The organism is Gordonia terrae, from assembly GCF_051789125.1.
In the GTDB taxonomy this organism is placed as follows: domain Bacteria; phylum Actinomycetota; class Actinomycetes; order Mycobacteriales; family Mycobacteriaceae; genus Gordonia; species Gordonia terrae_A.
On the sequence record NZ_CP196526.1, the window covers coordinates 170,234 to 227,727 of the forward strand.

Consider the following 57,494-nt stretch of genomic DNA (forward strand, 5'->3'; position numbering starts at 1 on the left):
CGATGGTCCTCGCCGAAGAGGCTGCCGGGCATGCGATCTGGTCGGGTATCACCGACGGTTACACACCCTCGGCCGACGAGGTGGGTCCCGAGCTCGCCGGCACCTTCCGGGAGTTGCCCGACATCAACATCGTGCGCCACGGCGGCCGGCTGATGGCGATGGCCGAATCCGATCAGCCCTACCTCCTCGATGCGGCGACGCTCGCGACACTGGCGAAGACCGACTGCGACGGGGCGATGCGAGTGGGCAGTACCGCCCACCCGAAGATCGACCCGGCGACGGGCGAGATGGTGCTGTTCAACTACAGCCTCGAAGCGCCGTACCTCACCTGGTCGACAGTCGCGGCCGACGGACACACCGTGTCCGGGCCGACGCCGGTCGACGGCCTCGACGAATCGGTGATGATCCACGACATGGCACTGACGAGCCGGTACGTCGTACTCTTCGTGTGCCCGTTGATCTTCGATCTCCAGGCCGTGATGACCGGGGGATCACTGTTGTCGTGGCGTCCCGAGACCGGCACCCGCATCGCACTGATCCCGCGCGACGGTGGGCCCGTGCGCTGGGTGCAGACCGACCCGTTCTGGGTGTGGCACTTCGCCAACGCCTTCGACGGGAACAACCCCGAGGACGGCGTCATCGTCGACTACGTCGAGTGGAGTTACCCCGGTGGTTTCGCGGACGAACCGCGCCGGGCCACTTCGGCCCTCACCCGCGCGCTCATCCGCCCCGACGGCAAGATCTCTCGGCAGACGCTGAGCGACAACGTATTCAACATGGAGTTCCCCCGCGTCGACGACCGTCTACTCACCCGGGACCATCGTCGCGTCGCCACGGTCGCCAAGGGGCCGCGCGACACCGCCGACGCCGACAGTCTGTGGTTCCACGATCTCGACGCCGGGACGGAGACGTTCTGGAGTCCGGGCACGGCCATCGGTGAACCCATCTACATCCCGGGAGCCGACCGCGACCACTGGGGCGCCATCGGCACCGACCCCGCCGACATGCGTTCGTACTTCTACCTTCTCGCCGCCGACGATCCGTCCGCGGGTCCGGTCGCCACCGTGGATCTACCCATCCGGGTGCCCGCAGGACTGCACGGCGCGTGGCTGGCGGACCCGGCCTGACGCAGACACCGTCGGCGCAACCCTCATCCACCAGGTGCGAGCGGAGCGATCCACGGAGGGCATCGGGAGGTGACGCGGTGGCCCTTCGTGGATCGTCGCCGGCGCTCCTCGCACCTCAGTGAGCAGGGGCCTGCCTGGAGCGAGTGGGTGCCGGCGCGGTGACGGTGATGAACCGGGCGGCCGTCGCGACCGCCTGACGCGCTTCCGACGACAGGCGCGGCATCAGCTGGAAGACGTGCCCCTGATCGGGCCACGCCTGGATCACCGACACCCCTCCGGCACCGATGATCTCGTCGTGTGTCGCGCGGGCGTCTGCCCCCATGACCTCCAGGGCGCCGTACTGGATGAGCGTCTTGGGCAACGTCATGTCCGGCGTCAGGCGGATGCGCATTCGCGGATGGTCGGGATCGGCGTCGCGTGTGTAGAGCCGCAGGATCTTCCGCGCCGACACCGCGTTGATGATCGGGTCGCGCACCCCGCTGCGCTGATTTCGAACAGCGAGATCGAAAGTCGGGTCGAAGAGCGGGGAGAACAGCACCATCGACGCCGGTTGCGGCGTCCCCGTCGCATGGTTGTCGGCGATCAGGTCGAGGGCCAGGTGGCCGCCCGCGGAGTCGCCGGCCACGATGATGTCCTCGGCGCGGTAGCCCTGCGAGAGCAGCCACCGGTAACCGCGGATCGTGTCGTCGCCCGCGCAGGGCCAGGCGTGTTCGGGTCCGAGACGGTAGTCGAGGGTGAATGCGGGCAGTCCGGTCTGGTTGCCGAGGCGACCCACGAGCCCCCGATGGGTTCCCGGTGAGCACACGACATATCCGCTGCCGTGCAGGTAGTAGATGACGGGCGACCCCGGACGCGGTGGATGCGCCCGCCGGCCGGTCACCCACTCGCCCCGGACCTGATGCCCCTCGAACCGCTGTCGGACGACCGTGACCACGGTGTTCGCCGGTGCCGGGCTGAGCCGTTCGATGGTCTGGTTCAGTCGCGGGCGGGTTCGTCGGATCATCTGGGCGGTCACCCTGGGGTGGCTGACACCGGCCGCGGCCATCATCGGCCAGGTGACACGCGCCAGGTAGGCGTTCACCGCGCGAGATCGCCGCGAGCCGTGCGGATCGACACCGAGCCGGCCGAACGGCTGATCCTCGGCCGGCTGCCGCCCGGCTGGGGCGGGAACCGGCTCTCCGGCGGGAACGGTGACGCTCATCACTCGACGGTAGAGCACCCGGGGTGATCGGCGCGGGTGATCGGCCTCCTGATCGTCCGAGCCTTCTGGGGCCCATGCCGCCTTCGCCTCGCGCATTCGCAGACGGGTCGTGTCTCACACCGTTTTCCGCGCCGTGTGAGGGGCGCCGAATCGCCTGGATCCCGCTCTGACGTGCACCGGCGGTGTCATTGTGGTAGCCGGATTTCGATAGTGGGCCCTCCGCGTGGAAAAATGTCTCACAATGCTCATACGGCCGCTCGCGGGCGGCCTGGCGTGCTGCGCGTTTCAGCTGCGATGAGCAGGGTGGTTCGGGTCCCGATGATGCGACCCGAAGGGACCGTCAGCAACGGCGCTGACCGGGACACACCGCCGCCTGTGATCGTCGGCTCTGCCCAGGTCAGCCCCGATGGGGGTGGATGACGACGACACCGTGGACATCGAGGTCCGCGGTCCGACACGGCCGGGTGTGGCCCCAGACATTGACGACGGGTAGTGCGTGCACCCCGCGCGCGCAAAGTGAGGCGAACTATGAAGCAGGCTCCGGGACCGGTGGGTCTCTACGACCCACGCAACGAGCACGATTCCTGTGGCGTGGCATTTGTCGTGGACATGCACGGCCGACGCAGTCGCGACATCGTCGACAAGGCGATCATGGCGCTGGTCAACCTCGAACACCGCGGCGCCGCGGGCGCCGAGCCCAACACCGGTGACGGCGCGGGGATCATGATCCAGGTCCCCGACCGCTTCCTGCGTGAGGCCGTGGACTTCGAGCTGCCCGCCGAGGGCAGCTATGCCACCGGCATCGCGTTCCTGCCCCAGGGCGCCGAGGATGCGCGCCTGGCCTGCGAGGGTGTCGAGAAGATCGTCGAGGCCGAGGGCCTGACCCTGCTGGGCTGGCGCGAGGTGCCCACCAACGAGAACTCGCTCGGCGCACTCGCCCGCGACGCGATGCCGACCTTCCGTCAGGTGTTCGTCGGCGGAGCCGAGGACATGGAGCTCGAGCGCCGGGCTTACGTCGTCCGCAAGCGCGTCCAGAACGAGCTCGGCAACAAGGGCGCCGGCGCCGACGGCCCGGGCCGCGAGACGGTGTACTTCCCGAGCCTCTCCGGACGCACCTTCGTCTACAAGGGCATGCTCACCACCCCGCAGCTGCGGGAGTTCTACGTCGACCTGCAGGACCCGCGTGTCGAGAGCTCGCTCGGTCTCGTGCACTCGCGCTTCTCGACCAACACCTTCCCGTCGTGGCCGCTGGCGCACCCCTTCCGGCGCGTCGCCCACAACGGTGAGATCAACACCGTCACCGGCAACGAGAACTGGATGCGGGCCCGTGAGGCGCTCATCGACACCGAGGTCTTCGGAGCCGAAGCGGAGTCGAAGATCTTCCCGATCTGCACCCCGGGCGCCTCGGACACCGCGCGGTTCGACGAGGTGCTCGAACTGCTGCACCTCGGCGGGCGCACCCTGCCGCACGCGGTCCTGATGATGATCCCCGAGGCGTGGGAACGCCACGAGTCGATGAAGCCCGAGCACCGGGCGTTCTACCGCTACCACTCGGCCCTGATGGAGCCCTGGGACGGACCGGCGTCGGTCTGCTTCACCGACGGCACCGTCGTGGGAGCCGTTCTCGACCGGAACGGTCTGCGCCCGAGCCGCATCTGGGTGACCAAGGACGGCCTCGTCGTGATGGCCTCCGAGGTCGGCGTGCTCGACATCGACCATTCCGACGTCGTCCAGAAGATGCGCCTGCAGCCGGGTCGCATGTTCCTCGTGGACACGGCCGCCGGTCGCATCGTCGACGACGAGGAGATCAAGGACGAGCTGGCCGCCGAGCACCCGTACGCGGAGTGGCTCGAGCAGGGCCTGGTCGCCGTCGAGGACATCGAGGCACCGCCGCACCAGCACATGGCCCATGATCGGGTCGCGTTGCGCCAGCAGGTGTTCGGTTACACCAACGAGGAGCTCAACCTCCTCGTCGCGCCGATGGCGAAGACGGGCGCGGAGGCACTCGGGTCGATGGGCACCGACACGCCCATCGCCGTGCTGTCCCAGCGTCCGCGCATGCTGTTCGACTACTTCCAGCAGATGTTCGCGCAGGTCACCAACCCGCCGCTGGATGCGATCCGCGAGGAGATCGTCACCAGCGTCGGCGGCACCATCGGCACCGAGGCCGACCTGTTGAACCCGGGTCCCGAGTCGTGCCGTCAGATCGAGCTGTCGTCGCCGGTCCTCGACAACGACACGCTCGCGAAGCTGGTCGAGATCAACGACAACGACGCCATGCCGGGCTTCCGGAGTGTCCACGTCCACGGGTTGTACCCGGTGGCCGAGGGCGGTGCGGGCCTGCGCAAGGCGCTCGACGAGGTGCGGGCCAAGGTCAGCGCGGCGATCGACGACGGCGTCAACCTGGTCGTGCTGAGCGACCGCGAGTCCGACGAGACCTACGCACCCATCCCGTCGTTGCTGCTCACCGCTGCCGTCCACCACCACCTGGTGCGCGAGCGCAAGCGCACCCAGGCCGGTCTGATCGTCGAGTCCGGTGACTGCCGCGAGGTCCACCACGTGGCCGCTCTCGTCGGTTTCGGTGCGGCAGCGGTCAATCCGTACATGGCCTTCGAGTCGATCGAGGACATGATCGAACGCGGTGTGCTCGGCGACGTCGACTTCGCCACCGCGCAGAAGAACTACATCAAGGCCGCCAGCAAGGGTGTGCTCAAGGTGATGAGCAAGATGGGCATCTCGACCCTCGCCTCGTACACCGGTGCACAGCTCTTCCAGGTGATCGGCCTCTCGCAGGAGACCGTCGACGAGTTCTTCACCGGCCTCAACAGCCAGCTCGACGGCATCGGCCTCGACGAGATCGCCGCCGATGTCGCCGTGCGGCACGCCATGGCGTTCTCCGAGCGTCCGTCCGAGCGCGCCCACCGCGAACTCGAGGTCGGCGGCGAATACCAGTGGCGTCGTGAGGGCGAGTACCACCTGTTCAACCCGGACACCGTCTTCAAGCTGCAGCACTCCACCCGCACCGGGCAGTACAAGGTGTTCAAGGAGTACACGAAGCTGGTCGACGATCAGGCCACCCAGATGGCTTCGCTGCGTGGACTCTTCGACTTCAACTTCGGCGATCGCGACCCGATCCCGATCGAGAAGGTCGAGCCGGCCAGCGAGATCGTGAAGCGGTTCTCCACCGGCGCGATGAGCTTCGGCTCCATCTCCGCGGAGGCCCACGAGACCCTCGCCGTCGCCATGAACCGCCTCGGCGGTCGTTCCAACTCCGGTGAGGGCGGCGAGGATCCGCGCCGGTTCACCCACGACGAGAACGGCGACTGGCGACGCAGCGCGATCAAGCAGGTCGCGTCCGGCCGGTTCGGTGTGACCTCGCACTACCTCAGCAACTGCACCGACATCCAGATCAAGATGGCGCAGGGCGCCAAGCCCGGCGAGGGCGGTCAGCTGCCTCCGCACAAGGTGTACCCGTGGGTCGCGGAGGTTCGTGGTTCGACGCCGGGCGTGGGACTCATCTCGCCTCCGCCGCACCACGACATCTACTCGATCGAGGATCTGGCACAGCTGATCCACGACCTGAAGAACGCCAACCCGCAGGCCCGCATCCACGTGAAGCTGGTCTCCGAGGTCGGCGTCGGCACGGTCGCGGCGGGTGTGTCCAAGGCCCACGCAGACGTGGTGCTCATCTCCGGTCACGACGGTGGCACCGGTGCCACCCCGCTGACGTCGATGAAGCACGCCGGTGCGCCCTGGGAGATCGGTCTGGCCGAGACCCAGCAGACGTTGCTGCTCAACGGGCTGCGTGACCGGATCGTCGTGCAGGTCGACGGCCAGCTCAAGACCGGTCGGGACGTCGTCGTCGCCGCACTGCTCGGCGGCGAGGAGTTCGGCTTCGCGACTGCGCCGCTGGTGGTCTCGGGCTGCATCATGATGCGCGTGTGCCACCTCGACACCTGCCCCGTGGGTGTGGCCACCCAGAACCCGCTGCTGCGTGAGCGTTTCGCGGGCAAGCCCGAGTTCGTCGAGAACTTCTTCATGTTCATCGCCGAAGAGGTCCGGGAACTGTTGGCACGCCTCGGTTTCCGCACGCTGCAGGAAGCGGTCGGTCATGTCGAGGCGCTCGACACGACCAAGGCGCTGGCGCACTGGAAGTCGTCGAAGGCGGGCAAGCTCGACCTGTCGGCGATCCTGACCCAGCCGGAATCGCCGTTCATGAATCAGGATCTGTACTGCTCCGGCGTGCAGGACCACGCGTTGGAGAAGGCGCTCGATCAGCAGCTCATCGCGCAGAGCCGTGAGGCGATCGATCACGGCACCCGCGTGTCGTTCAGCTCCAGGATCGCCAACGTGAACCGCACCGTCGGCACGATGCTGGGCCATGAGGTCACCAAGGCCTATGGAGCCCAGGGTCTTCCGGATGGGACGATCATCATCGACTTCACCGGTTCGGCCGGTAACAGCTTCGGTGCCTTCGTCCCCAAGGGCATCACGCTGCGCCTCGAGGGTGACGCCAACGACTTCGTCGGCAAGGGTCTCTCCGGTGGTCGACTCGTGGTCCGTCCGGCGCGTAACGCTCCCGAGGACTTCGTCGCCGAGCAGAACATCATCGCCGGCAATGTCATCGGGTTCGGTGCCACGGCCGGGAAGATCTTCCTGCGCGGCATCGTGGGCGAGCGCTTCTGCGTGCGCAACTCGGGTGTCACCGCCGTCGTCGAGGGTGTGGGCGACCACGGTTGCGAGTACATGACGGGTGGGCGGGTCGTCGTCCTCGGTGAGACCGGCCGCAACTTCGCGGCGGGTATGTCCGGCGGAATGGCGTTCGTGTACGACCCGGAAGGCAAGCTGCCCGACAACCTCAACACCGAGCTCGTCGACCTCGAGCCGCTTGAAGACGAGGACATCGAGTTCCTGGCGTCGGTCATCGAGGAGCATCGGGCCGAGACCGAATCCCCCGTCGCCGCAGCGATGCTCGACGACTGGGACAACGCCCAGACCAAGTTCGCCAAGGTCATGCCGCGCGACTACAAGCGCGTGCTGCTGGCCATCTCCACCGCGGAGAAGACCGGGCGAGACGTGAACGAAGCGATCATGGAGGCCGCACGTGGCTGATCCCAGAGGATTTCTCAAGCACCCCGAACGGGAGCTGCCCGACCGCCGGCCGGTCGATCTGCGGCTGCTGGACTGGAAAGAGGTCTACACCGACTTCGACAAGGGGCACCTCAAGACCCAGGCCAGCCGGTGCATGGACTGCGGTATCCCGTTCTGCCACAACGGTTGCCCGCTGGGGAACCTGATCCCTGAGTGGAACGACCTGGTCTACAAGGACCAGTGGCGTGACGGTATCGAGCGTCTTCATGCGACCAACAACTTCCCCGAGTTCACCGGTCGCCTGTGCCCGGCGCCCTGCGAGGCCTCGTGCGTGCTGGGCATCAATCAGCCGCCGGTCACCATCAAGCAGGTCGAGGTCGAGATCATCGACAACGCCTTCGACAATGGCTGGGTGACCCCGGTGATGCCGTCGGAGAAGACGGGCAAGTCGGTCGCCGTCGTCGGCTCCGGACCGGCGGGACTGGCTGCGGCGCAGCAGCTCACGCGTGCCGGGCACGACGTGACGCTGTTCGAGCGGGCCGATCGCATCGGTGGCCTCCTCCGCTACGGGATCCCCGAGTTCAAGATGGAGAAGCGCCACATCGATCGCCGTCTGGCGCAGATGGAGGCCGAGGGCACCGTCTTCCGCACCGGCGTCAACGTCGGCGTCGACATCACCGTCGAGCAGCTCCGCGCCGACTTCGACGCGGTCGTCCTCGCCAACGGTTCGACCATCGGTCGCGACCTGCCGATCCCCGGGCGCGAGCTCGACGGCATCCACCAGGCGATGGAGTTCCTGCCGCAGGCCAATCGGGTTCAGCTCGGCGACACCGTCGAGGGGCAGATCTCGGCCAAGGGCAAGAAGGTCATCATCATCGGCGGTGGCGACACGGGTGCGGACTGCCTCGGCACGTCGCTGCGTCAGGGTGCCGAGATCGTCCACCAGTTCGAGATCATGCCGAAGCCGCCGATCGAGCGCGCCGAGTCGACCCCGTGGCCGACGTACCCGCTCATGTACCGCGTCTCCTCGGCTCACGAAGAGGGCGGCGAGCGCGTCTTCTCGGTCAACACCGAGCAGTTCATGGGTGAGGACGGCAAGGTCACCGGCCTTCGCGCACATGAGGTCGTCATGCGCGACGGACGTTTCGAGAAGGTCGAGGGCTCGGACTTCGAGCTCGAGGCCGATCTGGTCCTGCTCGCCATGGGCTTCGTCGGACCCGAACGCGAGGATCTGCTCGACAAGATGGGCGTCGACTACGATGCCCGCGGCAACGTGAAGCGCGACAACAACTTCGCCGCCGTCGGCCAGCCGGGTGTGTTCGTCGCCGGTGACGCCGGACGTGGACAGTCGCTGATCGTGTGGGCGATCGCCGAGGGCCGTTCGGCCGCCGCGGCCGCCGACAAGTTCCTCGTCGGGGAGTCCGACCTGCCGGCGCCGATCGTGCCGACGCAGGTCGCTCAGCGCTGAGCCGACTAGCATCGTCGGGAACTCCCGCTCATCCGCACAGGGTGAGCGGGAGTTTCTCGTCTCGACGGTGGCGATGAGTTTCGGCTGCCCGCCGCGTCTGTACCGATGGATGAACCCATCCGCACGGAGTATCGATGGCCGACGGGCATCGACGGAGAGAACGGCAGGCCGACATGACCGAGGCACCCGGAGCGCGACTCACCCATACATTCGGCGCCGCTCCAGAGCGGGTGTTCGACGCCTGGACGACACCGACCCGGTTCGCGACCTGGTGGGGTGGCAGCGCGATAGAGGTGCCGATCGACTCGGTCGCCCTGGACGTCCGTCCCGGCGGCACCTGGACGGCGACGATGATCCTCGGCGAGAACATGCCCGAGTTCCACTGGCGCGGGGAGTACGTGGAGGTCGAGCGTCCGAGCAGGCTCGTCTTGACCATGACCGACGAGCCGGGTCCGGAGCGCGAACTGCTCAGCGCGGAGTTCGTCGCTGTCGGGGGAGGCACCGAACTCCGATTCAGCCAGACCGGCGGCAACATCTCGGCCGAGGATTATGTGTACGCCGCCGACGGGTGGCGTCGGGCATTCGAGGCGCTGGAGGCCCTGCTCGACGGGTAGGCGTCGCCGCGGTGTCGCCCCGCCCGTCGTCGGCGAGGAGCAGTGGCATCATCGGCACATGGCTGATCGGCAGCGACTGCCCGCCGGCGTTCGCGCGGTGGTGTTCGACGTCGGCGAGACGCTGGTCGACGAGTCCCGCATGTGGAGCGTCGTGGCGCGCGCAGCCGGGGTAACGCCGTTCGCGCTGATGGGCGTCATCGGCACATTGATCGAACGTGGCGAATCCCATCACAACGCATGGGGGATCCTCGGAGTCGATCGTCCGACCGTGCCCGTGGCGGTCACGGCCGACGACCTGTACCCGGATGCGCTCGGCTGCCTGGCGTCAGCGAGGGCAGCCGGTCTGCGGGTGGGAATCGCGGGTAATCAACCGGAATCGGTGGTCGACCAGCTGCAGGCTCTGGGCTGCGACGTGGACTCACTGGTGTCCTCGGCGGAGTGGGGCGTCGCCAAACCCTCACCCGAGTTCTTCGATCGGCTGGTGGACGCCACCGGCGTGACCGCGAGCGAGGTCCTCTATGTGGGGGATCGGCTCGACAACGACATCCTGCCCGCCGCTCAGTGCGGTCTGCGCACCGCGTTGCTGCGGCGCGGACCGTGGGGGCACAACCACGCCGATCGACCTCGAGCCGCGGACGCCGACCTCCACCTCGTATCGCTGAGCCAGTTGGCGGCGATCATCGAGGAGTCGGCGAGCACCCGAGACCGACCGGACTCCGCGGCAAGATGACTCCAAGTCACGGGTAAGTCGTGCCGCGCACAGTGGTTGCAGCAGTTCAGCAACCACGAATGCAGGAGATTCCCATGGCAGACCGTTCATCAACACGCACGACCACAACGCCCGTGCCGGACCTCACCGGCATGAAGATCGCGCACCGCGGAATGCTCGACGACACCCGTCGGTTCGCGGAGATCGTGTCACGCATCGCCGTCGGTGAACCGTGCGACCGCCGACGGCGTGAGGCGATCGTCGACTACCTGACGCAGCTGAATGTGTCGATCCACCATCACCACACCATCGAGGACGAGGTCGTCTGGCCCATTCTGGTCGCGTCGGCGGGGGCGGCGATCGACGTGCACGATCTGGAGGACGACCATACCCAGCTCGACGCATTGCTCGGCACGCTCGGTGCCCGTACGGCGGCATTCGCGCGTGCCGAGGCGGCCGACGCCGGTGCGGCGACGGACCTGGCCACAACCCTCGACCAGGTACATCAGTTGCTGAGCGAACACATCGCCGACGAGGAGAAGGTGGTGTTCCCGATCGTCGATCGCTACGTCAGCGTCGCGGACTGGGATCGCGTGGAGAAGGCCGCTCGCAAAGGGGCGAGCATGAGGTTCGAGGCGCCCAGGGTGCTCAGGCATGCCGACGAACGCGAACTCGCGAAGATGAAACAAGAAGCGGGGCCGGTCGTCCGCGCACTGCTCTCCCTGCTCGCGCGGAGCTTCGACAAGCGGGAGGCGGTCATCGCCGGCGTAGGTGGGTGAGTCCGGCTCGTACCGCGGCCTGCACCTGTTCCGCGGTCCGGCGATGCTCGGCCGCCGCGGCCGTGTCGTCGAGAAGGTCGGCGAGTTCGGCGAGCACCACGTCCATCGGTCCGAAGGCCACTGACCCCGAGTTCAGGCCGGCGATCGTGCCCGACCAGCCGCGCAATTCGTCGTACAGCTCGGCGGCCGCCTCGGTCATCTCGAGACGGACAAGGGCCCGCGCATGGAACACCGACATCGCCGTCCAGTAGAAGTCACGACTGATCGGCGGCGCGGTCGACGCGACACGTCGTGCCGTCTCGTGTTCGCCTGCGTCGAGCAACGCGATCACGTAGACCCACGAGATCATCTGCGGCGCGATCTCGTTGACCACCGAGAGAGGTTCGACGAGATGTGCGAGCGAGCCCCGGAACCACCCGACGACCATGTCGCCGACCAACCCGATCTCGGCTGAGTTGACCGCCCCCGCGGTGCGCAGGCGTTCGGTCAGAGCGCGGTACTCGCTCTCGGCCCGGTCGATGTCACCCCCGAGGACCTCCAGCACTGCGGAGAAGGCCGACAACACCACGACGAGCTCGCCGGCCCGGCCGCTCGACGCCGACCGCAGGCCCTGTTGCACCTCTGCGACGGCTCCCGGCAGGTCCGTCTCGGCGGCCCGCGCCAGGAATGAGAAGAAGTGTGCCGCGGCCTGATAGGCCAGTATCCCGGAGTCGCTCGCGGCTCGCGCGAACTGTTCGGTGTACTGCGGCAGTGCCCGGCTGAGGTCGGGCCCCAGGGCGGTGTACACGCGCGCGTTCCACGCCGCACACAGTGCTGCGTGATCGCCGCACCGGGTGGCGGCCACCACGGCCTGCTCGGCCAGCTCGATGGCCCGCCGGTCGTCGATGCCTTCGAGCTCGAAGACCGCCGACACCAGCAAGTGCACTCGGTCCTCACCTGAGGCGCGGGCGAGGGCACCCGTCATCGCCGCGATCAATTCCGTATCGGCGACGCGCTGGCGGCGGGTGGTCCAGATGACCGGTGCACGCCACGACGTCAGCGCGGCCATGATCAGGTCGTCGTCGCCCAGGTCCTGTGCGAGTGCGAGGGCCTGGCGGCGGCGCGACCGGGCCTCGTCGGTGTCGTCGCCGCGGAACGCCAGGGCTGTCACCAGGTGGGTCAGCGCCACGACCAACGCCGACCGTGCGTTCACGCCGGCGTCCGGGCGTGCGTGACCGGCCATCTCGTGCAGGTGCACGGCGCAGCGCCACAAGTCCGCCGAGTCTGCCTTGAAGTCGGTGCGGAACCTCGCGAGGGCCGCAACGGTCACCAGCCCGATCGCATGATCCGCGGTGTCGGAGCTGGCGCCGAGTGCGGCGTGGTGGGCGAGTTCGTCGGGATCGACCCCATCGGTCTGCTCGAGATAACGCACGATCTGCCAGTGCGATCGGCGCTTACGCAGGGCAGGAACGCTGTCGTAGACGGCATCTCGGACCAGAACGTGGATGAAGCGGATCCGTTCGGCGTCGGCCGTGAGCAGGCCGGCGGCCGCGGCCGTGTCGATGGCGTCGAGGACGGTGTCCTCGGCGCCGACCGGCTCGGCGGACCTGCTCCAGAGAGCAAGGACACCGTCGATCGGTGCGGTGCGTCCGAAGAGGGAGGCCAGCCGCAGTACCGTGGCGACCTCGGCCGGGAGTCGCGAGATACGCTGCAGAAGAACATTTTTCACGCCACTGGGCACCGTCTCGACAGCCTGTGACGGCCCACGGGACGCGACGAGCTTGGCCAGTTCTCGGACGAACAGGGGGTTGCCGTCGGTCCTGGAACGCAACAGATCGAGCAGGGAGGAATCTCCGGCGTCGAGCCCGACCGACGCGGCCAGTTCGCGAATACCGCTGTCGGAGAGACCCTTCAGTTCCATGTGGTCGACCGTCACGGCGGCCAGTGACGCGGTGGTCGCCAGCAGGTCCACGCCGGATTCCGATGCCCGGTGGGTGACCATCAGCAACACGGGCGAGCCGACCATCCAGGTGGCCAGCTGGCGCAATACCTGCAGGGTGGCGCCATCGGCTCGGTGCGCGTCGTCGAGTACGAGGACGATCCCCGCCGAGTCGGGGTGTGCCCCGCACGCCTGCACCACCCGTCGGGCGATGTCGAAGGTGCTGTCCAGCCCGGTATCGGCTGTCCGCTCGTCGGTCTCGAGTTGCTGCAACATCTCTCGCCACGCCCAGGCGGTGGGGGCGCCGTCGACCTCGGGACAGTGGCCGATCGCCGTGGTCCACCCGCTGGAGCGCAGACGGCCGACGAACGACTGCGCGAGGGTGCTCTTGCCGCCACCTGCCTCCGCGCTCACCCATACGACGCGGAGGCCGGCCGCGATCACGCCCTCGGCGTGCCCGAGAAGTGACGCCAGCTCCTCCTCGCGTCCGGCGGGCTCACGGTGATCAGACGGTGGGCCCTCGGTGAGCGTCGACCTCCGTGGTGTCGGGGCCTGGGGTGTCGGGGTCTGGGGTGTCGGGGCCTGGGGTGTCGGAGTCGGGGGCGCGATCGCGGCCTCGAGTGCAGGCGACTGCTGAAGGATGTCGCGTTCGAGCTGCTGTATCGCCGGCGCGGGATCCACGCCGAGTTCGTCGGCGAGGTACGACCGCAACCGGCGCAGAGTGGACAGGGCGTCCGCTTGCCGGCCGAGCCGGTACTGCGCCAGTGCCAGCAGCCGGAAGAACTCTTCCCGGGTCGGTTGGTCGTCGCACTCCGCGGCGAGCACCTGCACCGCCTGCGCTGCGCGGCCATGGTCGACCGCCAGCGACGCCCACTGCTCGATCGCCGACCGTCGGAGGTCGGAGAGCCGGGCGACTTCCGGCTGCGCCCAGGTCTCCGCCGAATGGGCACCGTAGGGTTCGCCGCGCCACAGACCCAGCGCGGCGTCGAGTCTTTCGAGTCGGGCCGCGGTCTCACCGTCGGTGTCACCCTCGGTGACGACGGCCTCGAACTCCCACACGTCCACACTGTCGACCGGTAGGTGCAGGGCGTAGCCGGGTTGCTCACTCACGAGGATCGTCGCCGGCGCGCGAGGCGGACGGGACGGTTCGATGACGCGTCGCAGGTTGGACACCTGAACCTGGAGGCCCGCCAAGGCCTTGGGCGGGGGTTCCCCGTTCCAGAGGTCGTCGATGAGCCGGTCGGTCGAGACCACCCGGCCGCGCCCCGCCACCAGTCGTGCCAGGACGGCCCGTTGCCGACGCGGGCCCAGGTCGACCGGCTCGGCACCCAGCGAGCAGGTGACGGGGCCCAACACCGAGATCCGCAGCGCTGGACGGACATCGTCGCTCGGACGCGCCTCCCGAGCCGCCATGTGTCATCCGTCCTTTCGCCGACACCGTCAGACTAACGGCGTCTCGTCGTTGCCGCGGCCTGCATCACGGGGAGGCGGTCATCGGTGTCGCTGGGGTGTTGTGAGTCCCGCAACGCGTCCTGCGCACGCCCGTCCTACACTCGCCGTATCGCTTCCGGCTCCTTCGGGCGAGCGGGTGAGGATGAAGGGAACGGGGATCATGCGTCGGATCGTCGCAATCACGTGTGCGGTGCTGTGTGCGGTGCTGAGCGGAGTCGGTGTCACGGCTCCCCGGGCGGATGCCGCCCCGCGCGGGTGTCCCGAGATCTACGTTCTCGCGGTTCCGGGGACATGGGCCAACGGCGTCAGTCCGGGTCTGCTCCGAGACGTCACCTCGGGCCTCGGGCCCGAGACGCGCGTGCAGTTCGTCGGATACGACGCGACCGCGTTTCCCTGGGAGAAGGCGATCTACGGCAAATCCAAGGCGCAGGCCGTCGCGAACACCACCGGTCTCGCCCTGCAGATGTTGCGCCGATGCCCGGGCACCCGCATCGCGCTGGTCGGTTACAGCCAGGGCGCGGACGCCGCCGGTGACCTCGCCAGCGAGATCGGCACCGGCCGCGCGGCAATCCGACCCGGTCAGGTGGCCGGGGTCGTGCTGATCTCCGACCCGCGACGGTCGAGGGAGGACAACCTGGTGGGACCGTCGCTACGCGGCGAGGGCAGCGGCGGGCCGCGTCTCGACGGGATGGGCTGGGTGCTGCCGCGGGCCTTCACGATCTGCGAGCCCACCGACGTGTACTGCAACGTGCCGCGCGACTACTACCTGACGCGCATCGTCGGCTACCTCGCCGAGACCAGCGACCCCACCCCCAGTCAGATCACGCAGTACCAGGCCGAGGCCGGTGCGATCCTGACCGAACTGCTGACCCTCGGTGGTCCCGGCGAGATCGTGCAGGAACTCGGCGACGACCGTGCCCGCGACCAGATCACATCGTTCAACCGATTCCTGCAGTCGGGATCGCACGGCTCCTACGGCGACTTCGAGGTGAAGCCGGGTGTCACCGCGGTGACGTGGGCCAACCGTTTCCTCGCCGGCCTGGCCTGACGACCCCTCTCGCAGGGTTCGGGACTGCAACGCTCTGACCTGCGGCGCGGGTGCTGGATTCGGACATCCGGCTAAAGTGGCGTCGACGTGGTCGCCGTCCGGCGGTGACCTGACCGCCCCCGGACAGACGGACGCCATCCTTGCCAACGCATCCCGCCATACTCGCCGCGACCGACCCAGCCCAAGGCCACGGCGGGTTCATCGGCTGGATCCTCGACCTGATGGACACGCTGGGCGAGGTCGGTGTCGGCGTGGCGATTCTGCTGGAAACCTTCCTCCCGCCCATCCCGTCGGAAGCCGTGCTGCCCGGCGCCGGCTTCCTCGCTTACGAGGGCCGGATGAACGTCTGGCTCGCATGGATCGCAGCGACCGTGGGATCGGTGGTCGGCGCCTGGATCTGGTACGCGATCGGTGCGGCGCTCGGCCGCGATCGCACGCGACGTCTGGTCGGTCGCCTGCCGCTTCTCGACTTCGACGACTTCGACAAGGCCGAGGCCTACTTCGTCAAATGGGGCGGGGCGGCGGTCCTGCTCGGCCGGTGCGTTCCCCTGGTGCGCTCGTTCGTCTCCATTCCCGCCGGCATCGAGAAGATGCCGTTCTGGCGATTCACCGCCTATACGACGCTGGGATCGGGCGTGTGGAACGGACTGTGGGTCGGACTCGGTTTCGGGTTCGGTCCCGCGATCGCACCGGTACTGGACCGGTGGAGCGGGCTTCTCTCCAACGTCGTGCTCGTACTCCTGGCGCTCATGGTGGCGTGGTTCGTCGTGAAGCGGATCCGGCGCCGGCGCACGCGCGCCTCGCACGTCGCCGACTGACCCCGCCGGCGCCCGCGGTCGTTCACGCAAACGAATCGCAGCCATCGATGCTGGTAGAGGCCGCGTCGCTCCCACGACGGTAACGATCACCGTGTCATCATCGATCTAGCCGACGTATGCGGCACTCGCCACCTCCGACCATCGGAGCGCGGTGTTCAGGCATGTCGGCCTCGCCGGGGGACGTGGCGAAAGCCACTCGAAAGTGCGGCGACACGGCCCGAATCCGCCGCTACAGTAGAACAAAGTTCAAGTCCGTTGTAACGAATATGAAGCACCAGGAAGTGATTGGTCATGAAGTTGGCTGACACAATTCACTCGCCCCGACGGGGCTCACTGTTGAACTCGCTCACCGGTGGACGACTCGGGGGCCGTCGCGAAGACACGACGATGTTCCCTGCCGAGGCCGAACGTCTGATCACCCCCGCCGAACTCAGGCGGTTCGGCGTTCGTTCGTAGCGTGCCGTCGCGGCTCGTCGACCTCGACGGGCTCCACGCACCTCAGGAATCAGACGGTCCGGCGTCCTCGGACGCCACGCGCACGCTCATTCCACCGACCGCCACCACGTCGCCGACCGTCAGTTGACGGCCGCGGCGGGTCTCCACCTCGTCGTTGACCGTGACCAACCCGTCGGCGATCACCTCTTTGGCCTCCGCGCCCGACTCGATGAGGTTGGCCAGCTTGAGGAACTGGCCGAGGCGGATGGAGTCGTCCCTGATCGTCACGTCGTACACCGCCCCGATCATGCCCGCACGCCGACCGACGGGCCACCTCGACGCCGCGTGACCTCCGGTCGCCACCCCGCCTTCTGACACAGATCTGTGCCGGACGGGGCCAATCCGCGTGGAGTGCCGGGACTCGCCGCGGTGGCCGTCTACCGTTTACGCATGGCCACCGACACCCCCCTCGCGCCGGTCGACCCCAGCGCTCGCGACGGACACCACGACGTCCCGCCGCGGACACCCACCGCAGCCGATCGGCGGTCGCTCGCGCTGCTGGACAAGATCAGACGCCCCACCGGGTTCGGGAGCAACGCGCCTCATGTCGCCGGCACGGTCGTGGGGGTGCTGGCCGCAATCGCCTTGGTCTCCAGCCTCTTTCCCGCACTCCGCCACCTGATCCACGACCCGCGGCGCTACGTCGACGATTACATCATCACCCTGCCGGACACCAGCTTCGCCTGGGCGTTCGTCCTCGCACTCATCGCCGTCGCGTTGTCGGCGCGCAAGCGGATCGCCTGGTGGATCAGCGTCGCCTACCTCGTGCTGTTCATGGTGGGCAACGTGCTCTACCTGGTGCCCTCGCTCGAGGACGACCTCGGCGTCACGTCGTGGGACCGCGCCAACATCTACATCGGCCTCGTCATCGACGCGATCGCGCTGATGTTCCTGCTGGCGACCTACCGCCAGTTCTACACACGCGTCCGAAAGGGTGCGATCCCGGCCGCGTTCGCCACCCTCGTCGCCGGCCTGGCCGTCGCCACGCTTCTGGGCTGGGCGCTCGTGTGGGCGTTCCCGCACACCCTGACCCGCGGCGACCGCTTGCCGTATGCGTTCAACCGGGTCGTGGCCTTCGGGGCGATCGATCAGGATGCCTCTTTCGACGGCAGGCACACCCACGTTCTGGTCAACGGCCTGCTGGGGTTGTTCGGAGCGCTCGCGCTGATCGCCGCGGCGTTCGTGCTGTTCCGCTCGCAGCGGCTGCGGTGGCTGATCACTGCCGAGGACGAAGCCCTCATCCGGGCACTGATCACCCGCTTCAACGACGACGATTCGCTGGCCTACTTCTCGACGCGCCGCGACAAGGCCGTGGTGTTCTCACCGGACGGCCGGGCGGCCATCACCTATCGGGTGGAGGTCGGCGTCGGCCTGGCGGGCGGCGACCCGATCGGCGACCCGGAGTCGTGGCCCGACGCCATCGCCGAATTCCTCACCCTCTGCGAGAAATACGGGTGGCACCCGGCCTCCATGGGTTCGAGTCCGCGCGGTGCGGCAGCATACGACGCAGCCGGCTTCGTCTCGCTCAACATCGGTGACGAGGCCATCCTGCACACTCGCGAGTTCAGTCTCAGCGGACCGATGATGAAAGCGGTCCGGCAGGCGGTCACCCGCACCCGCCGAGCCGGGGTCGGCGTCCGCATCCGGCGCCATTCCAAGATCTCGACAAGCTCGATCGACGGAAAACCGTCGGAGATGGCGCAGATCGTCGCGCGCGCCGATGACTGGCGCGACACCGACGAGGAACGCGGCTTCGCGATGGCGCTCTCACGTATCGGCGATCCCGCGGACGGCGACTGCCTGCTGGTGGAGGCGGTGATCGACGAGGGCACCGCTGCCGAAAAGGTCGTGGGCATGCTGTCGTTCGTGCCATGGGGACGTCGAGGGGTCTCGCTGGACCTCATGCGACGCGACCGACACGGACCCAATGGTGTCGTCGAGACGATGGTCGCCGAATTGTGCCGCGATTCCGAGCGACTCGGCATCACCGAGGTGTCCCTGAACTTCGCCGCGTTCCGCGCGTTCTTCGAGCAGGGGCCGCAGATCGGCGCCGGACCGGTGATGCGCATGGGGTACTCGGTCCTGATGTTCGGTTCGCGCTTCTTCCAGATGGAGTCGCTCTACAAGTCCAACGCGAAGTACATGCCGGACTGGCAGTCGCGGTATCTGTGCTTCGAGGACAGTCGCATCCTGCCGCGGGTCGGACTCGCCGCGATCGTCACCGAGGGCTTCATCACGCTGCCCCGTTTCGGTCGTGCCAAGCACTACACCCAAGGGCCGCCCTCGATTCCGCCCGGCGTCGACGCTCCTGCCCTGATCGCCCAACTCGAGACCGAGGCCTCCACTCCCGAGGGTGCCGTCATCCACCGTCCGGAACAGGTGCGGGTCCGGCTGGACAAGATGGACCGGCTCGTCGAGCGCGGATTCGACCCTTACCCACCGGCTGATCAGCCCACCCACACGATCGCGCAGGCGAAAGCCGAACCCGAGGGAACCGTGGTCACGGTGGCCGGGCGCGTCACCCGTCTCCGCGACTTCGGCAAGGTGGTGTTCGCCGACGTGCACGACTGGTCGGGAGAGGTGCAGCTCCTCGTCGAGGACTCCCGCGTCATCCCCGGGACCCCGGACTTCGGCACCGATGTCGATCTCGGCGACCTCGTACAGGCGCGCGGCATCGTCGGCACCAGCCGCACGGGCGAGCTGTCGATCCTCATCGACGCCTGGCGGATCAACGGCAAATGCCTTCGCCCGCTGCCCGACAAATGGGCGGGGCTCACCGATCCGGAGGCGCGCGTCCGGCAACGATACGTGGACCTCGCGATCAACGAGCAGAGCCGCAAGCTGTTGGCCACGCGGAGCCTGGTCGTGAAATCGCTGCGCGACTTCCTCGCCGCCCGAGGGTTTCTCGAGGTCGAGACGCCGATCCTGCAGCAGATCCACGGCGGCGCCAACGCCACGCCGTTCCAGACGCACATCAACGCCTACAACCTCGACCTGTATCTGCGCATCGCACCGGAGCTCTATCTCAAGCGGCTCTGCGTGGGCGGCGTGGAAAAGGTCTTCGAGATCGGCCGCAACTTCCGCAACGAGGGTGTCGACTTCAGTCACAATCCGGAGTTCACCAGCCTCGAAGCCTATGAGGCGCACAGCGATTACCTGAAGATGCTGGACCTCACCCGCGAGATGATCCAGCATGCGGCCACCGCTGCCTACGGAGAACCGGTGATCGTGCGGACCGATGCCGACGGCAACGAGGAGCGCGTCGACATCTCGGGCGAATGGCCGGTCAAGACCGTCCACCAGGTGGTGTCCGAGGGTGCGGGGGAGGAGATCACCCCCGAGACCTCCGTCGAGACACTGCGTGCCGTGTGCGACCGCCTCGAGATCAACCACCGACCGGACTGGGACGCCGGTCAGATCGTGCTCGAACTCTACGAACACCTCGGCGAGGACCGGACCACGTTCCCGACGTTCTACACCGACTTCCCGACGTCGACGTCGCCGCTGACCCGCGCCCACCGCAGCAAGCCCGGAGTCGCCGAACGATGGGACCTCGTCGCATGGGGCGTGGAACTCGGCACGGCCTACACCGAGTTGACCGATCCCGTGGAACAGCGACAGCGGCTGACCGAACAGTCGATCCTCGCCGCGGACGGCGACCCCGAGGCGATGGAACTCGACGAGGACTTCCTGCAGGCGCTCGAGTACGCGATGCCTCCGACCGGCGGACTCGGAGTGGGTGTGGACCGCGTCGTCATGCTGATCACCGGTCAGTCGATCCGGGAGTCCCTGGCATTCCCGCTGGCGAAGCCGCAGGACGCCTAGTCGAAGATCGAACCGTCAGTGGTTGTCGTTGAATGCGTCGATGATCGACTGCGGGATACGACCGCGGGCCGATACCTCGTAGCCGTTGTCGATGGCCCATTCCCGGATCTGCCGTGACCTCTCCGACGAGGAGGCCGACCCCGCTGACCCCCGGGCCGGCAGCGGACCGCTGCCGCGGACCGGCGTGGCCTTGTCGATGTACTTGCTGATGTCCTTCTCGAATCGCGCCACATTCGCGGTGCGGAGATCGAGCGCGTAGCGAGCGGCCCGACGCCCTGGCAGTTTCACCTCGAATTCGACGCGGTGACAGTCGTCGTCGTCGACCGGCTTCCCGTCGAAATCGTCGACCCACTCGACTCGAGTCGTCCTAGCCATCACCACACACCTTTCACGACCCCGACCTCCAGATTAGCGATTCTAAATACCACCCTAGATCACCGAACGGCGATGGCGTCGGGTCCGAGGTGCAGGCAGACCGGCGAATCGTCAGCCGGTCGTATGACCAGGGTGCCACCGATTGCGCTACAACACGCCGAGTTCTGTAACGGCAAGAGTTCCCGGAACGACATAGCCACCGACCCCCCGACGTATGACGAGAGGATCCCGATGGCGGCCGAGAAGCCCACCCGCGTGTCCCGATGGACGCGTCGTCTCTGAATGGACAGGGCCTGCAACGCCCATCACGGCTACGACTCATCGTCGTCGCCGGAACCCATGTCACTTCTCCGACCCCGTAGCATCTGAACCCGTGGCGGCGGACGAGGGCAACACGGTCACGGAGGCCGTCCCTGGGGGAGGGGGCGATGCGCAGGCACTGCGCACGCTCCTCGCTTCGGTGTCCGTCGGGGACCGGGAGGCATTCGCGCGTCTGTACGACCTGACGAGTTCGCGCATCTACGGTCTCGCCGTCCGCATCGTGCGTGACCGGGAGTACGCCCAGGAAGTGGTCCAGGAAGCCTACCTGCAGTACTGGCTGAAGGCCGGCGACTACGACCCCGCTCGCGGTTCGGTGATCACCTGGATGATGACCATCGCCCACCGACGTGCCGTCGACCGCGTCCGCAGCGAGTCCACCCAGACCGAGCGGTTGTCCGAGTACGGGGTGCGAGCCGCCGAACCTGAAGCGCCGCGCAACATTCCGCTCGAAACGGTGGTGCGGGCGGCTGAGTCGGGAGTGCTTCGCAACTGTCTCGGCCAACTCACGGCGCTCCAGCGGGAGAGCATCGAGATGTCGTACTTCGGAGGCCTGACCTATCCGGAGGTGGCCGAGCGCACGGACACGGCGCTGCCCACCACCAAGTCGCGGATCAGGGACGGGCTCAAGCGTCTCCGCAAATGCATGGACTCGCAGCGCGAACGCTGAGAACTCGGCGCTGAGAACTCGGCACCGGGCAACCGGGCCGCACGAATTCGGGCACACTGGTTCAGGTGCACGAGACCACACCCGCCGCAGGCGCCGCCGTGCCGGGTGTGTTCGTCACCGCCGGTGACCATCGATTGCATGTGCTCGACGAAGGGTCCGGTTCGCCGCTGCTGTTGATGGCGGCGTTGGGTAGCAACTGGTTCGACCTGGATCCCCTGGTGGCCCGGTTGTCGTCGTCGTGGCGGGTCCTCCGGTACGACCGCCCCGGGTACGGCCTCTCGAGTCCCATCGGTCGGCGCCATCACCCGTCGCTGCTCGGTGAGGTCGAGCGGATGGTCGCGGTGCTCGACGCGAGTGGTGTCAGCGAACCCGTTGTGGTGGTGGGTCATTCGCTCGCATCGCTCTATGTGGAGGCGTTCGCGCGGCAGTATCCGGACCGGACGGCGGGTGTGGTCGTGCTCGACGGGTCGTTCGTGCTGATGCCGTGGCGCCTCGTCCCGTTGTCGTTCCGGGTCGACAACGCCCACCGCCTGATCGGGGCGGCGCGAGCGGTCACGAGTCGCGTGGGCATCCGCCGCTGGCCGAGTCTCGGCGTCTGGACCCGTGTGGTGCCCGCGCCGCCGGAGGGACGCGGAGAACTGCAGCGGCACTGGAGCGCGAGAATCTTCGGGCAACCGCCGCATCTGCTCGCGCTCCTCGTCGAGAACGCCGCGTTCGGGGCGATGAACCAGACCTTGCGGGGGCTGCGGCGGGACAGGCCGATGCCCCGGGTCCCGGTCGTCGTGGTGGTCGCGTCGTCGAACCTGCCCGGTTGGCGTCGGTTCTGGGAGTGGAAGCAGCACCGCTACGCGGAGGTGCTGAATGCGGGCGAGGTCGCCGTCTTGCCCCGGGCCCGGCATTTTCTCGTCTCGGAACGGCCCGACGACGTCGCCGAGATCATCGACGACGCCTGTCGACCGCACGCCGACGGCCCCGACCCTACCCGCGAGTAACCAGCTACTTGCGGTTACACCTAAACTGGTCGCATGAGTGAGCTGACCTTCACCCCGACGGCCGACCTCGTCGACGAGATCGGCGCCGACGTGCGTAGCTGTGATACCCAGTTCAGGCAGTTCGGCGGCACTCGTGAGTTCGTCGGCCGGGTGACGACCGTCAAGTGTTTCCAGGACAACGCCCTGCTCAAGTCGATTCTCGGCGAGTCCAACCCCGGTGGCGTCCTGGTCGTCGACGGGGACGCCTCGGTACACACCGCCCTCGTCGGCGACATCATCGCCGAACTCGGCCGGTCCAACGGCTGGGTCGGCATCATCGTCAACGGGGCCATCCGCGACGCGAAGACCATCGGCGGGATGGAGATCGGTGTGAAGGCATTGGGTACCAACCCGCGAAAGTCCACCAAGACCGGCGCCGGTGAGCGGGACGTTCCGCTGACGATCGGCGGGGAGACCTTCACCCCCGGCGACATCGTGTACTCCGACGACGACGGCATCGTGCTCGTCACGCCGGCGAACTGACCTCGACAGTCCTTCCTATTCCATCCGACCGCCCGCGCTGAGGAGCACCGACATGCCGAAGCCCACCACCGACTACTTCGCTCGCCTGGGTGCGCTCGTCGCCATCGACGACGCCGCGAGTCGCCCCACCCGCTCCGTGCTGGAGGCCTTCAGCGGCACCGAGATGGCGACGATCCCGGTGGCCACCGCCGCCGACCTCGAGACCGCCGTGGCGCGCGCCCGGCAGGCGCAGGAGGGCTGGGCGGCGCGCACACCGGCCGAACGGGCTGCCGTCATCGACCGCTTCTCCGATCTCGTCCACCGCAATGCCACCTCGTTGATGGACATCGCGCAGGCCGAGACGGGTAAGGCCCGCATCTACGCCCAGGAAGAGGTCATCGACGTCGCGATCACCGCGCGGCATTACGCGACCAACGGGCCGAAGCTGCTGGCCGACCGCAAGGTCAAGGGAATGCTGCCCGGCGCGACCAGCGTGCGTGTGCGCTACCTGCCCAAGGGCGTGGTCGGCATCATCAGCCCCTGGAACTACCCGCTCACCCTTGCCGTGTCCGACGCCGTGGCGGCGCTGATCGCCGGCAACGCCGTGGTGATCAAGCCCGACAGCCAAACCCCGTACTGCGCACTGGCACTGGCCGAACTGCTCTACGAGGCCGGCCTGCCGCGTGAGTTGTACGCCGTGGTCCCGGGCCCCGGAGGGGTTGTCGGACAGGCGATCATGGCTTCGACCGACTACGTGATGTTCACCGGATCGTCGGAGACCGGAGCCACCCTGGCCGAACAGGCCGGGCGTCGGCTGATCGGATTCTCCGCCGAACTCGGTGGCAAGAACCCCATGGTCGTCACCGCGAGTGCTGACATCGCCAACGCCGTTCGTGGCGCCGCCCGCGCGGCCTTCTCGAATTCCGGGCAGCTGTGCATCTCGATCGAGCGGATCTACGTCGACAAGAAGATCGCCGACGAATTCGCCGACCGCTTCGCGGCATTCGTGTCGTCGATGAAACTGTCCGCGTCCTATGACTTCACCGCCGACATGGGTTCGCTGGCCTCGGCCGCGCAGATCGACACCGCCGAGGCGCACGTCGAGGACGCCGTCGCCAAGGGTGCGAAAGTGCTTGCGGGCGGCAAACGCCGCGCCGACCTCGGGCCGTTCTTCTTCGAGCCGACGGTCCTCGCCGACGTCACCGATGACATGGTCTGCTTCGGGAACGAGACCTTCGGCCCGGTCGTGTCCATCTACCCGGTGGACTCCACCGACGAGGCGATCAAACTGGCCAACGACACCGATTACGGCCTCAACGCGAGCGTCTTCGCGGGGAGCAGCGCCGAGGCACAGGCCGTCGCCGAGCAGCTGCGCGCCGGGACGGTGAACATCAACGAGGGTTACGCCGCGGCCTGGGCCTCCACCGCGGCGCCGATGGGCGGCATGGGCATCTCCGGAATGGGTCGTCGCCACGGCGACGAGGGCCTGCTCAAGTACACCGAGCCGCAGACCATCGCCGAGCAGCGATTCATCGGCATCGACCGTATGCCCGTGGTCCCCACCAGCATCTACCGCGCGATCACCCCGACCGCGGTGCGCGCGCTGAAGTATCTTCCGGGTCGCTGAGGGCATGGTAGGCCGCCGTTGTCCTGCCCCGACGAGGGCGTTCTGGTTACGGTAGCCGCGTGACCCGGAGCCGCCGCACGCGCAGAGACCCCGTTACCCGACACCGCCGGACACGGCTGGGCCTGATGACCGCGGCGTTGTCCGTGGCACTCGCCGGCACCCTGGTGACCGCACCCGCTGCCGACGCGGCGCCGCCGCTGCGGGTCACCACGGTCGCCGGCGGCCTGAGCATCCCCTGGGGTGTCGTCGTCGCACCGGACGGGACGATCCTCACCGGCGAACGTTCGGGCCGCTTCGTCGCGGTCCGGCCCGGAGGCCAACGGGTCGATGTCCGCGCGGACCTCTCGCGGATCTTCGCGCAGGGCGAGTCGGGGCTCATGGGCCTCGCGATCGACCCGAACTTCGAGCAGACGCGGCGCGTCTACTCATGCCAGGCCGAGGCCACGGTTCCCGGTGCGCCGGGCGCGCCGGGTTCGCTGTCGAACGCGCCGATCGAGTTCCCACAGACCGGGCAGACCATCAAGGTCGTCGCCTGGCGCGTGGGCAGCGACTGGACTCAGATGGCCCGCGAGCGAACCGTGCTCAGCGGTATCCCGGTCAACTCCTCCGGGCGGCACGGCGGGTGCGGGCTGGCGGCCACCGCCGACTCGCTGTGGGTCGGCACCGGTGACAATGCGACCCCGTGGATACCGCAGTCGCGGACGTCGTTGGGCGGCAAGGTGTTGCACATCAGGCTCGACGGAACCCCGGCCCCGGGGAATCCGAACCCGCGCAGTCCGATCTACAGCCTCGGGCATCGGAACGTCCAAGGTGTCGCCGTCGCACCCGGCTCGGGGCGCGTCTACGCGATCGAACAGGGCACGACACGCGATGACGAACTCAACCTCATCGTCCCGGGCGGCAACTACGGCTACAAGCCCGACAGGTTGCCGGTGATCTACGACGAGTCGGTGCCCATGACCGACCCGGTTCGGGTGCCCGGCGCGATCGGCCCGGTCTGGAGCTCGGGTGACGAGACGATCGCGTTGCCGGGCATCGCATTCCTCCCGGAGACCGGGTGGGGCGAGTACAGCGGCGGGCTCGTGCTCACCGCGCTGAAGGGCAAGCGTCTGGTCTTCCTCAAGCTCTCCGACGACGGCCGGCGTGTCGTCTCGGAGACACAGGCGTTGCAGGACGTCCACGGACGGTTGCGCGGAGTGGTCGTCGCCCCGGACGGATCGCTGGTGCTGACGACGAGCGACGGCGAGGGCGCCGATCGGATCCTGCGCGTGCGCTGGGCCGGCTGACCGACGTGTGCGACGACGCGATCGTCGAGCACGCGCACGACGAGGCGCGCCGGTTAACCCGGCGCACTGCCCTGCGCGTGGCCGCCGGTGTGGCGACCGGTGTCTCGGCATCGATGGCGGCCGGAGTCGGACTCGCCGCACCCTCGGGTGCGGTGCCGAGCCCGGGCGGGCGGCGCGTGGTCGATCTCACCCACACGCTCTCGCCGTCGTTTCCGGTGTGGCCGGGCAATCCGCCCATGGTCACGGTGCCGACATCCCGTGTGAGGAAAGGCGATTCGGGCTTCGCGACCAATTGGGTCTCGTTCGCCGAACACACCGGGACGCACGTCGACGCGCCTGCCCACAAGATCGGACGGGGCATCACCGTGGACCGGATCGATCCCGCCGACCTGATCGCACCGCTGGTGATCGTCAGCATCGCCGGACGCGCGCGCACCGATCCCCGGGCACTGCTGACCGAGCGTGATGTCGAGGACTGGGAGACTCGCCACGGCCGGATTCCGCGCGGTGCGCTGGTGGCCCTGCACACCGGATGGCAATCGCGAACCGGCGGCGCGGATGCGGCGGGGTTCTCGTCGGACGCCGTCGGCATGCTGGTGACCGAACGCGGCGTCGTGGCGATCGGTACCGACACGCTCAGTGTCGACATCCGCGGTGCGACGGGAGCGCACACCGCGATCCTCGGTAGTGGACGATATGCGGTCGAGGCGATGGCCAACCTGGATGCCGTTCCGGTCTCGGGGTCGACCGTGATCGTCGGGGCACCGCGGTTTGCCGGCGGCACAGGCGGTCCGGCGCGCGTCCTCGCGACGGTATGAGGAAGGATCGACCGATGGCAACCCGGATCGACGGTTTCACGCGCGGAACCCACACGTTCGACGTCCTCGACGCCGGACCGATCGACGGAGAGCCCGTACTGCTCCTCCACGGGTTCCCGCAGCGTGCCTCGTCATGGGAGAAGGTCGTCCCACTGTTGCACGACAAAGGGTTCCGCACGATCGCTCCGGACCAGCGCGGGTACTCGCCCGGAGCCAGGCCGAGGAGACGACGCGAGTACCGGCAGTCGGAGCTGGTCGCCGACGCGCTCGCCCTCCTCGATGCGGCCGGCATCGAGCGGGCACACGTCGTGGGACACGACTGGGGGTCGGCGGTCGCGTGGACGATGGCGGCGCACCATCCCGACCGCGTGCGGACGTTGACCGCCCTGTCGGTCCCGCACCCGGGGGCCTTCGCCCAGGCCATGCCGCGAGGACAGTTCCGCCGATCCTGGTACATGCTGGCCTTCCAGATCCCGGTGGTACCCGAACGCCTCCTCGGATGGGCGATGCGTACCCAACCGGATTTCGGCGCCCGCATGGGGCTCCCTGAACCGTTCGCCTCGCGCGTCGCCGGCGAGATCGGGGAATACGGGGCGCTGCCGGGAGCCCTCGGCTGGTACCGCGCGATGTTCCTGCCCGACAGCGAGGCGGCCCCGAGACGCGTGCACGTACCGACCACCTTCGTATGGGGTGACGCCGACATCGCCCTGGGTAGGGTCGGTGCCGAACTCACCTCGGGGTGGGTCGAGGCGCCCTACGAGTTCATCGTCCTGCGCGGTGCCGACCACTGGCTGCCCGAGTCGCGTCCTCGGGAGGTGGCCGGGGCGATCCTGGATCGGGTCACCCGTCAGGGCGAGCACGCATCCGGGTGACGGCGTACGACGACGAGGTGTGACCCGGCTCTCCACTGGGTAATGGCTTCGGCGTGGTTGCCATCTCACGCGGTCGGTCCGGTTTGTCCACTGCCGCCGCCATCCGCCCTCAGGGCGTCGTTTCGCGTCGGGTTCCGCTGCGGGAGCGCGGATCTCGGCGAGTGAACATCTGCCCGGCGCCCGACGACGTATGGTCGCGGTACAGCTCGGGTTCGACTATGCAGCAGCGCGTAGGAACGAGAGACGATCCACGACCATCCGGACGAGGTCTCGTGACAAGAATCGATTTTTCACCGGCGCGTGCCCATGGCTGAGCGCGGTGCAACTCCCAAGGTGTCGCCGTTGCGGCGAGGGTTCCTCGGTGCGATCCGGCACTTGTTCAACCCCCTCCACCCCGACGACTACTTGGAACTCGTCAATCCGCTCTGGACCACGCGGGAGCTGCGTGGCCGGGTGGAGGAGGTCCGTCCGGAGGGTGTCGACGCGGCAACCGTCTGGATCAGACCGGGCTACGAGTGGCCCGGCCATCAACCGGGGCAGTACGTCCGGCTCGGTGTGGTCATCGACGGTGTGTTCCATTGGCGCGCATACTCCTTGACGTCGGACCCCGAGCCGCGCGACGGACTGATCTCCGTGACCCCGAAGCTGGTCGAAGAGGGAACGGTGTCGCCGTACCTGGTCCGGGGGATCCGGCCGGGTGAGATCGTCCGGCTGGGCGAGATCGAGGGCGTCTTCACCCTCCCCGATCCGCTCCCGGCGAAGATGCTGTTCATCAGCGCGGGAAGCGGCATCACCCCCATCATGAGCATGCTGCGCGACCTCGACCACCGCGATCGCCTCGACGACGTGGTCGCCATCCACTCCGCGCACAGCGACGAGCAGGTGATGTTCCGGACCGACCTCGAATCGATGGACGACCGCCAGGACGGCTTCGACCTCATCCTGCGGATCACCGGCCGGGACGGTCGCGTCAAGGCCTCCGACCTCGACGAGCTGTGTCCCGACTGGCGGGAGCGGGAGACGATGTGCTCCGGTCCGGGCGAGATGCTCGATGCGCTCGTCGAGCACTGGGAATCCGAGGGCGTCGCCGACAGAATCCATCTCGAGCGGTTTCAACCGATCATCGGAGGGAATGCCGGGGAGGGCGAGGGCGGCACCGTCCGGTTCCTGCGCAGCAAGTCCGAAGTGGAGTGTGAACCGGGTACCCCGATCCTCGTCGCAGGTGAGGAGAACGGTCTGGAGCTGAAGTTCGGCTGCCGGATCGGCATCTGCCACACCTGTACGGGGGTGCTCAAACAAGGCAACATCCGCGATCTGCGCACCGGCGAGGTGAGCTCCCCAGAAGGGCAGAGCATTCGTATCTGCGTCAACACTGCCGAGGGCGACGTCGATGTCGACCTCTGACCGGAAGGACAACATATGACAGCCACCGATTCCGGCCGGCGTGTCACGAGCCCGCTGGCCCACCTGGACGCCGAGACGATCGAGCGCCTGGCCGAAGAGTTCGACGCGATCCACGACGAGGTCTACGGCGACCTCGGCGACCGCGACCGCCGCTACATCAAGACGGTCATCGCCACCCAGCGTCAGCTCGCCGCGTTGGGCAGGATCGTGCTGCTGAACTCCCGATCGCGAGGTGCGTGGGTCGCGGGTACCGCGTGTCTGGGCATGGCCAAGATCCTGGAGAACATGGAGATCGGCCACAACGTCATGCACGGGCAGTGGGACTGGATGAACGATCCGTACATCCACTCGTCGGTGTGGGACTGGGACACCGCGTCGACCGCCGAGGCGTGGAAGCACTCACACAACTACATCCACCACACCTTCACCAACATCCGCGGCAAGGACAAGGATCTCGGATACGAGATCATGCGGATCGACCCTAATCAGAAGTGGCATCCGGTCTACCTGTTGCAGCCGTTCTACAACGTGCTGCTGACCGCGTTCTTCGAGTGGGGCGTCGCACTCCACGACCTCGACCTCGAGGCGATCCGCCGCGGGGAGAAACCCACCTCGGAGTTGATCGCCGACCTGAAGGGCATCGCGGTCAAGATGCGCCGACAGGTCGTCAAGGACTACATCGGTTGGCCGGCGATCAGCGCGGGCGCATTCCTGCTCACCCAGGCCGCGACCCGCGGCGGTATCCGCCAGCCGGCGACGTCCCGGATCGGCACCGCACTGCGTCGTGTCGGCGGTAAGCGGATCAATTCCGTCGCCGCCGCCGCCGACCGTGTGCTGCCGGGAGCCGAGAGCACCTTCCTCCGCACGCTCACCGCGGATTTCACGGCGAACATCATCCGGAACGTGTGGGCGCACGCCATCATCTTCTGCGGCCACTTCCCGGACCAGACATACACATTCAGTCAGCAAGAGGTCGAGGACGAGACCCGCGGCGGCTGGTATGTCCGACAACTGGTGGGTGCGGCCAACATCGAGGGGAGTCCGCTGTTCCACGTCATCAGTGGGAACCTCGGCTACCAGGTGGAGCATCACCTGTATCCCGACATGCCGAGTACGCGGTACTCGGAGGTGGCCCCCAAGGTGAAGGACATCTGCGAGCGTTACGGATTGCCCTACAACACAGGGCCTTTCGGTCAGCAATGGGGGCAGGTCCATCGGACCATCGCGCGACTCGCACTCCCGGGAGGAAAGGCACGTCCGAAGCCGGGTCCCTATCGTCGTCCGCCGCACTCCAGTGTCGGCGAGCCCCGCGTCAGCGAAGCCGCCCGGTTCCGCGGTCGGCTGCCCGCCGAGCATCCGAATGCCGGTCCCGAACACGAGTCGGGAGGCGTGGAGGTGTCGCCGCCGCCTCGCTGAGGGCCGAGGTCAGCGCAGGACGCGGCGGAGGACGACGAAGACGACGAATGCGACCGCCGCCGCGAGTCCTGCGTATGCCGGCGTCAGGTTGGTCGTCGGCGGTTCGGTGGGTGCACCCGACCGCAGCTGTGCGAACGTCGCACGCGCGGCGTCGGATTCGGCTACCACGTCGACTGCCGGGCGGTCCGGGGTCGCCGGCGTCACCGGGGCCTCGGGTGGGGGCGGCGCCGACTTGGGCGGGGCCTTCTTCGCGGGTGCCTTCTTCGCCGCCGACTTCTTGGCGGGTGCGACGCCGGCGGCCGCCTTCTTCGCCGGTGCCTTCTTGGCCGGGCTCTTGCCTGCCGGGCTCTTCTTGGCCGCCTTCTTCGCGGGAGCCTTGTCGGCCTTCTTCTCGGGAGTCTTCTTCCCGGCCGGTGTCGGCGACTCCGACGACGTGTCGGCGGCCGCCGCTGCAGGAGGCTGCGACGTGTCGGAAACGGAGTCGTCCGGGATCGGGAACAGGGTCTGCTCGCCGGTGTCGGGTGTCGTGCTCGCCGACGGCGCGTTCTCGGAAGGCGTGCCCCCGGACGGCGTGACGTTCGGCTCCGGTTCGGTCATGCGGCGCTCCCTTGCTGTGTCCTGCGCGCGCCCGGTGAGGAACCTCGGTGCGCCGCGCGACGCGTGGTGACCATCCTAGTGGGTCGGCACGGGGCCGCCGCGAGGGTCGGTGAGCATCCCACGCCTCGCGGGCGTGCGATCAGGAACGGACGCCGAGCCGGGCCAGGATGTCTGCGTCGATCGCCACGAGCTCGCCGTCGATGGACTGATGGGCGGTCCGGCGCTGACCGGCCGACATCGTCTCCGCGGTCTCGACCGCGAGGTCCAGGTTGTCGAGACGCTTGGTCATCGCGGCGACGAAGTCCTTGGCGTCGGGACTCGTGTCCTGGGCGACGACCTTGTCCAACGCCGTGCGGGTGGTGGCGATGCGCGCCGACAGGGTCGCGCCGTGACCGCTGTACTGGCGCAACACCTCCGGGGACACGCCGGCGCGGCTCGCCTGCAACGCCGAGATCTGTGCCCGCCCCGCCACGGCCGCGCGGTAGACGATGGGGGCGGCGATCGGCGCGACGAGGCGCGCCACGGTGAGGTAGCGCTTCACGCTGGTCGGACTCAGAGCTTTGGCATCGGCCGCGGCCTTCGCCTCCGCGGTGAGCTTCTCGGCTTCGGCCTTGCTCATCTTCTGCTGAGACTTCGCAAGCTGCTTGGCGGTCTTGCGCTCGGCCTTCATCTCCTTCTGGAAGTACTTGTGCTCCGTCTTGCGACGAGCCTTCTGTTCCTTCCGTCGGGTCTTGGCGTCGAACTTCGCCTCGAGCTTGGCTTTTGCCTTGAGTGCCTTCGCCTCAGCCTTGCGCTGAGCACGAGTCCTGCCGTCGGAGGAGAACAATCCCATCGAATGACCTTTCGCTGCTGCCGAGAAGACCGCTGCGACTCCCCGGTCCGCTCGCTGCGGTTCCGGCGCTCGTGCTGCTCCCGCCGCCGGCCGTGCGTGATAACAAGTACAAGCATGACATGTGGTTGTATCCGACCACGTGTCCGACCGCTCGAGCCGAGAAAGGGATGGCGTGGCCCCTGTGGTGTTGTCGCCGCGCGATCTGGCCGGTTGCGAGCATCGGGTTGCCCTCGATTTCTCCCACGACCGCCGACCGGGCGCCGAAACCGACCCGCCGGGTGTGCAACGCCGGAAGGAGGCGGCCGCCGATCACCGCGCGGCAGTCCGCGAACTCCTCCGCGCGGTACACAGCGACCAACCCGGCGCGTTCGTCATCGTCGACCCGGGAATGACCACCGCCGACCGGGTGGCGGCCACCCTGGGAGCCTGCGACAGCGGGGCGTCGTGGGTCTGGAACGCGACGCTGCCGACCGATGAGACGCACGGCCGACGCGGGCACGCCGAGCTGCTCGTCCGGCACGGCGACGGGTACGTCCCCGTCATCGTCGTCAATCACCGGGTGACCCAGCCCGCGAAGGCAGTGCCCGACCCCGCCAGCCGTCCGCCCACCCTCGTCACGAGTCCGTTCTGGACTTGGGCGCCGTCACCGGACCCGTATCGCACCGGAAGACCCAACCGGCGTGACAACCTGCGCCTCGCGCAACTGACCGCGATGCTCGTCGAGATGGGCAGGGCGTCGTCGACTGACCGGTCCGGTCTACGCGGCGGCGTGATCGGCGTCGACGCCGACTGCATCGTCGTCCATGACACCGGCGCGATGCTGGACGACTACCAGCAGGTCCTCGACCACCGGCTGGCCGTAGCCGCCGGGGAGGTCGAGACCGAACCCCGGCGGATCTCCGAGTGCCGGTCCTGCCCGTGGTGGGTCAAATGCGGGCCGGAGCTGGAGGCCCGGCACGACGTGAGCCTGGTCGCGACCGGCAACCAGGGCGCGGCACTGATGGAGGCCGGGATCACCACCATCGACCAGCTGGCCGCCCAGCGCGGCGCGCCTCCGGAGGGTTGGCCGGGCGGGGTGCGGTTCGGCGATGCCGTCATCGGCGCCATCGCGTGGCTCACCGGAACCGACCTGGTGCGTCGGCTCGACTCGCCCCGCGTCCACCGTGCCGACATCGAGATCGACGTCGACATGGAGAGCTACGGCGAACACGGCGCCTACCTGTGGGGCACGCTGCGCACCGACACGACCGATGCGTCCGTACCCGTCGTCTACCGACCGTTCGTCACCTGGGACCCGTTGCCGACCCGCGACGAGGCGCGCTCGTTCGCCGAGTTCTGGGGATGGCTGATGGCCGAGCGGGCCGCGGCTCACGATGCCGGTCAGACGTTCGCGGCGTACTGCTACTCGCAGCAGGCCGAGAACCGGTGGCTGCTGGGCTCGGCGGACCGTTTCGCCGGCGCACCGGGGATACCCTCTCGCGCCGAGGTGGAGGCGTTCATCGCGTCGCCGGAGTGGGTCGACATCTACGAGGCGGTCGGCGAGAACTTCATCTGCCCGCACGGCAAGGGACTCAAACGGGTCGCGCCCGTTGCCGGCTTCGCCTGGCGGGACGAGGACGCCAGCGGTGAGGCCTCGATGGAGTGGTACCGGGCGGCGGTCGCCCTCGGTGGCGGTCGCGCCGACGAGGAACAGCGAACCCGGCTCCTGGAATACAACGAGGACGACGTGCGTGCGACGAAAGTGTTGCGCGAGTGGATCTCTGACGGGGCGGCCGAGCAGGTGCCGCACGAGCGCGACCTGCTCGCGCGGCAACCCGCCGACTGAGCGCGGGGCTCGCGGCCCGTCAGGGTCGCATCGAGCGCAGTGAGTCGAGGAACGCGCCGCTGCCGAACAGCGCCACCGCTCCGAGAAGCAGCAGCGCGCCCGGCGCGACACCGACGAGGAAGGTGCGCATCGCCGTCAGGGTCGAGTCGTCGGTCGGCCCGGGGGAGGCCTGGGGCGGCCCGGTGGTCGGGCCATCCGCACCCCCGGTCGCTGCGCGGTTGTCGTCGGTGTCGCTGTCGTCGGTGTCGCTGCCGTCTGGGTTGCTGTCATCTGGGGCGACGTCGTCATCGCCGGCGTCGGCGGGTCGTGGTTCTGGTCGGTCGGCCGCGGGCGCCCGGCCAGGGCCGGGCGGCGTCGCCCCGGCGCCCGCACCCGGTGGCGTCCCACTCGGCGGATCGGCGGTCGGGACCTCACGCGGGCCCGAGGGGACCCCGTCGGGATCCGACCCGCTGGGTTCCGAGGACGGGCCGGTCGTCGACGGCGGTGACGCGTCCGAGATGCGGCTGCGGCGGGTCGGGGTGTCGGGGTCGGCACCGCCGGTTGACGTGGTCTCGGTTGTTTCGGTGGTTTCGGTGGTCTCGGTTGTCTCGGTTGTCTCGGTTGTTTCGGTGGTCTCGGAGGTCGACTCGCAGTCGTCGTCGTGGCCCGGATGCCACGGGTGCGACGGGTTCTGTTCGTCGGTGGTCTCCGGGGCGGTGGTCTCCGGGTCGGTCGTTTCTGCACCGGTTGTCCCGGCGCCGGTTGTCCCCGAACTGTCGGGATCGTCCTCCGGGTCGGTCGCGTCCGTGGCCGCGTCCGTCTCGTCGGTACCGGTCGGGTTCTCTTCGTCGGTGTCGGTGTCGGTGTCGGTGTCGGCGGCGCCCGGGTCATCGAATGATCCGGCCGAATCCGAGCCGCCGGCCGCTGAATCGGACGGGGCCGTCGACGCGACTCCGGGCGCCAAGGAGATGAGGGCGGCCACGGCGAGGACGGCGACGAGCGCTGCCAGGGTCCGGCGCGCTGAGCGGTCGGAGGGAGGTGTGGGGACGCGGTGGGTCATGGTTCGTCAGGCGTACAGTCGGAGGAGTAGATCGAGAGCGCGCGGTGCTCGTCGGGGGCGGCGCCGCGTCGCGTGCCGGACCCGAATGTTCACCCGCCCGATGCGTGTCGGCAACCCATGACCCCCAACAATGTGAAGAACGCCACACTAACGATCGTTACACCATCTTCACAGGTGATACGCACTGAGTGTGGCGGTCCGGTACTTTCTGATCGTAGCGACCGTTGCCACGGCCGTATGCAGCGGGCTTTAATGTTTGCAAATTCAAATTTTGCGTTTCGGAGAAGATTGTCATGACTTCAGGAGGGGCGGAGAAGCCTATGGGCGACACCGGACGCACCGACTCCGATCGTTCGAAAACGAGCGAGTCGGATGCTCTCGATCCCGGGCTGTTCGCTCGGCGACTCGAGGAACTGTTCCGGACCGTTCCGGGTCCGAACGGTAGGGCGTACAGCGCGAAAGCGATCGCGGCGCGATCGACCGAGCGGGGATTCAGGCTGGGGGAGTCGTATCTCAGTCAGTTGCGGTCGGGGAAGGCCAAGTCCCCGTCGTTCCGGACGGTGGAGGGCATCGCGGCCGCATTCGGCGTCGATGTGCACTACTTTCTGGAGGACCGGGCGGCGCAGCGCACTCGCGACGAGATCGATCTGATGCGGTTGCAGGCCGACACGAACGTCCAGCTGGCGGCATTCCGGCTGGCCGGGCTCTCGAGTGATTCGGTCACGGTGGTCAACGAGCTGATCAAGGTGCTGCGCGAGCAGCAGGGTCTGCCGAAGGATCCCCCGGACGTCATCGCCGCGGGCCTCAGCGACAGCAAGCCGTCGGCCGACTCACGACTCCGGGTCGTCGGAGACCGTACAGAGGACTGATCCCCGCCGATCCGATCGAGACACTCGTACATCTGGACCGAGGGGTGTCGGCCCAGGACGAAGTGCCATGACGATGATCACGGTGGTGACGGTGGCGGTCTGCGCGGTGGCGCGATTCGACGTACTTTGTGGACGTGGATCGCGTCATTGCGGGCGCGCATGATTCGATGAGCCCATGCGTCGGTCGGAACGTGCGCTACGCGCGCTGTGTCGCTCCACGTTGAGAGGTCTCGATCTCGATCTGCCTCTCGACGTGACACAACTGTGCGATCGGTACGGCGAACGCCGCGGCCGTCCCATCCGTCTCATCGCCCACCCGCTGCCGGCCGGTGTCCCCAACGGGATCTGGCTCGCGGCGACGGACGCGGACTACTTCTTCTACCAGGCCAACACCTCGCGACTGCACCGCGACCAGATCGTCATCCACGAGTTCGGCCATCTCGTCGCCGGACATCAGATCCTCGGCGAGGTCTCGGCGGAGGGTCTGGCCGCGCTGACACAGGACGAGTCCGCGGCCGCGCTGCGGCGCACCTGTTACGCCGACGACGCCGAATGGGAGGCCGAGATGCTGGCGTCGATGATCCTCAGTTGGGCCGAGGACGCCAGCACGGGTGTCGGGAGCACCACCGACCACGTCGAGTTGCGCGGTCTGCAGAAACTGCTGGGTGGTCATCGCGGATGGTTGTGAGCGCTGTCGAGGGCGGGGGTCCGATGGTCTTTCACATCGCGTCCGGTGTCGACGTCGGGATCGGGGCCGTCAACGCGGCCGCCGCGGTGATCTTCGCGTTCGCGTTCTGTTGGCGGCTCGACCAGATCCGACGCGGCGGTTGGGGACTGCAGCCCTTGGCGATGATGGTGGCCGTCGCTGCGTTGACGCTGGCGTTCGTCGTCGTCGACGACTCGGTGGCCGATGCGCTGAACGCCGTCGGGTTCGCGGGGGCGTCGCGGGTGGCGTTCTACGCCTTGCTCGCGGTCGGGGTAGCGGCGCTGGTCGTCGTGTTCTTCTTCCCCGGGCAGGTGACCCGTGAGCGCCGGGCCGGTTGGGAGGCGCTGCCGCTGGTGATGTCGCTGATCGGTCTGCAGGTCACGATGCTGGTCATACCTGTCGAGATCCGGACCGCCACGATCGACGAATGGACGGTTCAGAACTGGGGTTTCGCGCTCTTCATGCTGATCGCCAGCGGATACCTCACCTACGGCTTCCTCGCCTGCGTCAACAGTGTGCGTAAGTTCTACGCGACCGCGGACGGCTACCTTCGGGTGTCGCTGGGTCTGCTGATGACGGGGCTGGGTTGCCTTGCGCTCGGAGCGGTCTGCCAGATCGTGTTCGTCATCGTGTCCGCCACGAACGTCGTTCGCTCACCGTGGCTTCTGACCACCAATCGGGTTGTCGCGGTGGTCGGGGTCGTCGCATTCTTGTCGGGGATCAGCTACCCGATGGTCTACGCACGCGTGCAGACCATGACCGCGAACCGGCGCCGGCGACGTCTCGACGCCGAGCTCGTGCCGCTGTGGCGGCTGCTGACCGCGGCCGTACCCGAAGTGGTGCTCCCGGAGCCCGGACACCACACGCCGACGACGCGGTTGCACCGGCGGGTGGTCGAGATCCGAGATGCGTTGACGCAGATCAGTGGTCACCTACCGCCCGTGTTCGAGTACGCGGACCCCGAGGTGCAGGCGCGGTTGCTGAGGTCGGCGGTCGACGAGCATGCGCGCGCAGGCGGCAGCGGAGGCGACGTGCGCGATCTCCTCCCGGCCGAGGGGGACGGTCTGGAAGGCGACGCGGCACCGCTCGTCCGGATCGCGCGTGCACTGGGAGTTCGTGGGGAGACGGAAGAGCCGGCCGACCGCTGAACGGCCGAACCGGCTCCCTGCGCAGGCGTCGACCCCCTGGGTCGAGTCGAGATCAGCGGGGCGCCATGCGGATGGCGCCGTCCATCCGGATCGTCTCGCCGTTGAGGTAGTTGTGTTCGACGATGAACTCGGCGAGCTGTGCGTACTCGTCCGGTTCGCCGAGGCGCTGCGGGAACGGGATCGCCTCGGCGAGGGTCTGCTGGAACTCCGGGGTCACGCCGGCGAGCATCGGGGTGCTGATGGTGCCGGGGGCGATGGTGCAGACACGCACGCCGATGCGAGCGAGGTCACGAGCCGCGGAGATGGTCATCGCGTGCACGCCGCCCTTCGATGCGGCATAGGCGATCTGGCCGATCTGACCCTCGAACGCCGCTACCGAGGCGGTGTTGATGATGACGCCGCGCTGGCCGTCGCCGTCGATGGTGGACTCCTCCTGCATGCGGTTGGCGGCCAGCCGCATGACGTTGAAGGTGCCGATGAGGTTGATGTCGATGACCTTGCGGAACAGGTCGAGCTCGTGCGGGCCCTTCTTGCCGAGGATGCGCGCTGCCCAGCCCACGCCGGCGCAGTTGACCGCCACGCGGAGCGGGGCGCCCGACTCGGCGATCGTGTCGATGGCCGCCTGGACCTGGTCCTCGTCGGTGACGTCCGCGGCGACGAGGGTCACTCCGTCGGTCGGGGCGGCCTTGTCGATCGAGGCCTGCAGGTCGAGGCCGAAGACCGTGGCGCCGGCAGCGGCGAACCGCCGTGCGGTGGCTGCGCCGAGGCCCGAAGCCCCGCCGGTGACCAGAACGGAAGCGCCTGAAACGTCCATGTGTGAAGTAGTCCTTTCGAGGTACCCGACCCGTCTGTCGCCGGTGGGCGTCACCGGCTCCGGCGACGCGGCACCGGCCGGTGCTGCATTTCGACGATAGTCAGACCTCGTGCGGGGGCCTCGATCAGCCCCACGATTCACCGAACGAGCGCTCGGGTCGTCTCGCCCGCGAGACGATGCTCTCGGCGGATGAGCACGACGCCGACACCGATGATCACGATGACCGCGGTGATGGTGCCTGCGATCATGGGCACCGAGGCGCCGATCAGGCCGTCGACGATGAGCCAGGCTGCGAAGACGAAGAAGAGTACGGCGGCGCCGATCGCGATGACACGTTCGGGAAGATGTCGACCCAGCAGAACGCCGAGCCCGATGGCCAGGGCGTCCGCGGCGACCATGCCGAGGGTCGAGCCGATCCAGACGCCGAACCAGTCGTTGTCCGTGGCCAGGGTGATGGTGGCGAGCATGGTCTTGTCGCCGAGTTCGGCGAGGAAGAACGCCGACATGACCGCGAAGAACACCGAGGCGCCGACGCGGGTGGCCCGGGTTGCCTCCGCGTCGTCGAGGCGGTCCCCGCGCAGTGTCCACAGCCCGAAGATCAGCATGGCGAGGCCACCGAGGATCGAGAGCAACGACGTGGGTATCGACATCCCGAGGAAGTGGCCGAAGAAGACCGAGACGGCGTGGACGGCCGTCGTGGCCACGGTGATCGCGAGAAGAACAACCCACCACCGGTAGCGCAGCGCATAGGTCATCGCCATCAGCTGTGACTTGTCGCCGAGTTCGGCGACGAAGATGACGCCGAAACTGAGCAGGAGGGCGGTGAACACGATCGCCAGGTTAGTGAGACCTAACCCCGAAGTTCAACTTCGGGAAGACCCGTATCTTCGCAGGTAGGGCGGGCGCATCGGATTGTTCGGATACCCGTATCCGGACTGTTCGGCCGGCCGTTGCGCGACGCGAGGGTGCTCTACGCGGCGAGGAGCATGGCGAGCACCGCGGTGTCGGGATCGGCATTGGGGTCGATGCCCACCTGGTTGCGCAGGTTCACCACGGTGCCGTCGGCTTCGGCCTCGGCCCATCCCGCGCGGTGTTCCAATCCCAGCTCGGGCAGCCCGGGCAGCAGGACACAGCCCGACGCCACCTGCGAGCACTCGGGCAACGACGGCCGGGTCTGCGACGGCGGGTGCAGCATCACGAGGGCGGGCGGATTGTTCAGGAACCGCCCGGCCTCGACGAAGCTGTCGTCGACGACGTTGCCGATCGCGACCATCATCCCGACGGTGTCGGCGTCGCTGCTGTCGGGTCGTTCCTCGACCACGCCGAAGATCGTCGTCGTCGGCAGGAACCCGGGACGGCAGGCGATCCGCACCGAGCCGACGAGGGTCTGGGTCCACTCGAGAGTCGACTCGGGCCAGCGACCCGAGATGAGGATTCCGTTCAGCGTGCCGTCGTGCTGGAACGGGGTGAGGCCGATCGGGACCGACTGCATCTTGCCCTCCTCCGATCCGGGTGGGGGACCTGCGGTTTCGCGAACAGGCCCGAAGCCCTACCCGGTGAGAAAAGAATCCACCCGGGACGTGATGCCGACAACTCGAATCACCGTGTTGTGATGGTTCTTTAACATGCGAAGGACCGACGGAGGGGTCGGGCGTGGGCTGGGCCGGCCGGGCCGGGCGGCGCACCAGGCACACTGGACCGGTGAAGAACTCGCCCGCGCTGCGGCCCATGGAGTTCGCGTCCGTCGCGATCTTCGGCGGCCTGACCGTCGCCGCGGTGGTCATCGCGTCGGTCATCCCGCTCGCCCAGGCGGCCGGGTTGCTCGCACCGGTCCCGCTCGCACTCATCGCCGCCCGGACGAGGCCACGTGCTCTCGTCACCGCCACGGTGGCGACGACCGCCGTCGCGTTCGCGATGGCCGGGACCGGCGCGATGGCGACCGTCCTGGGATCGGCCCTGGTCGGCGGTCTCGTCGGGGACATCAAACGCCGCGGTCGGGGAGTGGGCGCTCTTGTGATCGCCACCCTCGTCGCGTCCCCGCTGATCGGCGGCATCTCGGTACTGGTACTGCTCGTGCTGGTCCCGTTGCGCACACTCACGATCGAGGCGATGACCAACTCCATCCACGGCGTCGCGAAGTGGTTTCACGGCTGGGGAGCGACCGGCGGGATCGCCGACGCGCTCGATGCGATGGCTCGCAGCATCGCCTCGCACTGGTGGGTGTGGGTCTGGGTGTCGGGCACCTTCGGCACCGTGATGTCGCTGCTGGCGGCCTGGTGGATCCTCGGGTCGGTGATCGCCCGGCTGCGTGATGTACCGAGCGAGGACACACTCGACGCGGCACGTCCGGGCGGCGCAGTGGACAGCGCGGTCTCCGCGAGCGGAGACGAGATCGCGCCGCTGCCCCTGGTCGCCGAACGAATCGGCTTCGCCTACTCGGCGGGAGCACGGCCTGTGCTGCACGACATCGACCTGCGGATCGACCGCGGCGAGTTCGTCGCGGTGGTCGGGGCCAACGGCTCGGGCAAGTCGACGCTTGCCAAGATCCTCGCCGGACGCGCTCCGACGACCGGTTCGGTGCACCGCCCCGGGCTCCCGGGTCTCGGGGTCCACGGGGGCACCGCACTGGTCCTGCAACGCCCCGAGATCCAGATGCTGGGTTCGCGGGTGGCGGACGACGTCGTGTGGGGACTCCCGCCGGGCGTCGACGTCGATGTCGATGCGCTGCTCGACGAGGTGGGTCTTGCGGGCCTCGGTGACCGGGAGACCACCGATCTCTCGGGTGGCCAGCAGCAGCGTCTGGCCATCGCCGGCGCGCTGGCCCGGGAGCCGCAGCTGCTGATCGCCGACGAGGTGACGTCGATGGTCGACCCGGACGGGCGTGGCCAGCTGCTCGCATTGCTCGCCGCGCTTCCGGCACGGCGCGGCATCGCGGTCGTGCTGATCACCCACCGCGGCAGCGAGGCCGCGGCGGCCGACCGGGTCATCCATCTCGACGCCGGCCGACTCGTCCCACATCCCCCCGACTGGATGCCGGGCCCAACTGCCGAACTCGACGGTGCTGGTCAGTCGCGGGCCTCGGGTCCGACGAGCGACAGGGCGGACACCACGGGGATCGGCGGCCCGCTGCTCGTGCTCGATCAGGTCGGTTATGCCCATCTGCCGGGATCGCCGTGGGAGGTCGTCGCACTCGAGGGCATCTCGCTGACCGTGTATCGGGGCGAGGGATTGCTGATCGTCGGCGGGAACGGGTCGGGCAAGACGACGCTGGCGTGGATCATGGCGGGCCTCCTGCGACCCGGGACCGGCACGTGCCATTTGTTGGGTGTGTCCGGAAAGGTCACGCCCGCAGCGGGATTCGATGCCGGGGAACCGGTGACCGACCATGTCGGTGCCGTCGGGCTGGGATTTCAGCACGCGCGCCTGCAGTTGCAGAAGGTCACCGTCGCCGACGAGATCATGGCGGCCGGCGGCGAGAAGGTCGGCACCGCCGAGGTCGCGCGCGTGCTCGAACTCGTGGGGCTACCGCGTCAGATGGCTGCCACCAACGTCGATGCGTTGTCCGGCGGGCAGATGCGGCGGGTCGTGCTCGCCGGGCTCATCGCCCGCAACCCCGACATGCTCGTCCTCGACGAACCACTGGCCGGGCTCGACCCGCCTGCCCGCGACGAGATCGTCGCGCTGCTCGCGCGACTCCGTGCCGGCGGGATGACCATCGTGATCATCTCGCACGATTTCGAATCCCTGGATTCGGTGTGCACCAGGCGCGTTCGCCTGGTCGACGGCCGGTTGCTGCCGGATTCGCATCAGCCGATCGACGACGTTCCGAGATGGGAAGGGGGCGTCCGATGACGATGCGTACCGTTCCGCTCCGGCAGGTGCCGGGCGACTCGTTCGTGCACCGGCTCTGGGCCGGAACCAAACTGGTGATCGTCCTGATACTCGGCATCATGACCTGGGTGCTGCCGTCGTGGCCGGCCCTGGGCATGGTCGCCGCGGTGGTGGTGCTGACCGCGCTGCTCGCCGGAATACCCTTGGGCGCCATTCCGCGCCCGCCGTGGTGGTTCTGGGGACTGATCGGGATCGGTGTCGCGGTCAACGTCTCGTTCGCCGGCCTGCCCGGCGCCCTGGTGTTCCTGCGTGCGATCACGCTGGCGCTCGTCCTGGTGGCCAGCTCGATCCTCGTCATCTGGACGACCCCCATGGCCGACGTGGCCCCCGCACTGGCGCGACTGATGCGCCCGCTTCGGTGGCTGCGCCTACCCGTCGACGAGTGGGCGGTGGCGATCGCCTTGTGCCTCAGGGGCCTTCCGCTGCTGATCGAGGAACTGCGCATGCTGCGGGCCGCCCACCGCCTGCGTCCCACGGCCCGGGGCCGCAGCGATCATCCGTCGGCGGAGATGGGGATCATGGACCTCATCACCGCGGCGATGTCGTCGGCCCTACGACGCAGCGCGGAGATGTCCGAGGCGATCACCGCGCGCGGTGGAACCGGACGACTGACCGCACGTCCCGCCGGTCCCGGACGCGCCGATGCCCTGGCTCTCGGTGTGATCGTGCTGGCGTGCGCCGTGGCGACAGCGGTGACGCTGGTGTTGTGAATGCGGATGCAGCCGACGACAACGGCGCCGGTCACTCGAAAGTGACCGGCGCCGTTGGGCGTTCGGGGGTGTCCGCGCTCAGGCGGGCACGACCAGGCCGCTGCCCTGGCTCTTCGCGCGGGCGAGACGCTCGCCGGCGTCGGCCCAGTTCACGACGTTCCACCACGCCTTGACGTAGTCCGGCTTGACGTTCTGGTAGTCGAGGTAGAAGGCGTGCTCCCACATGTCCAGCATCACGACCGGGATGATCGCAGCCGGAATGTTGCCGCTCTGGTCGGTGAGCTGCAGGATGACCAGCTTGCCGCCGATCGTGTCGTAACCCAGGATCGCCCAGCCCGAACCCTGCAGAGTGGTTGCGGCGGCAGTGAAGTGGGCCTTGAACTTGTCGAAGCCACCGAACTGCTCGGTGATGGCGGCCGCGAGGTCGCCGTCGGGCTCGCCGCCGCCGTTGGGCGACAGGTTCTTCCAGAAGATGGAGTGGTTGGTGTGACCGCCCAGGTGGAACGACAGGGTCGCGGAGAGTCCGTAGACCTTGCCGGCGATGCTGTCGTCGTCGCGGGCTGCGGCCAGCTTCTCCAGGGTGTCGTTGGCGCCCTTGACGTAGGTGGCGTGGTGCTTGCTGTGGTGGAGCTCCATGATCCTGCCGGAGATGTGCGGTTCCAGTGCCGCGTAGTCGTAATCGAGATCCGGCAAGGTGTATTCAGCCACGATGTTCCTCTCTGAGGTGCTGCTCGTTTTCCCTGTCCACGCGCGGAACCGGCTGCTGTGTCGGTGCCACGCGGATGCTTCCACCCTTCCGCAGAAGCATGGGTGATTGCAACAATCCGGGCGCAAGAAACATGAAGTGCGGTTGAGATATCGGACCGGCGAAATGGTCCGCGAGCGATGCTCGGGAGGGGAGGATCTTCAGATCAGCGTGAGCGCAAGGATGACGACGAGCAGGGCGAAGATGCTCAATGCGATGGTGCGACAGCTTCTCGCCACGTCGTAGTTGACGCGCGGGGTGGTGCGGGACGGCTGCAAGTGTCCGCGCAGGTCTCCGGTCGCGTGCGTCGCCATCGTCGCCTCTCGTTGCCGGTCAGAACCCGCCCCGCCTTCGGACACTACTCTCTGTGGGAGTTGCAGTGATCGGCATCACATCAGCCGGGGTGTGACCGCCATCATAAACAGACTGGGACGATCGACTCAACTCGTGTCAGGTCGCGTGTGGATTCGACGTCGGTCTCGGAGCGAGGCGACGCGCGTAGACTCGTTTCATGTCTTGGCTCGACCAGCTCTTCTCCGCCAGTTCGCGCAAGCAGGATCTCGTCGCAGCCGACGCGGCGCTGCCCGGCCGGTCCACCGAGATCACGGTTCCCGGCGAGCACCTGGTGCTGGGTACGCCCATGCGCGGGCGGCCGGAGGCGGACGGCTCCTACGCCGACGGGGGCATCGGGCGCTTCGACGACGGACTCGCGGCCGTCATCCTGGCGGGTGGTTGCTTCTGGGGCATCGAAGAGATCTTCTGGCAGGTCCCGGGGGTCTACACCACCGCCGTCGGATACGCGGGTGGCTTCACGCCGAACCCGACCTACGAGGAGACCTGCACCGCCCGCACCGGGCACACGGAATCGGCGCTGGTCGTGTTCGACCCTGCCGTCACAGACCTCGAGGGCGTCCTGAAGATCTTCTGGGAATCACACGACCCCACGCAGGAGATGCGGCAGGGCAACGACATCGGTACCCAGTATCGATCGGCCGTCTACACCCTGTCCGATGACGATGCGGTGCTGGTGCGCCGGACGGCTGCGACCTTCCAGACCGCGCTCGACGCGGCAGGGCAGGGCGCCATCGCCACCGAGATCGCGCCGCTCGCCGAAGCCGGCGACGGCCGGTTCTACTACGCCGAAGACCACCACCAGCAGTACCTCGCCAAGCATCCGCACGGATATCGCTGTCACGCCGCGACCGGCGTCGGCTACCCCGGCTGACGTGACACCGCCGACACGGCGCACGAGACTCCGGCGACGCCGAGTGCTGTCGTGAGCGAGGCGATCACGCTCCGGCAGTGGAACCGGACCCTGCTCCAGCGGCAACACCTCCTCGCCCGGGTCGACGAGGATGCCATCGAGGTCCTCGACCGCTGCGTAGGGATGCAGTCACAGGATCCGCGGGCGGCGTTCTTCGGCTTGTGGTCCCGGATCGAGGATTTCGAGCCCCGGGAGCTCGACGATCTGATGGTCGATCGCGAGGTCGTGCGCATCGCACTGCTTCGCTCCACGGTATTCCTCCTCGACGCCGAGGACGCGCGCTGGATTCGTCCGTTGGCGGGACCGATCCTGCAGCGCGAGCTCGATCAGGCATACATACCGCGGCTGGTGGCGGCTGATGCGTCGCGAGTGCTCGCCGACGCCGCCGACGTCCTCTCGGGCCGGGAGGTCACCGGCACTCAGCTCGGGAAGGAGCTGGCCGCACGACACCCCGGGGAGAACCCGTCCACGCTGACCGGGATCGCCCGATGCGGGCTACCGCTGGTCCAGGTACCCCCGCGCGGGCTGTGGCGAGGCCACGGGGGTCCCACCTACCGTCTCTTCGACGAGTGGGTCGGACCGGGTGAACCCGCTGTGGTCGACGACGACGCACGTGCGGATCTGATCCGTTTGTATCTCCGGGGATTCGGGCCGGCGACCCTCAAGGCCATCCAGATGTGGTCCGGGCTCAGCGGGTTACGGCCGCTGGTCGAGAAGCTGGAGGCCGACTGGGAGCTCGCGCGATTGACCGGCCCCCACGGGGAGGTGCTCTTCGACCTCGACGGCTTGCCGGTCGCCGAGCCCGATCTCCCGGCACCGGTACGCCTCATCGCTCCGTTCGACCATGTGATCGGGGCGCAGGCCGACCGGATCCGCGTGGCCGACCCGGAGATGTACCGGCGCACCGTGACCCCGAACGGGCGGTCACCCGGATTCGTGTTCATCGACGGGTTTCTCTCCGGTACATGGCATCTGGGAAGCGATGAGGCGCCCCGGGTGGAATTTCTGCGCTCGGTGAGCGCCGCCGAGCGTCGCGAGGTCGACGCCGAGGTCGAGCGTCTGCGCGACTTCCTGGCGCGCACCTGATCGGTGTGCGGCCCTCAGTCGCCGGTGCGTGGATTGCGGGCGGTGATGCAGTAGAGCATGCCGACCGGGTCGGCCATGATCGTCCAGTGAGGGAAGTGCTCGACCACCGTCGCGCCCCACCCCTCGTGGCGTGCAACCTCATCGGCCACCGAGTTGGTGGCGAGATCGAGGTGGGCTCGCGCGGGCTCGCCGCGCTCTTCGTCGACGCCATCCTGCCTGCGCTGCAGGAGGATTCCGAGCGTCATCGACGGGTCGCGGCGCAGGGCGACGAGTTCGGGATGCCCGCGCTGCTTCGCCGGCTTGTCGAGTAGCTCGGTCCAGAAGTCGACTTCGGCGTCGAAGGCATGGTGCGGGACGTCGATGCACAACTGGTCGACGATGCTGATCGCGCCGCCTGGCCACCGGATGGGGCGTGAGCGTCCGGATTCGCCGGTCCAGGGGACGAGGCAGAACACGAAACCGGCCGGCGACTCGAGCGTGTGATGGGTGCCGGCGTCGCGGACCGATGTCGCCCCGAGTGCGAGCGCCTCGGCGGCCGCGGCGTCCGGGTCGGGGGTATGGATGTCGAGGTGGATCCCGCCTGGCCCGGCGGCGATGCGCTGGACGCGGAGGTGTGCGTCGCCGTTGAACGGCTCGAGCGAGGCGAACTCCCGGTGGTCCCCACGGGGTGGGGACACCGTGCTGCCCGCGATCGCACGCCAGAAGGTCACCTCGCTGCCGAAGACGTCGGCGGGGAAATCGAGGAATGCGCTGAGCCACCTCACCTGCACCCGCCAGAGTCTACGGTGCGCGAACGCGCTCGAAGGTCCACCGCGCGACACCGATCGACCGAAACCGGCGGTCGGTGCGCGTCGTTAGACTCGGTGGATGACTACAGGAGTGCTGGGTGCGATGGGCAAGAAGTTCGCGAGATCTCGTGCCGAGCAGGTCGCGGTGGTCCGTCTCGACGGTCCGATCGGCATGGCCGGGATGGGTAGGCCCGGGGTGAACACCGAGTCCGTCGAACCGGTCCTGAAGAAGGCCTTCGCCACCGAGCGGCTCCGTGCCGTCGTGGTTGTCATCAACTCGCCGGGCGGATCTCCCGCCCAGTCGGAGTACATCGCCGAACGTATCCGTCAGCTCTCCGCCGAGAAGGGCGTACCGGTCCTCGCCTTCTGCGAAGACGTCGCGGCCTCCGGTGGCTACTGGATCGCCTGCGCCGCCGACGAGATCTTCGCCGCCCACACCTCGATCGTGGGATCCATCGGGGTGGTGTCGTCGGGGTTCGGCTTCTCGGCGGTGCTCGACAGGTTCGGCGTACAGAGACGGCTCTATGCGACCGGCGACAACAAGGCCCGTCTCGACACGTTCTCACCCGAGCAGCCCGGGGATGTCGAATGGCTCAAGGGGCTTCAGGGACAGTTGCACGAGGCGTTCATCGCGTGGGTGCGCCAGCGCCGCGGCAAGAAGCTCGACGCGGGTGACGAAGAGCTCTTCAACGGCGACGTGTGGATCGGGCGCCGGGCGGCCGAACTCGGCATCGTCGACGGTATCGGCGTGATGCGCTCGGTGGTGGCCGAGAGGTATCCGGACGCCGAGATCACCATCGTCGAGACGCCGAAGCCGCTGCTGATGCGTCTGGTCGGCAACCAGACGTCGGTGGCGGGGGTCGCGGAGAGCGTCACATCGGGTGTGCTTGCCGCACTCGACCGCGCCCCGGGGATGCGAACGGCGCTCTTGCACCGTCGCTGAGTCCGATACCAGACCCGTTTCGGCGGTTTCCCCAAGGGGTTTGTCCCCACGTTATCCACAGGTGTTCTTCTGTGAAGTGGAACTACACCGGAATCGGGCGACTGCACTGTCGTGAATTAATTACGCGCACATCGGGTCAAACCGGTGACGGCTGTCACATCGGCACGGCCACTGGCCAGCGTTTTTCCACAATTCCACAGTCTCATCCCCAACTTGACGGTCAGGTTGCGAGCGTCGGACATTTGTCCAGCAGCAGCATGTGGATAAATTTATGTAGGTCTACATAGTCCAGTCGCGGGGGTTGTCCACACCTGGCCGGCGAGCGCGCCGCGACGCTCGTCGTGCACACGCGGCACCGCACCGGCCCGCGTCTGTGCCACCATGGAAATCGTGACCATGGGCGACATCACGCAGGTGCCGGTGACCGATCTGCCGAACGACTTCACCGAGAAGACCGATGCGGTCATGCTCGACGTCCGGGAAGACGACGAATGGGCGGCCGGGCACATCCGCGGCGCGATGCACATCCCGCTCGCCGAGGTCCCGGGCCGAATCGACGAACTCGATCCCGACCGCGACCTGTACGTCGTGTGTCACTCGAGTGGGCGGTCGATGCGCGTCCTGCAGTACCTGTCGCAGATGGGTTACGACGGGATCTGCGTGCGAGGCGGGATGCTGGCCTGGCAGGAGCACGGCAAGCCCGTCGAATACGGGCCGACGCAGCCCGAGGGCGACGCCCCGCGATGATCGACCTGTGCCCGCGGTGCCGCATCCAGGCGCCGCATCGTCCCGGACGCGAGCGCTGCCCCCGGTGCGGCGGCCCGCTCAGCGTCGTGGACGACCCCGCCCGGACGCCGACCGCGCAGATGGGTCGTGCGCCGGCCCACGACTCGGCTGGACGCTCACGGCCGACACCGCCGGCCGGACGAGGATCGGCTCCGGCGCACACCGGCGGCCTCTACCGCAGTCGTGACGTGCGGTGGATCGCGCGGCGTCCCCCCGAGGCGATACCCGCCCGACGCGGGCCCGCGGGTTTCCGGGGACCCCGGCTCATCCCGCGGTACGTGTACATACCCACCTGGGGACTCCACGACGAACCATCCGACCCGGCGGAGGCACACCGCCGACTCGACGCGTCCCGTGCCCGCCTCGTGCTCGCGTTGATGGTCGTCGGCACCGCACTCGCGGTGTCGGCGGCGGTGCACCTGGTCCGCTACATCCTCCTCGTCGTCAACCGCGACACTCCGCTGCCCGAGTTGCTGATCGTGGCCTCGGACTGGCTGACCATCTTCACCGGGGTCGTCGCCTTCCTCGGATTCGTCCTGGCCACCTGGGCTTTCATGCGCTGGGTGCTGGAGCTGCGCGCCGACACCTACGAATCGGCCGGGCTGACGGACCCACGACGGCCCGGGTGGGTCGCCGCACTCGCGGGGATTCCCGGGATCAACCTCATCGGAGCACCACTGGTGCTGAAGGAGGTCGCCGCCGCGCGGGTCGATCGGGACGGCGGTGCCGGAAGCGCCCTCGTCGACAGGCGGCTCCGCAAGCTGTGGGTGGCCTGGATCCTGGTCAATCTGACCGCCGCACTGGCCATCGTGGCCCGGCTGATCGCGTGGCGGTCCGAGTCGTTGCAGACCGGCGCGAACGCGCTGACGATGGTCATCGTGAGCGCGACGGTCTCGGCCGCGTTCGCGTTCTGGATGTCCCGCCGGATACGGATACTGTTCGATGCCGCTGCGGCGGTCCCGGTCCCGACGAAACGGTGGGTGGCAGTCGGATGAGCGCAGGCGCGAACACGGGCGCGGCCGAGAAGGTCTCGCGATCGGGAAAGCCCGCGGTGGTCGCGCACCGCGGGGCGTCGGGCGACTGCCCCGAACACACACTCGCGGCGTACGAACTGGCCCTCGCCCAGGGCGCGGACGGACTCGAGTGCGACGTACGGCTCACCGCCGACCACGAGCTCGTGTGCGTTCACGACCGAACCATCGACCGCACGTCGGACGGCACGGGCATCGTCAGCGAGATGACCCTCGACCAGCTGCGCGAACTCGACTTCGGCAGTTGGCATGCCGCGGGCGGCCCGGCGTCCATCCTCACGCTGCGTGAGCTGCTGACGCTGACCCTGGACTGGCGTCGGCCGGTCCGGTTGTTCATCGAGACCAAACATCCGGTGCGCTTCGGCAGCCTCGTCGAGCAGAAGCTCCTGGAGATCCTGCACGAGTTCGGGGTGGCCACCCCGCCGTCGGCTGATCACAGTCGCGCAGTGGTGATCTCGTTCTCGTCCGCGGGGGTGTGGCGGATTCGACGCCACGCTCCCATGTTGCCGACCATCCTGCTCGGGGACACCGCCCGCGTCCTCGGGGGCGGCGCGGCGACCGCCGTCGGGGCCACCGGCATCGGTCCCTCGGTGATGACGCTGCGCCAGTACCCCGATCTCGTGGACCGCGCGGCGGCGGCCGGCCGTGTCACCTACTGCTGGACGGTCGACGAACTCGTCGACGTGCAGCTCTGCGCCGACCTCGGCGTCCGGTGGGTCGCCACCAATCATCCGGCCAAGGTGCGCGACTGGCTGGTCACCGTCGACTGACCCTCGACGACCGCCGTCGCGCACGACCTCCTCGGCTGCCGCGTCCCCACATGAGAGAGTGGGTGAATGGGCAAGAAGAGCAAGCGGGGTAGCGGACCACGTCCGGGAAGCAATCGAGCCGAGCGGGTGGCCGCGCGCAAGGCGCGTCAGGCCGCGGCCCTGGCGCCGCCGCCACGTCCTTTCGCGGGACTGGCGTCCGAGTGTGACTTCGTGGCGTTGCGCACCTTCGTCGCCTCGGCGACCGCGCGGCTGGAACTGGCCGAGCCCGCCGACACTCGCAACGAGGTGTCGATCGTCACCATCCTCCCGGGGGCGGTGCCGGCTCTCGCGCGTGAAGCCGACGGCGCCACAGAGGGTTTCGTCGGCCTGCAGACGGATCCGGACCGCTCGGCACTCACCGTCGAGTTGGCCGCGGCCGTCGCGTGGGCTGCGCATGCCGATGCAGGCAGCGAGTTCGATCTCGACTCCGCCGATGAGGCACCCACTCTCGACGAGGTACTGAAGACCGATGCGACGCTGGACATCACGGTGCACCAGGACTTCGGCTGGTGGTTCGTGGAGGGTACCGACGTGCCCCCGGAGATCGCGGCGATGTTCGAGCGCGCCAACGAGTCGGTGTTGCCGACGGCGCGGCTCGTCGTCGACAGCGGGGCCGGGGCGCCGTGGTGGGTCGATGCCGGCGAGCGTGCTCACCTGAGGTGGATTCGCCCCGAACCCGAGGACGACCTCATGTCGGCGATGGCGCGCCTGCACGCGGCGGGTCGGCTGACGATGGGGGAGGGGTCGCGGTTCGCCGGATCGTTCCGCACCCATGGCCTGCTGGTCCCCGTGTTCGATCTCGACAACGAGATGCATCACGAGGAGTGGTACGCAGGTCTCAATGAGCTGGACCGGTACCTCGGCGAGGCGCTCGCGGACACCTCGCCCCTGACCATCGACCAGCGCAGCTCGCGCGATGGAATCCGGGGCCGTCAGGTCACGCTGCGCTGATCGCCGCTTCGTGGGGTGCGGGTGTGTTGGTGGGGTCCCTCAACTGCTCGCTGAGGTGCGGGGAGTGTAGGTGGGTCCCACAACTGCTCGCTCAGGTGCGGGTGTGTGATGGCGTCCCACAGCTGCTCGCTGAGGTGCGGGGTGTGTTGGTGGCGTCCGACAACTGCTCCCTGAGGTGCGGGGAGCGATGGCGACGAGCCACGAAGGGCCTGGAGAGTTCGACTCCCAGGCCCTTCGCGGCTCGCTTCGCTCGACCTAACGTGGCCGAGGGCGCTTCTGCGTCAGATGTTCCCACCGGCAGCCGGGGGAGCACTGGCGTCAGAGGTCTTGTCTCCGTTGAATTCTCGCTCGACGAAGTTCTCGAGGTCGAACAGGTTGCCGTTGCAGCGCTCGGCGATCGTCTGCAGGGTCGTCATCGTGGCGACCTCTTCGACCTGCTCCTTGAGGAACCACTGCACGAACTGCTCGCCGAGGTAGTCGCCGGTGTCGCGGGCCGACTTGGCCAGGTCGACGACCTGCTGGGTGACCGTCTTCTCTTGTGCCAGAGCGAGATCGATCGGCGCCCGGTAGCTCTCGAACCGGTTGTTGGGCGCCGGGATCCCGGGGATCTCGACTTCCATGTCGCGGTCGAGGAAGTACTGCACGATCATCATCGCGTGGTTGCGCTCCTCGACGGCCTGGCGGTAGAAGAGCTTTGCCAGTTGCGGCATGTCGTTGTTGTCGAAGTACGTGGCGACCGCGATGTACTGCTGCGAGGCGTAGAACTCGTTGCTGATCTGGTCATGCAGGAGCTGATGGAACTTGGTGTGTTCGGTCATGCACCCCATCGTAGGGATCAAAAATGGCCTGTACCAGCAAGTTCGGGCTAACTAAGGCAAGTCTCGCCTGCGTTTGGCGACCCTTTCACGGCCGACCCCCGGCGTCGACGAGGAGGTCGTCGGGAATCGGTCGACCATCGCGGAGGAGAGCGAAGAACTGCTCGGTCTGCTCGTTGACCGGCAGCGCGAGGCCCTCGTCGGTGAAGGTGCTCTCACCGGCGGGCGTGGTCGTGGTGATGGGGTCGCGCAGGGCGAACATGAGGGACGCCAGGTTCCAGATGTGATCTCGCTCATCGACGGTGAGGGAGTCGATCGCGCCTCCGATGAAACCGAAGAGGCGGAACGGATTCAGCAACACCGTCGGGCTGGTCGCGCGAGACACGAGAGCGGCGAGGAATTTTCGTTGATTGACCACGCGCTCGAGGTCGGCGCGCGGGAAGGCGCGCGTCCGTACGAGCCCGAGGGCCTGCCGGCCGTTGAGGCGGTGGCAACCCTTGGCCAGCCGCAGGCCCGCCTTGGGATCGTTGAGCGGCTGGTCGATGCACATGTCCACCCCGCCCATCGAGTCGACCAGGGTGTCGAACCCGCCGAACCCGATCTCGGCGTAGTGATCGATACGTATGCCGGTGAGATTTTCGACCGTCCGCACCAGGAGCGCGGGCCCACCGATACCGAACGACGCGTTGATCTTCAGGCTGCCATGTCCGGGGACCTCGACGTAGAGATCGCGCGGGATGCTCACCACGACGGCTTTGCCGCCGCCCGGCGGATTGTGGACGAGCATGATCGTGTCGGTGCGCGAGCCGTCGGCGTCTCCGGTGGCCAGATCGCGGCGCTGTTCATCGGTGAGGTCCGACCGTGAATCCGTGCCGACGATCAGCCAGTTGGTCCCGGGGGTGTCCGACGGGCGTCCCGCGTAGGCGGGCAGCGCGTCGATGCGGTCGAGTTTCGAGTCGTAGTAGAAGAGCAGCCCGATGCCTCCGAGCACGACGACGAGCAGCAGGATCATCAGGATCTTGCCGATGCGCGCCGCCCGGCGGCCTCTGGTCCTCGGCTGGCGCGGTTGTCGGGGTTGCCGTGTCGGGCGCGGCGGCGCGGGCGGGGGCCCCGGTGGTCGGCCGTGGTTGCGCGGGTCGTTTCGCACCGGCCCGCGAGACCGGTCGCCCGCCGGGATCGGTTCGGGTTTCTGGGTGGGTGCGTAGCCGGCACCGGCACTGGCACCTGCGGCGGGGTTCGGTCGCGGGCCGGGCGCGCCGTGCTGGGGTCCGCGTCCGGGAACAGAGCCGCGTGCCGGGATTCGCGGCATGGCCTGGGGATGGGGAGACGGTCCGCCCGAGGCCGGCGGCGGTCGGTGGCCTGCGGGCCCGGGTACCTGGCCGGGGCGGGGTGGTGGGCCCGCCGGGCGCCCGGACGGCATCGGCGGGCCGGGGCGAGGACGCCGGATCATCGGCGGGTCCTGCTCGTTCATCCCATCAAATGTACGCATGGGAGGTCGGCGGGGACGTCGGGCGGAGGGATGTGCCGAGCATCGCGCGGCCCGCCAGGTCTCGTTTTCGGTCGAACGGGGTACAGAAGGCGCCATGACCGACAAGCAGGTCGCCGAGACGGGCGACATCGCGGACGACCGCGAGACCACTCCGCTACGCCGTGCCATCACCGGCAAGTTGCTGTTCCTGTTCATTCTCGGTGATGTCCTCGGCGCCGGGATCTATGCACTGGTGGGAGAGGTGGCCGGGGAGGTCGGCGGTGCGATCTGGGTGCCGCTGGCCCTCGCCCTGGCGATGGCCATGCTGACCGCGGCGTCGTACGCCGAGCTCGTCACGAAATATCCGCGGGCCGGGGGTGCCGCAGTGTTCGCACGACGGGCGTACGGGCATCCCCTCATCTCGTTCCTCGTCGGCTTCTGCATGCTGGCCGCCGGGGTGACGAGCGCGGCCGGCCTGGCCCTCGCCTTCGCGGGGGACTACCTGCAGGTCTTTCTCGACGTGCCGACGACCCTCGCGGCGCTGGTGTTCCTTGTCGTGATCGCGGCCCTCAACGCGCGCGGCATCACCGAGTCCCTGCGCGCCAACGTGGTGATGACCGTGGTGGAGGTCTCGGGCCTCGTCTTGATCATCGTTCTGGCCGCGATCGTGCTCGGGCGCGGCGACGGCGAGCCGCATCGTGTCATCGAGTTCACCGAGGACACCACGCCGGCGCTCGCGGTGCTGGGCGCGGCGCTTCTCGCGTACTACTCATTCGTCGGTTTCGAGACCTCGGCCAACATGGCCGAGGAGGTCCGCGACGTCCGACGCGTCTATCCGAAGGCGCTGTTCGGCGCGCTGCTCACCGCCGGCGTCGTCTACGTCCTGGTGGGGCTCGCGGTGTCCGTGGTCGCGCCGCCGGAGCGTCTCGTCGAGTCGTCGGGACCGCTCCTCGAGGTGGTCTCGATCGCCGACGTCGGGGTTCCGGACAAGCTGTTCTCGCTCATCGCGCTGATCGCCGTCGCCAACGGGGCCCTGCTCACGATGATCATGTCGTCGCGGCTCACCTTCGGGATGTCGCGCGAGGGACTGCTGCCTGCGACTCTCGGCCGCGTTCTGCCGGGTCGACAGACCCCGTGGGCGGCCATTCTCGCGACCACCGCCGTCGCCATGGTGCTGTCGGCGACCGGAACCGTCGCGGCTCTCGCCGAGACCGTCGTGCTGCTTCTGCTGTTCGTGTTCATCAGCACCAACGTCGCCGTGCTGGTCCTTCGACGGGACCGCACGGACACCGACCATTTCCGCGCCCCGACCATCGTCCCGGTGCTCGCTGTGATCACGTGCATCGTCCTCATGACCCAGCAGAGCGCGGACACATGGTTGCGCGCCGGCATCCTCATCGCCGTCGGGCTGGCGCTCTACCTGTTGGCGCGCGCCACCGGTTCGGGCGGGAAGACGGCGCCCCGCGCGGAGTGAGCGGGGCACCGTCTGCGCGCCTCATCGGCACCCGGTGGTCTCATCGGCCCCGGATGTTGTTGGCGCGGAACGGGTATCCGTCCTGGCCCGGGGCCTCGTACTGGAACTCGACGGGCTGCCCGGGCGTGAGCGCGCGGTAACCGGTACCGACGATCGCGCTGAAGTGCGCCCACGCACCGCCGGGTGTGGCCTCCGAGTCGAGCACACCCCAGCCCACTTCGTCCCGCCAGAACCGCACGGTGCCAGAGGTGTTCGGCCGGAGAGAGGTCTCCGGATGCGTCGCGTACGGGTCGTCGGCGATCGTCTCCTCGATCGTCGTGAGTCCGTCCGGGCCGGGGGAGCCGACACTGTGCCACAGTGCACCCCGGTAGGCGCCCCGCGGCATCGCGGGCGCGGACGACTGCAATGGCCACACAGCCAATGCGACGTGGCGGCAGCCCTTCTCCGGAGGAGAAGCGATCGCGTGGTCGAATTCGACTGTGGTTCCCGGACGTAACCCCGGCCGGAACATCCCGTCCAGGTCGACAACGGCCCGCAGCCGGATGACCGACGAGTCCACATGAATCGCGCCCGACAGTGCCGATGACTCGATGACACCCCAGCCTGCGTCGTGGTGCCATTCGCGGATCGTCCCGGTGTCGACCATCGCACCACCGTAGGCGAGGGGACCACCCAGCGAAATCGAATATTCGCAGCGGGAGTGGACTCCGTGCGGCGCCCGAAATGAGGTCGCACGCGACTTGATTCCGTCCGTGCGACCTCGATCGAAGTCGCGTCGACGAAACGATGTCGCGTGCGACCTCATTTCGGGGGCACGCGGCATCGGGGGCCAGGGGGGTCGGGAGTCAACAGTCAGGAGCAGGAGCCGTCGATCCCGCGACCCGTCAGCGTTGCGCGAGCGACCCGATCTCCGGCGCGTCCGGACCGAAGTGGCGGTACAGCGCGCGGCGGCGCGCACGGGCGCCGGTCCATTCGAGATAGCGCGGACCCGCGGGTGTACGCGCGATCAGTTGATAGGTGATCGTGTTGCGGACCCAGGCCACGCCGAAAGCCCATGGGAGAGTGGGCCGCAGACCGAGATCGCGCATGCCGCGCACGCCCAGGAATCCCTGCAGCATGCTGAGCAGTCGCGCGCGGGTGTAGCGGGCCGACAGTCCCGGCAGCCGGTGGTAGTGCAGCTTTCGCTGGGCGTCGACGATGGCGGTTGTCAAGGCGGCGCCGGCGGCGGTGACGTCGTCTTGAGCGAGCAACACTGCGTAACTGAGCTGATGCTGGTCGCGTTCGGCGTCGAAGAGCCAGTCCTCGTCGACGCCGATGAGCCAACCGACGTACTTCCAGAGATGCATGAGGGCACGTGAATCGTCGCGGCTGACGGGGACGCCGAGCGCGCGGACCCCCATCATGAGGGCGCCGCTGAAGAGATTCAGGGTCGCGGCGAGGTCGGACTGGTTGATCGGCAGACCCCACTGCTCGACGTCCCAGCGTCCGTTGTGCTCGTACCGTTCGTTGACCAGCGCATGCATGAGGCGGACATGCACGGTCAGCCGCCAGCCCTCGCCGGCTCGGGCCATCCCGCCCGGTTCGCCGACGGCGATCGCCCAGGTCTGGGTCTCGCCGAGGCGCCGGATCACCGTGTTGCCGGTCAGGCCGCCGGTCGCCACGAGAAGGTCCGCGGGTCCACCGAACCGGTAGCCGCCGATGAGCGACAGCTGGAGGAGAACGTCGTTGGCGTTCTGCCCGAAGCGCCGATAGACAGCAGCACCTCGTTCACACAGGTCGGGATCGACCCAGTCGGGGGTGTCCTCGACCATCGCGAAGAACTCGCGCAGCACCTCGGGCGCGTCCGACGGCATGTCCCCCGACAGCGCGCGCTCGAACTGCCGCATCGTGACCCGACCCTCGGATTCGCGGGGCAGGCGCATCGCCCGCACGAGAGCGGCGGCGGGTTCGTCACGCGTGAGGTAGCGACGCCCGAGGTCGGCGAGTTCGGCCTCGGACGGTTCCCGGAGCCGGTTGTAGACCTTCAGCATCTTGCCGATCCGGCGGCCGCGCGCCTCGGCGGCACGGTGGCGCCGGGGG

Annotated in this window: 49 protein-coding genes (2 of these 49 running past the window's edge); 32 read left to right on the plus strand and 17 right to left on the minus strand. The window is 68.3% G+C overall.

The window, feature by feature from the left end; all coding sequences use genetic code 11:
• A protein-coding gene (locus tag ACSUZC_RS00785) for a carotenoid oxygenase family protein (protein ID WP_439031053.1) crosses the window boundary here: on the plus strand, positions 1–1,127 show its 3' portion. It extends 286 nt beyond the left edge of the window; only the last 1,127 of its 1,413 coding nucleotides appear in the window; its start codon lies beyond the left edge, outside the window; its stop codon occupies positions 1,125–1,127.
• A 115-nt stretch (positions 1,128–1,242) separates the two neighbouring features.
• Here the strand turns inward: ACSUZC_RS00785 and ACSUZC_RS00790 are convergent, their stop codons facing one another.
• Positions 1,243–2,328: an alpha/beta hydrolase fold domain-containing protein gene (locus ACSUZC_RS00790; protein ID WP_439031054.1), complete on the minus strand. Its 1,086-nt coding sequence runs from the start codon at positions 2,326–2,328 to the stop codon at positions 1,243–1,245.
• Positions 2,329–2,856: 528 nt separating this feature from the next.
• Between ACSUZC_RS00790 and gltB the strand changes: the two genes are divergently transcribed.
• From gltB to ACSUZC_RS00815, 5 genes are all read left to right on the plus strand, one after another.
• Positions 2,857–7,440: a glutamate synthase large subunit gene (gltB, locus tag ACSUZC_RS00795; RefSeq protein WP_439031055.1), complete on the plus strand. Its 4,584-nt coding sequence runs from the start codon at positions 2,857–2,859 to the stop codon at positions 7,438–7,440.
• Positions 7,433–8,887, plus strand: a complete 1,455-nt coding sequence (locus tag ACSUZC_RS00800) for a glutamate synthase subunit beta (protein WP_439031056.1) — start codon at positions 7,433–7,435, stop codon at positions 8,885–8,887. Before gltB ends, ACSUZC_RS00800 begins: the two co-directional genes overlap by 8 nt.
• A 134-nt stretch (positions 8,888–9,021) precedes the next feature.
• Positions 9,022–9,501 (plus strand): SRPBCC family protein, encoded by a 480-nt coding sequence (locus ACSUZC_RS00805; RefSeq protein ID WP_439031057.1) that lies wholly within the window; start codon positions 9,022–9,024, stop codon positions 9,499–9,501.
• A 58-nt stretch (positions 9,502–9,559) separates the two neighbouring features.
• Positions 9,560–10,231: an HAD family hydrolase gene (locus tag ACSUZC_RS00810; protein ID WP_439031058.1), complete on the plus strand. Its 672-nt coding sequence runs from the start codon at positions 9,560–9,562 to the stop codon at positions 10,229–10,231.
• Between the two features lie 74 nt (positions 10,232–10,305).
• Positions 10,306–10,989 (plus strand): hemerythrin domain-containing protein, encoded by a 684-nt coding sequence (locus tag ACSUZC_RS00815; protein WP_439031059.1) that lies wholly within the window; start codon positions 10,306–10,308, stop codon positions 10,987–10,989.
• Here ACSUZC_RS00815 and ACSUZC_RS00820 read toward each other — a convergent pair.
• Positions 10,967–14,320 carry a BTAD domain-containing putative transcriptional regulator gene (locus tag ACSUZC_RS00820; protein WP_439031060.1) on the minus strand — a complete coding sequence of 1,118 codons (3,354 nt, stop codon included), beginning with the start codon at positions 14,318–14,320 and terminating at the stop codon, positions 10,967–10,969. The two genes, ACSUZC_RS00815 and ACSUZC_RS00820, sit on opposite strands and share 23 nt — an antisense overlap.
• Before the next feature lie 199 nt (positions 14,321–14,519).
• On the opposite strand from ACSUZC_RS00820, the gene ACSUZC_RS00825 reads away from it, so the two are divergent.
• Both ACSUZC_RS00825 and ACSUZC_RS00830 read left to right on the plus strand, forming a co-directional pair.
• A complete protein-coding gene (locus ACSUZC_RS00825; RefSeq protein ID WP_439031061.1) occupies positions 14,520–15,407 on the plus strand; it encodes a cutinase family protein in 888 nt (295 codons plus the stop codon).
• A 140-nt stretch (positions 15,408–15,547) separates the two neighbouring features.
• A complete protein-coding gene (locus tag ACSUZC_RS00830) occupies positions 15,548–16,225 on the plus strand; it encodes a DedA family protein (RefSeq protein ID WP_439031062.1) in 678 nt (225 codons plus the stop codon).
• A 498-nt stretch (positions 16,226–16,723) separates the two neighbouring features.
• Here the strand turns inward: ACSUZC_RS00830 and ACSUZC_RS00835 are convergent, their stop codons facing one another.
• Positions 16,724–16,969, minus strand: coding sequence for an RNA-binding S4 domain-containing protein (locus ACSUZC_RS00835; protein ID WP_439033226.1), 246 nt, complete (start codon positions 16,967–16,969; stop codon positions 16,724–16,726).
• Between the two features lie 141 nt (positions 16,970–17,110).
• Here ACSUZC_RS00835 and lysX point away from each other — a divergent pair, with 141 nt between their 5' ends.
• Positions 17,111–20,545 carry a bifunctional lysylphosphatidylglycerol synthetase/lysine--tRNA ligase LysX gene (gene lysX, locus ACSUZC_RS00840; RefSeq protein ID WP_439031063.1) on the plus strand — a complete coding sequence of 1,145 codons (3,435 nt, stop codon included), beginning with the start codon at positions 17,111–17,113 and terminating at the stop codon, positions 20,543–20,545.
• Positions 20,546–20,560: 15 nt separating this feature from the next.
• On the opposite strand, the gene ACSUZC_RS00845 is transcribed toward lysX, so the two are convergent.
• Complete coding sequence (locus ACSUZC_RS00845; protein WP_439031064.1) at positions 20,561–20,920, minus strand: histone-like nucleoid-structuring protein Lsr2; 360 nt, start codon at positions 20,918–20,920, stop codon at positions 20,561–20,563.
• A gap of 373 nt (positions 20,921–21,293) precedes the next feature.
• On the opposite strand from ACSUZC_RS00845, the gene ACSUZC_RS00850 reads away from it, so the two are divergent.
• The 9 genes from ACSUZC_RS00850 to ACSUZC_RS00890 all read left to right on the plus strand — a co-directional run bounded on the left by ACSUZC_RS00850 (position 21,294) and on the right by ACSUZC_RS00890 (position 30,824).
• The gene (locus ACSUZC_RS00850) at positions 21,294–21,908 is read left to right on the plus strand and encodes a sigma-70 family RNA polymerase sigma factor (RefSeq protein WP_439031065.1); all 615 of its coding nucleotides are present in this window, start codon (positions 21,294–21,296) and stop codon (positions 21,906–21,908) included.
• 65 nt (positions 21,909–21,973) lie between these two features.
• The gene (locus ACSUZC_RS00855; protein ID WP_439031066.1) at positions 21,974–22,900 is read left to right on the plus strand and encodes an alpha/beta fold hydrolase; all 927 of its coding nucleotides are present in this window, start codon (positions 21,974–21,976) and stop codon (positions 22,898–22,900) included.
• A gap of 33 nt (positions 22,901–22,933) precedes the next feature.
• Positions 22,934–23,422, plus strand: coding sequence for a ribonuclease E activity regulator RraA (rraA, locus tag ACSUZC_RS00860; protein ID WP_439031067.1), 489 nt, complete (start codon positions 22,934–22,936; stop codon positions 23,420–23,422).
• Between the two features lie 52 nt (positions 23,423–23,474).
• On the plus strand, positions 23,475–25,028 hold the full coding sequence (locus ACSUZC_RS00865) for a succinic semialdehyde dehydrogenase (RefSeq protein WP_439031068.1): 1,554 nt from the start codon (positions 23,475–23,477) through the stop codon (positions 25,026–25,028).
• A 59-nt stretch (positions 25,029–25,087) separates the two neighbouring features.
• Positions 25,088–26,314: a PQQ-dependent sugar dehydrogenase gene (locus tag ACSUZC_RS00870; RefSeq protein WP_439031069.1), complete on the plus strand. Its 1,227-nt coding sequence runs from the start codon at positions 25,088–25,090 to the stop codon at positions 26,312–26,314.
• 5 nt (positions 26,315–26,319) lie between these two features.
• A complete protein-coding gene (locus tag ACSUZC_RS00875) occupies positions 26,320–27,132 on the plus strand; it encodes a cyclase family protein (protein ID WP_439031070.1) in 813 nt (270 codons plus the stop codon).
• 14 nt (positions 27,133–27,146) lie between these two features.
• Positions 27,147–28,004, plus strand: a complete 858-nt coding sequence (locus tag ACSUZC_RS00880) for an alpha/beta fold hydrolase (RefSeq protein WP_439031071.1) — start codon at positions 27,147–27,149, stop codon at positions 28,002–28,004.
• Between the two features lie 306 nt (positions 28,005–28,310).
• A complete protein-coding gene (locus ACSUZC_RS00885; RefSeq protein ID WP_439031072.1) occupies positions 28,311–29,408 on the plus strand; it encodes a ferredoxin reductase in 1,098 nt (365 codons plus the stop codon).
• Positions 29,409–29,423: 15 nt separating this feature from the next.
• Entirely contained in the window at positions 29,424–30,824 is a 1,401-nt protein-coding gene (locus ACSUZC_RS00890) for a fatty acid desaturase family protein (RefSeq protein WP_439031073.1), read from the plus strand.
• 9 nt (positions 30,825–30,833) lie between these two features.
• Here ACSUZC_RS00890 and ACSUZC_RS00895 read toward each other — a convergent pair whose 3' ends face one another.
• Entirely contained in the window at positions 30,834–31,421 is a 588-nt protein-coding gene (locus ACSUZC_RS00895) for a hypothetical protein (protein WP_439031074.1), read from the minus strand.
• 139 nt (positions 31,422–31,560) lie between these two features.
• On the minus strand, positions 31,561–32,253 hold the full coding sequence (locus tag ACSUZC_RS00900) for a DUF6474 family protein (protein WP_439031075.1): 693 nt from the start codon (positions 32,251–32,253) through the stop codon (positions 31,561–31,563).
• A gap of 172 nt (positions 32,254–32,425) precedes the next feature.
• Between ACSUZC_RS00900 and ACSUZC_RS00905 the strand changes: the two genes are divergently transcribed.
• Positions 32,426–34,078 (plus strand): TM0106 family RecB-like putative nuclease, encoded by a 1,653-nt coding sequence (locus ACSUZC_RS00905; protein WP_439031076.1) that lies wholly within the window; start codon positions 32,426–32,428, stop codon positions 34,076–34,078.
• A gap of 19 nt (positions 34,079–34,097) precedes the next feature.
• On the opposite strand, the gene ACSUZC_RS00910 is transcribed toward ACSUZC_RS00905, so the two are convergent.
• Entirely contained in the window at positions 34,098–35,117 is a 1,020-nt protein-coding gene (locus ACSUZC_RS00910; RefSeq protein ID WP_439031077.1) for a hypothetical protein, read from the minus strand.
• 293 nt (positions 35,118–35,410) lie between these two features.
• Between ACSUZC_RS00910 and ACSUZC_RS00915 the strand changes: the two genes are divergently transcribed.
• The 3 genes from ACSUZC_RS00915 to ACSUZC_RS00925 all read left to right on the plus strand — a co-directional run bounded on the left by ACSUZC_RS00915 (position 35,411) and on the right by ACSUZC_RS00925 (position 37,840).
• A complete protein-coding gene (locus tag ACSUZC_RS00915; RefSeq protein WP_439031078.1) occupies positions 35,411–35,986 on the plus strand; it encodes an XRE family transcriptional regulator in 576 nt (191 codons plus the stop codon).
• Positions 35,987–36,161: 175 nt separating this feature from the next.
• Complete coding sequence (locus tag ACSUZC_RS00920) at positions 36,162–36,674, plus strand: hypothetical protein (protein WP_439031079.1); 513 nt, start codon at positions 36,162–36,164, stop codon at positions 36,672–36,674.
• The gene (locus tag ACSUZC_RS00925; protein WP_439031080.1) at positions 36,665–37,840 is read left to right on the plus strand and encodes an MAB_1171c family putative transporter; all 1,176 of its coding nucleotides are present in this window, start codon (positions 36,665–36,667) and stop codon (positions 37,838–37,840) included. Before ACSUZC_RS00920 ends, ACSUZC_RS00925 begins: the two co-directional genes overlap by 10 nt.
• 52 nt (positions 37,841–37,892) lie before the next feature.
• On the opposite strand, the gene ACSUZC_RS00930 is transcribed toward ACSUZC_RS00925, so the two are convergent.
• The 3 genes from ACSUZC_RS00930 to ACSUZC_RS00940 all read right to left on the minus strand — a co-directional run bounded on the left by ACSUZC_RS00930 (position 37,893) and on the right by ACSUZC_RS00940 (position 40,146).
• On the minus strand, positions 37,893–38,654 hold the full coding sequence (locus tag ACSUZC_RS00930) for an SDR family NAD(P)-dependent oxidoreductase (RefSeq protein ID WP_238420736.1): 762 nt from the start codon (positions 38,652–38,654) through the stop codon (positions 37,893–37,895).
• A 137-nt stretch (positions 38,655–38,791) separates the two neighbouring features.
• Positions 38,792–39,484: a TMEM165/GDT1 family protein gene (locus ACSUZC_RS00935; protein ID WP_439031081.1), complete on the minus strand. Its 693-nt coding sequence runs from the start codon at positions 39,482–39,484 to the stop codon at positions 38,792–38,794.
• A 140-nt stretch (positions 39,485–39,624) separates the two neighbouring features.
• A complete protein-coding gene (locus ACSUZC_RS00940; RefSeq protein ID WP_439031082.1) occupies positions 39,625–40,146 on the minus strand; it encodes a peptidase in 522 nt (173 codons plus the stop codon).
• A gap of 236 nt (positions 40,147–40,382) precedes the next feature.
• Between ACSUZC_RS00940 and ACSUZC_RS00945 the strand changes: the two genes are divergently transcribed.
• Both ACSUZC_RS00945 and ACSUZC_RS00950 read left to right on the plus strand, forming a co-directional pair.
• Complete coding sequence (locus ACSUZC_RS00945; protein ID WP_439033227.1) at positions 40,383–42,506, plus strand: ABC transporter ATP-binding protein; 2,124 nt, start codon at positions 40,383–40,385, stop codon at positions 42,504–42,506.
• A complete protein-coding gene (locus tag ACSUZC_RS00950; protein ID WP_439031083.1) occupies positions 42,503–43,255 on the plus strand; it encodes an energy-coupling factor transporter transmembrane component T family protein in 753 nt (250 codons plus the stop codon). The genes ACSUZC_RS00945 and ACSUZC_RS00950 overlap by 4 nt, the downstream gene beginning before the upstream one ends.
• Before the next feature lie 78 nt (positions 43,256–43,333).
• Here ACSUZC_RS00950 and ACSUZC_RS00955 read toward each other — a convergent pair whose 3' ends face one another.
• Together ACSUZC_RS00955 and ACSUZC_RS00960 are read right to left on the minus strand one after the other, a co-directional pair.
• Positions 43,334–43,963: a superoxide dismutase gene (locus ACSUZC_RS00955; protein ID WP_238420744.1), complete on the minus strand. Its 630-nt coding sequence runs from the start codon at positions 43,961–43,963 to the stop codon at positions 43,334–43,336.
• Between the two features lie 198 nt (positions 43,964–44,161).
• Positions 44,162–44,314 carry a hypothetical protein gene (locus ACSUZC_RS00960; protein WP_439031084.1) on the minus strand — a complete coding sequence of 51 codons (153 nt, stop codon included), beginning with the start codon at positions 44,312–44,314 and terminating at the stop codon, positions 44,162–44,164.
• Between the two features lie 197 nt (positions 44,315–44,511).
• Between ACSUZC_RS00960 and msrA the strand changes: the two genes are divergently transcribed.
• Entirely contained in the window at positions 44,512–45,225 is a 714-nt protein-coding gene (gene msrA / locus ACSUZC_RS00965) for a peptide-methionine (S)-S-oxide reductase MsrA (protein WP_439031085.1), read from the plus strand.
• 51 nt (positions 45,226–45,276) lie between these two features.
• A complete protein-coding gene (locus tag ACSUZC_RS00970) occupies positions 45,277–46,350 on the plus strand; it encodes a winged helix DNA-binding domain-containing protein (protein WP_439031086.1) in 1,074 nt (357 codons plus the stop codon).
• A 14-nt stretch (positions 46,351–46,364) separates the two neighbouring features.
• Here the strand turns inward: ACSUZC_RS00970 and ACSUZC_RS00975 are convergent, their stop codons facing one another.
• Positions 46,365–47,120 carry a VOC family protein gene (locus ACSUZC_RS00975; protein WP_439031087.1) on the minus strand — a complete coding sequence of 252 codons (756 nt, stop codon included), beginning with the start codon at positions 47,118–47,120 and terminating at the stop codon, positions 46,365–46,367.
• Between the two features lie 97 nt (positions 47,121–47,217).
• Here ACSUZC_RS00975 and ACSUZC_RS00980 point away from each other — a divergent pair, with 97 nt between their 5' ends.
• The 5 genes from ACSUZC_RS00980 (at position 47,218) to ACSUZC_RS01000 (ending at position 51,658) form a co-directional block, all read left to right on the plus strand.
• The gene (locus ACSUZC_RS00980) at positions 47,218–48,081 is read left to right on the plus strand and encodes a S49 family peptidase (protein ID WP_439031088.1); all 864 of its coding nucleotides are present in this window, start codon (positions 47,218–47,220) and stop codon (positions 48,079–48,081) included.
• A gap of 396 nt (positions 48,082–48,477) precedes the next feature.
• A complete protein-coding gene (locus tag ACSUZC_RS00985; protein WP_439033228.1) occupies positions 48,478–48,828 on the plus strand; it encodes a rhodanese-like domain-containing protein in 351 nt (116 codons plus the stop codon).
• Between the two features lie 86 nt (positions 48,829–48,914).
• Complete coding sequence (locus tag ACSUZC_RS00990) at positions 48,915–49,862, plus strand: DUF4328 domain-containing protein (RefSeq protein ID WP_439031089.1); 948 nt, start codon at positions 48,915–48,917, stop codon at positions 49,860–49,862.
• Complete coding sequence (locus ACSUZC_RS00995; protein ID WP_238420759.1) at positions 49,859–50,668, plus strand: glycerophosphodiester phosphodiesterase family protein; 810 nt, start codon at positions 49,859–49,861, stop codon at positions 50,666–50,668. Before ACSUZC_RS00990 ends, ACSUZC_RS00995 begins: the two co-directional genes overlap by 4 nt.
• Before the next feature lie 66 nt (positions 50,669–50,734).
• Positions 50,735–51,658 (plus strand): DUF5926 family protein, encoded by a 924-nt coding sequence (locus ACSUZC_RS01000; RefSeq protein ID WP_439031090.1) that lies wholly within the window; start codon positions 50,735–50,737, stop codon positions 51,656–51,658.
• 281 nt (positions 51,659–51,939) lie between these two features.
• Here ACSUZC_RS01000 and ACSUZC_RS01005 read toward each other — a convergent pair whose 3' ends face one another.
• Entirely contained in the window at positions 51,940–52,476 is a 537-nt protein-coding gene (locus tag ACSUZC_RS01005) for a ferritin (protein WP_439031091.1), read from the minus strand.
• Positions 52,477–52,561: 85 nt separating this feature from the next.
• The gene (locus tag ACSUZC_RS01010; RefSeq protein WP_439033229.1) at positions 52,562–53,782 is read right to left on the minus strand and encodes an LCP family protein; all 1,221 of its coding nucleotides are present in this window, start codon (positions 53,780–53,782) and stop codon (positions 52,562–52,564) included.
• Between the two features lie 274 nt (positions 53,783–54,056).
• On the opposite strand from ACSUZC_RS01010, the gene ACSUZC_RS01015 reads away from it, so the two are divergent.
• Positions 54,057–55,415, plus strand: a complete 1,359-nt coding sequence (locus ACSUZC_RS01015; RefSeq protein ID WP_439031092.1) for an APC family permease — start codon at positions 54,057–54,059, stop codon at positions 55,413–55,415.
• A 40-nt stretch (positions 55,416–55,455) separates the two neighbouring features.
• On the opposite strand, the gene ACSUZC_RS01020 is transcribed toward ACSUZC_RS01015, so the two are convergent.
• The gene (locus ACSUZC_RS01020) at positions 55,456–56,061 is read right to left on the minus strand and encodes a cold-shock protein (protein WP_439031093.1); all 606 of its coding nucleotides are present in this window, start codon (positions 56,059–56,061) and stop codon (positions 55,456–55,458) included.
• Between the two features lie 238 nt (positions 56,062–56,299).
• Positions 56,300–57,494, minus strand: partial view of an oxygenase MpaB family protein gene (locus ACSUZC_RS01025; RefSeq protein ID WP_439031094.1) — the 3' portion only. The gene runs 50 nt beyond the window's last position; 1,195 of the gene's 1,245 nt are visible here — the last part of the coding sequence; the start codon falls outside the window, past its right edge; its stop codon occupies positions 56,300–56,302.

Bases quoted from the DNA above. Each gene is read 5' to 3' on its own strand.
- ACSUZC_RS00790 (WP_439031054.1), bottom strand. From the start codon at position 2,328: ATGAGCGTCACCGTTCCCGCCGGAGAGCCGGTTCCCGCCCCAGCCGGG.
- gltB (WP_439031055.1), top strand. From the start codon at position 2,857: ATGAAGCAGGCTCCGGGACCGGTGGGTCTCTACGACCCACGCAACGAG.
- ACSUZC_RS00805 (WP_439031057.1), top strand. From the start codon at position 9,022: ATGGCCGACGGGCATCGACGGAGAGAACGGCAGGCCGACATGACCGAG.
- ACSUZC_RS00810 (WP_439031058.1), top strand. From the start codon at position 9,560: ATGGCTGATCGGCAGCGACTGCCCGCCGGCGTTCGCGCGGTGGTGTTC.
- ACSUZC_RS00815 (WP_439031059.1), top strand. From the start codon at position 10,306: ATGGCAGACCGTTCATCAACACGCACGACCACAACGCCCGTGCCGGAC.
- ACSUZC_RS00820 (WP_439031060.1), bottom strand. From the start codon at position 14,320: ATGGCGGCTCGGGAGGCGCGTCCGAGCGACGATGTCCGTCCAGCGCTG.
- ACSUZC_RS00825 (WP_439031061.1), top strand. From the start codon at position 14,520: ATGCGTCGGATCGTCGCAATCACGTGTGCGGTGCTGTGTGCGGTGCTG.
- ACSUZC_RS00835 (WP_439033226.1), bottom strand. From the start codon at position 16,969: ATGATCGGGGCGGTGTACGACGTGACGATCAGGGACGACTCCATCCGC.
- lysX (WP_439031063.1), top strand. From the start codon at position 17,111: ATGGCCACCGACACCCCCCTCGCGCCGGTCGACCCCAGCGCTCGCGAC.
- ACSUZC_RS00845 (WP_439031064.1), bottom strand. From the start codon at position 20,920: ATGGCTAGGACGACTCGAGTCGAGTGGGTCGACGATTTCGACGGGAAG.
- rraA (WP_439031067.1), top strand. From the start codon at position 22,934: ATGAGTGAGCTGACCTTCACCCCGACGGCCGACCTCGTCGACGAGATC.
- ACSUZC_RS00865 (WP_439031068.1), top strand. From the start codon at position 23,475: ATGCCGAAGCCCACCACCGACTACTTCGCTCGCCTGGGTGCGCTCGTC.
- ACSUZC_RS00880 (WP_439031071.1), top strand. From the start codon at position 27,147: ATGGCAACCCGGATCGACGGTTTCACGCGCGGAACCCACACGTTCGAC.
- ACSUZC_RS00885 (WP_439031072.1), top strand. From the start codon at position 28,311: ATGGCTGAGCGCGGTGCAACTCCCAAGGTGTCGCCGTTGCGGCGAGGG.
- ACSUZC_RS00890 (WP_439031073.1), top strand. From the start codon at position 29,424: ATGACAGCCACCGATTCCGGCCGGCGTGTCACGAGCCCGCTGGCCCAC.
- ACSUZC_RS00895 (WP_439031074.1), bottom strand. From the start codon at position 31,421: ATGACCGAACCGGAGCCGAACGTCACGCCGTCCGGGGGCACGCCTTCC.
- ACSUZC_RS00900 (WP_439031075.1), bottom strand. From the start codon at position 32,253: ATGGGATTGTTCTCCTCCGACGGCAGGACTCGTGCTCAGCGCAAGGCT.
- ACSUZC_RS00910 (WP_439031077.1), bottom strand. From the start codon at position 35,117: ATGACCCACCGCGTCCCCACACCTCCCTCCGACCGCTCAGCGCGCCGG.
- ACSUZC_RS00915 (WP_439031078.1), top strand. From the start codon at position 35,411: ATGACTTCAGGAGGGGCGGAGAAGCCTATGGGCGACACCGGACGCACC.
- ACSUZC_RS00920 (WP_439031079.1), top strand. From the start codon at position 36,162: ATGCGTCGGTCGGAACGTGCGCTACGCGCGCTGTGTCGCTCCACGTTG.
- ACSUZC_RS00925 (WP_439031080.1), top strand. From the start codon at position 36,665: ATGGTTGTGAGCGCTGTCGAGGGCGGGGGTCCGATGGTCTTTCACATC.
- ACSUZC_RS00930 (WP_238420736.1), bottom strand. From the start codon at position 38,654: ATGGACGTTTCAGGCGCTTCCGTTCTGGTCACCGGCGGGGCTTCGGGC.
- ACSUZC_RS00940 (WP_439031082.1), bottom strand. From the start codon at position 40,146: ATGCAGTCGGTCCCGATCGGCCTCACCCCGTTCCAGCACGACGGCACG.
- ACSUZC_RS00945 (WP_439033227.1), top strand. From the start codon at position 40,383: ATGGAGTTCGCGTCCGTCGCGATCTTCGGCGGCCTGACCGTCGCCGCG.
- ACSUZC_RS00950 (WP_439031083.1), top strand. From the start codon at position 42,503: ATGACGATGCGTACCGTTCCGCTCCGGCAGGTGCCGGGCGACTCGTTC.
- ACSUZC_RS00960 (WP_439031084.1), bottom strand. From the start codon at position 44,314: ATGGCGACGCACGCGACCGGAGACCTGCGCGGACACTTGCAGCCGTCC.
- msrA (WP_439031085.1), top strand. From the start codon at position 44,512: ATGTCTTGGCTCGACCAGCTCTTCTCCGCCAGTTCGCGCAAGCAGGAT.
- ACSUZC_RS00980 (WP_439031088.1), top strand. From the start codon at position 47,218: ATGACTACAGGAGTGCTGGGTGCGATGGGCAAGAAGTTCGCGAGATCT.
- ACSUZC_RS00985 (WP_439033228.1), top strand. From the start codon at position 48,478: ATGGGCGACATCACGCAGGTGCCGGTGACCGATCTGCCGAACGACTTC.
- ACSUZC_RS00995 (WP_238420759.1), top strand. From the start codon at position 49,859: ATGAGCGCAGGCGCGAACACGGGCGCGGCCGAGAAGGTCTCGCGATCG.
- ACSUZC_RS01000 (WP_439031090.1), top strand. From the start codon at position 50,735: ATGGGCAAGAAGAGCAAGCGGGGTAGCGGACCACGTCCGGGAAGCAAT.
- ACSUZC_RS01005 (WP_439031091.1), bottom strand. From the start codon at position 52,476: ATGACCGAACACACCAAGTTCCATCAGCTCCTGCATGACCAGATCAGC.
- ACSUZC_RS01010 (WP_439033229.1), bottom strand. From the start codon at position 53,782: ATGCCGCGAATCCCGGCACGCGGCTCTGTTCCCGGACGCGGACCCCAG.
- ACSUZC_RS01015 (WP_439031092.1), top strand. From the start codon at position 54,057: ATGACCGACAAGCAGGTCGCCGAGACGGGCGACATCGCGGACGACCGC.
- ACSUZC_RS01020 (WP_439031093.1), bottom strand. From the start codon at position 56,061: ATGGTCGACACCGGGACGATCCGCGAATGGCACCACGACGCAGGCTGG.